Source organism: Acetobacter fabarum, assembly GCF_040702925.2.
In the GTDB taxonomy this organism is placed as follows: domain Bacteria; phylum Pseudomonadota; class Alphaproteobacteria; order Acetobacterales; family Acetobacteraceae; genus Acetobacter; species Acetobacter fabarum_B.
Window position 1 is genome coordinate 1 of record NZ_JBFCXX020000008.1, and the last position, 57,671, is coordinate 57,671.

The following is a 57,671-nucleotide window of genomic DNA, read 5'->3' on the forward strand; positions in this document are numbered from 1 at the left end:
GACTGTGCCTGAAATAGCATCTGGCTGGGTCAATTCCTGATGAAAAACCCGGGTCAGTTCTCAGTGAAAATCAACAGTTACCCGTCAGAACGGCATCGCCCATACGCTGGTCATGGCCGCCGAGACCGAACGCAAACGCTCTGCCGATATTCCCGACGATAGCGAGGGGCTGAAGGAGCGGATCGTCCTGCACCTTGAACGGCTTGAAGCCGCTGAGGGTCGTAGGCTTATGCGCGGCACAGGCGTGCTGGCGACTGTTGGGGCAACGTCCCCCTTCATCGGCCTGTTTGGTACGGTCTGGGGCATCATGACGTCCTTTACCGGTATCGCGGCCAGCAAGGCGACCAGTCTTGCCGTGGTGGCCCCCGGTATCGCCGAGGCGCTTCTGGCCACGGCGCTGGGTCTGGTGGCCGCCATCCCGGCGGTGGTGATCTACAACCACCTTGCCCGCCAGACGGCCTCCTGCCGTGCGCAGGTGGCGGACCTCACCGCGCTGGTCATGCGTCTTGTTTCGCGTGATCTGGGCCGCATGCAGGCGCTGACCGCCAGCGGACAGGTAGTGCGGTTTGGTGCCTCCCGTGACAGCCGTTCGGTGGCGGGGGAGTAAGCGGCATGATCCGCATCCGTCATACCGATGAGAACCCGCATGAGGCGAGCGAAATCAACGTCACGCCGTTCATCGACGTGATGCTGGTCCTGCTTGTGATCTTCATGGTCACGGCCCCGCTGACGACGGTGAACGTGCCGGTGGACCTGCCATCCTCGACCGAGAAGCCGACGCCGCGCCCCGATGATCCCGTGTTCCTGACAGTGAAGGCCGATCATGGCCTGGCGCTGGGTGAGGATGATATCAGCACCGACGCTCTTCCCGGAGCGCTGGAAAATGCGACCAAGGGCAACAAGGACGAACGCATTTTCCTCCGCGCCGACAAGACGGTCGATTACGGCACGCTGATGGGGGTGATGGATAGGCTGCGTACCGCCGGATACCTCAAGGTCGCGCTGGTCAATCTGCAGGGGCAGGAAGAAGGCAGTGAAGCAGGTTCAACGCCCGTGCCGCCCGGTAATGCAGTTCCTGCCACATCTGGAACAACGCCGTGAGCAGTACCACAGACATGGTGCAGGGGCAGGGTGAAGCTGTTGAAAGTCCCCCCTTGTCCTTTGCCGACTGGCAACGGGGGCAGTTGCGGCAGTCCATGCGTGAGGACACGATAAGGTGGGGCCTGTCGTTCCTCGCCGTGCTCGCCGTCAGTGGTGGGGCGGTCTGGTGGATCATGCGGCTGCCCCCGCCGGTCATGGCCGTGCCGGAACCGCCGCCTGCCGCCATTGCCATCGACATGGCCCCGGAACCGGTCTCCACACCGACCCCGCCCACCGATCTGCCGCCGGGACCGCAGCAGACCCAGTCCATCCCGGATCCGGCTCCGGTCGAACCACCAAAGATCACGGCGCCACCTTCGCCCGCGCCCAATCCGCCAATCCCGGTGCCCAAGCCCGAAAAGCCAAAGAAACTGGTCAAGAAACAAAAGCCGGTGCCGATGCTCAAAAAGCCGATCCCGGACAAGACGCCACCGGCCGAGGCGACAACAGCACCGCCTTCTTCGGAAGCGCCTCCGGCTCCCGCACAGGCCGCTCCGGCTCCCGGTGCGTCGTCCTCAAAAGCCTCGCACGACCCGGCCACCTGGCAGGGGGCTTTGCTGGCGCAGCTTGAGAAGTTCAAGCGCTATCCGTCCGACGCCATGGCCGATCATCAGGAAGGCGTGCCGACTGTGACGTTCTCCATGGACCGCAAGGGCCATGTGCTCTCGGTGACCCTTGCCAGCTCTTCCGGTCATGCTCTGCTCGATCAGGAAGCCATTGCTCTGCCTAAACGCGCTCAGCCTTTGCCCATCCCGCCGGACAGTGTCGCGGGGGATCCCGTCACCCTGACCGTGCCCGTCGAGTTCTATCTGTCGAAGGACCAGAACTGAAAGACCCCCTCTTTTCACTGATCATAACAGGATCGCGCCCATGATCTGGGCGTCAGTAAAACGACCACTCTTCATCAGAATCTTCTCATTCCATACGCTGAGAAAATTCTCACTCAAAAGCCACTCTTTTTATGGAGGGGTTACCCCGCCACAAGACCGGGGGGAATCATACAGTGCTCTCCCAGTCTGTTCAAAAGGGTAGGATGTTCTGCAAAATCAGAGAAACCCGGTCGCTGCATAGCGTCATTCTTTCGATCAGAGCCCAGGGGATTTGAGAATCACCTGGGTTCTTCGATCCTGTCTCCCGTTGTTCCTATGTAATATTACGCAATGACCAACCATCGGAGAGGTGCTAGAGCGGGGCCATGTCCAGTATGGGAAAGTCGGGTTTGTGGTAGGGTCGCTCCAGCGTGCACAGGGACGGTTTGGGCTGGAGGTCAGGCAACATGGGCTGATGAGCCGCATGGCCGACCTTGAGCAAAGAGGCTGCTGCCGCTTGCTCTTTCCCCGTATGGCGGGAGCGGGGGTAGAGGCTGTTACGGTCAATATTTCCGGCGGCATTGCGGCGGGGGATAGTATTGAAGGCTGGCTGATATGCCGAGAAGGCACGGACCTCCTGCTCACGTCTCAGGCCGCGGAAAGAGTGTATCGCGCCCGCCCGGATGATGCGCCTGCGCAGATGACCGTGATCTGCCAGATTGAACCTGAAGCGCGTCTGGAGTGGTTGCCACACAGCACTATTTTTTTTGATGGCAGCAGGTTTTGCCGCCATATGCGGGTAGATATGGCGGGCTCTGCGGAGTTTCTTTTTCTGGAGAGCCGTATTTTCGGTCGTAAAGGGTCAGGCGAAGTGCTGTCGGACCTGACTCTGGTTGACCGTCTTTCCATCAAACGGGATGGCAGGCTTGTGCTTGAGGACGCGTTACGTCTTGAGAGTCATAATGTTACAGCCATGCTGGAGCAGGCGGCTGTAAGTGGCGGGCAGGGCAGTGTTGCTACGTTGGTGCTGGTCAGTCCCCATGCCATGGGCCTGCTGGATCAGGTGAGAGCACATTTGCAGGCTCCGGAATATACGGGTTTTGCCGTTTCAGCATGGAATGGCATGCTGGTGGTGCGCGGACTGGCCGACAGAAGCTGGCTTTTGGAAAAAGCGTTACGCCAGCTTCTTGTAATGCTACGCTCTGGCCGCCCCGCGCCGTCTACATGGCGTTCATGACGACAGCTTAACAGAAGCGAGGGACTAGCCAGAACATGCATTTAACCCCAAGGGAAAAAGACAAGCTGCTTATTTCCATGGCAGCTATGGTGGCGCGGCGCAGGCTGGAGCGGGGGGTCAAGCTGAATTACCCTGAGGCCATAGCCCTGATTACGGATCATGTGGTTGAAGGCGCACGTGATGGCGTGGATGTGGCAACGCTGATGGCCAGTGGCGGGCATGTTCTCACCCGTGATCAGGTCATGCAGGGCGTGGCGGAAATGATTCATGATGTGCAGGTTGAAGCAACCTTTCCTGATGGTACAAAGCTGGTGACGGTTCATGACCCGATACGCTGATCCTTTGCCCCAGAATGCGATACCGGGTGAAATACTGGTGGATGAGGGGGATATTCTGCTGAACGAGGGCCAGCCCCGGAAGAGTGTTCTGGTGACAAATACAGGTGACCGTCCTGTGCAGGTAGGCAGCCATTACCATTTTTACGAAGTCAATCCGGCACTACATTTTGACCGTGAAAGCGCACGGGGATGGCGGCTGGATGTCCCTTCTGGTGGAGCCGTGCGTTTTGAGCCGGGGCAGGAGCGTGAGGTCACTTTGGTGCCGCTTCGTGGTCAGCGTGTTGTGATTGGTTTCAGAGGTGATGTTATGGGGAGTCTGGACGCATGACCCGTCTGACCCGGCATGAATATGCAGCACAGTTTGGTCCAACCACGGGTGATCGCGTCCGTCTGGCCGATACCGCTTTGTTGGTGGAGGTCGAAAAAGACCTGACAGTTTATGGTGAAGAAGTACGTTTTGGTGGTGGTAAAACCATCCGGGACGGCATGGCGCAGTCTCAGGTCACACGGGCCGGGGGAGCGGCGGATACCGTTATTACCAATGCGCTGATTATAGACCATTGGGGCATTATAAAAGCAGATGTTGCACTGCGCGATGGACGGATTGCGGGTATTGGCAAGGCTGGGAACCCGGATATTCAGCCCGGTGTGAATATCATCATCGGGCCGGGTACGGAAATTATTGCCGGTGAGGGGAAAATTCTGACTGCTGGCGGTATAGATAGCCATATCCACTACATTTGCCCGCAGCAGATTGAGGAGGCCCTTGCTTCTGGTGTAACGACCATGCTCGGTGGCGGCACTGGGCCAGCAACGGGTACGGCGGCGACAACCTGCACGCCGGGGCCGTGGCATATGGCACGTATGTTGCAGGCGGCGGAGGCTTTTCCGGTTAATCTGGCATTCGCGGGCAAGGGGAATGCGTCCCGCCCGGACGGTCTGGAAGAAATGGTGCGGGCCGGGGCATGCTGCCTGAAGCTGCATGAAGACTGGGGCTCCACCCCCGCTGCCATTGATTGCTGCCTGAGTGTGGCAGACCGTATGGATGTGCAGGTGATGATCCATACGGATACGCTGAATGAAAGCGGCTTTGTTGAGGATACGATAGCGGCGTTTCAGGGCCGGACAATCCATGCCTTCCATACGGAGGGAGCTGGAGGAGGGCATGCACCGGACATTATTCGGGTTGCCGGTCTGCCCAATGTGTTGCCGTCTTCTACCAATCCAACGCGGCCCTACACCCGCAATACGCTGGATGAGCATCTGGATATGCTCATGGTCTGTCACCATCTGGACCCACATGTGCCAGAGGATATTGCTTTTGCTGAAAGCCGTATCCGGCGGGAAACCATTGCCGCAGAAGACATTTTTCATGACATGGGCGTGCTGTCCATGATGTCTTCAGACAGTCAGGCCATGGGGCGTGTGGGAGAGGTGCCATTACGGACATGGCAGACCGCGCATAAAATGAAATGCCAGCGCGGTGCGCTTCCCGGAGATGGCCGGGCAGATAATAACCGCGTCAAACGCTACATTGCCAAATATACCATTAACCCCGCCATTGCTCACGGGCTGTCGCATGAAGTCGGGTCGATCGAGGTTGGCAAACTGGCGGATCTTGTTGTGTGGAACCCGGCTTTTTTTGGTGTAAAGCCGGATATGGTCGTCAAGGGTGGGGCTATTGTTTACGCCATGATGGGGGACCCCAATGCCTCTATCCCGACCCCACAACCCGTGCATGGCCGTATGATGTTTGGTGGGTATGGTGGAGCACTGACCCATACCAGCCTGACCTTTGTCTCTAAAGCGGCGCTGGAAGACGATATCGGCCGCAAACTTGGTTTGCGTAAAAGGCTTTCTGCTGTTTCAGATACGCGAGGTGGTATTGGCAAACGGAGCATGATCCATAACAGCGCCATGCCGCATATCGAGGTTGATGCGGAAACATATGAAGTGCGTGCCGATGGTGTCCTGCTGACCTGCGAGCCAGCCGATATTCTCCCGATGGCACAAAGGTATTTTTTATTCTGATGAAGCGCGTCGTAAAAATTCTGCCGGTAGGCAGCTGGTCTGCCGAACAGGCTTCCGATGTATTTTGTGCGGATTATGAAGGGCGGCACCGGCGGCGTAGGGTATTGCCCACGCAGTCTGGCGAAAAAATACTGCTTGAGCTTGAACAGGCGCATCTGTTGCAGGCCGGAGAGGGACTGCTCCTTGAGGATGACCGTATTGTCAAAGTAGAGGCTTTGCCGGAAGAACTGATGGAGATACGGGCGCAAACTCCCTTGCACCTGTTGCAACTGGCATGGCATCTGGGCAACCGGCATCTGCCTGCGGCCATCGAAGCTGAGCGTATTCTGATACGCTATGACCATGTTATTGCGGATATGGTGAAGGGGCTTGGAGGGCACGTGCATCGGGTGCAGGCAGCCTTTGACCCGGAAAGTGGGGCCTATGCGGCCCGTGACCATGGGCATACAGGGCACCATCCTCATGGTGACCACAGCCATTCCCATGACTGACGCAGCCGGGAGTGGGGGTGGGCTGGCTTTTCTCAGGCTGCTGTCCTGGGTTTCTCCAGCCTTTCCAACCGGAGGATATGCGTACAGCCACGGGTTGGAATGGGCGGTAGAGCAGGGCAGCGTGCAGAATGTGCTCTCCCTTACGGCGTGGGTTGGCGCGCTGCTGCAATATGGAAGTCTGAGAAACGACCTTATCCTGCTCAATGCTGCATGGCAGGCGGGGCATGATATGGTCCGGTTGGCTGAAATTGCAGATTTTGCCTGTGCCTGTGCGTCGTCCCGCGAGCGGTATGAAGAAACAGTTTATCAGGGTGAGGCTTTTTTAAAAGCGGCGGCTGTCTGGCAGGCCATACCTGATAAAGCAGAGTGTGAGGGCACGCGCTGGCCTCTCCCTGTTGCGCAGGGTATGGTTTTTCGCAAAGGTGGAGTTGCGCGGCCTCAGGCTTTGCTGGCGGGCGGGTATGCGGCCGTAGCGGCGCTGGTTTCTGCCGCGGTAAGGCTTGTGCCGCTTGGGCAGACGGATGGCTTGCGTGCGCTGGCGGGGTTTGAGCCTGCGTTGATTGCGGCGGTTGAAAAAGCACAGGAACAGACACTGGACGATGTCGGGGGGGCGTGTTTCGCATCCGATCTGGCTGCCATGCATCATGAAACACAGGAAACGAGGTTATTCAGGACATGACAGAAATAAAACACGGTCCGTTGCGTGTTGGTATTGGTGGCCCTGTTGGTACTGGCAAAACGGCTCTGATGGATGCGCTGTGTCGTCGGTTCAGAGAGCAGTATAATATTGCCGCCATCACCAATGATATTTACACGCGTGAGGATGCTGAATTCCTGACCCGCGCAGGCTCTTTGTCCCCGGAGCGTATCATGGGCATTGAAACCGGAGGTTGTCCGCATACCGCCATTCGGGAAGACGCCAGCATTAATCTTGCAGGGATTGCTGAACTGGCCGAGCGGTTTGAAGGGCTTGATCTGGTTCTGGTTGAAAGTGGCGGTGATAATCTGGCCGCAACCTTCAGTCCTGAACTGGCAGACCTGACCATTTATGTCATTGATGTGTCGGCAGGGGATAAAATTCCGCGCAAAGGGGGCCCCGGTATTACCCGGAGCGATTTGCTGGTCATTAACAAGATAGACCTCGCGCCATATGTCGGGGCCGATCTGGGCGTTATGGAGCGGGACAGCAGGCGTATGCGGGGGCAGAGACCGTTCATATTCGCCAATATTCGCGCCAGTGAAGGGGTGGAGGACATTGCCGCATTTATTGTGGAGCAGGGTGGCCTGTGAAAACTGTGTCTTATTGGTCTGTTGAAGAAAAAAATTACGAATAAACCCTATAGTAAGTAATTCTACGCATCCCATCCTTCCGGTTCGATTTCGTAATATTCCCCTTGTCGCCAGAAGGTGACCGCAGCCACAAGGGGGTAGCCATGATTGCGCTTGTGTCCCGGTTTATGAAAGACCGGAAAAAAGAACTGTTTTACTATGGCAGCATTGTATCGGTTGGTGTGGTGCTGGGGGGCATAGTCTCTTCACAAGCGCACGCGGTTGCAACAGTTAACCTGGGGAAAGATCAGTTTTTTACCCTTGGTGTCGGTGTGCGGGCGCAATACTTAAGCCATGATTCCACCGTGGCCGGTAATAAAGGCGCTGCCAGTGCAGATGATTTTCGTATTTATATGGGCGCGCAGTTCCATAAATACGTCAAGGCGACCTTGAACCTTGAACGGCTGCGTGATGGGAACTGGAACGTTCTTGACGGTATTTTGCAGGTAGAACGCTGGAAAGCCTTTAATATCTGGGGTGGGCGGATGCTGACTCCCAGTGATCGATCAAACCTTGATGGTCCGTATTTTCTCAGCACCTATGCGTTCCCGCTTGTTGCGCAGTATCCGGGTGCCTGGTCTGGCCGAGATGATGGCATGGCGGTCTGGGGACGGTTGCTTAAAGATCGTTTCCGTTATGTCACAGGGATTTACCGTGGCCATAACTGGGTACCGGGGGGCTCCAACTATGGCGAGCATCCGCTTTTTGCCGGGCGTGTGGAATATAACTTTCTGGATCCTGAACCCTCTCCAGCATATTACACAGCCAGTACGTATTACGGCAAAGCCGATATTCTGGCCATTGGTCTTGCCGGGCAGTATGAGGCCGATGGTGTAGGCAGCGCCGAGGTCAAGGGGAGCTACAAGGCGTGGAACGTCGATGGCCTGTTTGAGAAAAAAATAGGGAAAAATGCAAAATATGGTGTCTATACCTTGGAAGGTGCATACTATCAGTACTATACGGATGGTGTGAAAGATATTTCCGCCGGGTATAAACAGCGCTCGCCAGCCTATGGGAATGTGGGCGGTATTAATGCAGGAACGGCCTTTTTGGCCAGTACAGCGTATCTTATCCCCTATAAACTTGGCTGGGGTCGTGTGCAGCCTCTGGTACGGTATCAGGAGTTCCGATTCAAAGAAGGTATGTATGGCCCCGGTCACCCCAAGACGACGCAGTTTGATGCGGGTGCAAACTATGTGATGGATGCCCATAATTTACGGTTTACGTTTGATTATGTGCGGTACAAATCTGCGAACACACCGGCGCAGGGGGCTTTCCTGCTTGGCATGCAGTTCCAGTACTAAGCATGATTGGTTTGTTATACCCATTTATCAGGCGGGTTGGAGCTAGAACCACGCAGGGGGTCGCAATGACGGGTTTAAAAAAGATAACTGTTTTTACATTTCTGGCACTTTCCTGCATTGTCGGGCACAAAGATCTGCATGCAGCAGAACCTGCATTTGACAAGCTTGATTGCCGCCATCTGTTTGCGGAGGATGTGCTGCTGTCCGATGAGATGGGGGCGTTGAACAGGCAGGAACAGAACAGCATAGCTCAGGGTACAGCACCCGCAGAAAACCAGTTTTTCATCAGGCTGGATCCGGTGCCGGGGTTTGGGGTCATGAAAGGTGTCACCCTTTCTCCTACCGGGCAGCCCATCAAGGAAGATGGCAGGGAGCATGATATTGATCATATCAGGCAGGAACTGGCCACTGTGCGTCATTACGAGGCAGACAAGGCCTGCCTGAAGGCCGGTATCGTTGATAATGACCATGACCGCCTGTCGGATGATGCGTCCAGGCCCAGTCCGTAAAATTCAGGGCTCCTGCAATAATCGGGATGCGGTGGCCGCTGCCGCCGCTCGCGAGCTCAGGCCTGTTTTGTTGTAAATCTGCTCTATATGTTTATCAATCGTGCGGTGGCTGACCTGTAGAATGTCAGCAATATCCCGACTGGTTTTACCGCGTGAAATCCAGAGTAAAACCTCAGCCTCACGGGCGCTGAGGTTTAACTTTGTACGCAATATGTTTTCAGGAAAAACGGTCTGCTTGGCAATGCGCAGCAGCAGTTCATCTGGTCCTGTGGCGCCGACCAGCGTGAGTGCCACGCGGCTTTCCTTACATTCCTGTTGCAGAATAATGGTGCCGGGTGCGGGAAGCGGAGTAGGCAGTGCTTTAAGGGCATGCGGCATTGTGGCCAGTATCAGGCTGGCCTGAGGGGTCGCCCAGAGCACATCGCCAGAGCGTGTGATTGCAAACAGGTAGCGTCCGGCCTGATCAAGCGCACAATGGGCTGAATGGATGCGATCGGCGGCTTCAAGCCTTACACCAATACGCGCCATAACTTCTTCCAGCCTGAGTGGCTTGGTAACGTAATCCGCGGCACCTGCTTCAAAAGCACGGAGCACGTGCTCGGTTTCAGTAAGACCTGTCATGAATATGATCGGGACACCTGTTACACGGCTGTCGTGGCGCAGGGCCTCGCAGACATCCCACCCGGTCATGCCGGGCATAAGGGCATCGACCAGAATCAGATCTGGCACAGCGTGGCTGATGACTTCAAGTGCACCGACACCGGATTGTGCCAGCAAAACATTGTAGCCCTGATCTCCCAGTTTTTCATCCATTAGCCCCAGAACGGCCGGGTCGTCATCTATGACGAGAATGGTTTTGCGGTTTATGACGGGTGTGGTCATGATGTGGATATTTCCAGATGATGGCGTAAGGCTTCAAGCTGGTAGGAGGAGACAAGCTCAAACAGAGGGGCCAGAGCCGCTTCAAGGGCTGGCTGCTTTGCCTGCAATGTTGTGAGCTGTTCTCGGAAAAGCCTGAGGTTACCACTGTTCAGTGATGTCAGCAGTACGGCCTTTTGGGGGGCCGATAAGGTTTGGGTTGCATCGGGGGACAAAGGTTCGGATGAGGTGAGGGGGATCGGTGCTGACTCTGCCTGTGGCAGGTGCCATTTCAGGTTCAGCATCTGGCCTATTTCGGTAATAAGCGCGGACAGGTTGACAGGTTTACCCATGACCGGACAGTCATCAAGCGAGGGGACGTGCCGGTTGGTGCTTTCTACCAGATTGCCTGTCAGGAAAATAATCGGAGTTGCGGAAAATTCCGTTTGGCGAATGCGCAGGGCCAGATCCCGCCCATCCATACCGGGCATGGACAGGTCAAGCAGTAACAGGTCTGGCCGCATCTCTGGGAGGCATGCGAGGCAGTCAGAGCCACTTTCTGCCTCTTCAACGTTAAAGTTACACCGTTCCAGAGTTTCACGCATGATCAGCCGGTGTTCCATGTTGTCATCAACAACCAGAACGGTAAGGCGTGGCCCGTCATAGCCAGTCGGGAACGCTGGCAACTGGGGCGCAAGCGCAATATCACGGTCGGAGAGCATAAGCCGCACACGGAAGCGGGAGCCAACGCCCAGCGTGCTGGTAAAGGTCAGCTCACCGCCCAGAATTTCTGTGAGCAGTTTGGTAATGGTTAATCCAAGACCCGTGCCGGGCATGTCTGCTGTCATGCGGCCCCGTTCAAAGGGTTCAAAAATGCGGGTGTAATCTTCCTCGGCTATACCCGGGCCGGTGTCGGCAATAATAAATTCTGCAATCTGCCCCTGCCACTGGGCGGAAAACGTTACACTCCCGTGGCGCGTAAACTTGATGGCATTGGAAAGCAGGTTCAGCAGGATCTGCCGCAGGCGGTGTTCATCACAACTGATCACAGCGGGCAGAAAGCCTGGCTCCCAGTTGAGGGTCAGCCCTTTTGCCTGCGCTTGCAGGCGCATCATCTGGGCGACAGATTCCAAAAACGCGGGCAGGGCAATGGTGTCTGAGTGCAGTTCGATACGTCCCGCCTCAATGCGTGAGATATCAAGCAGGCCGGATAGGATGCTGGTGATATGCTCACCACTCTCGCGCATGATGCCGAAGGTTTTCTGGCGTTCTGCCGGCATGCGCTTATCGTGTTGCAGGAGCTGAATGTAGCCCATAATGGCATTGAGCGGAGAGCGGATTTCATGGCTGATGCCGCTAATATAACGGGTTTTGGCAAGGCTTGCTGATTCGGCTTTTTCGCGTGCGAGTTTCAGGGCCTCGTCTGTGCGGCGGCGGGCGCGGATTTCGTTCATGAGCAGGCGGGTCTGGTGCAGTGTTTCGCGCGTTGCCGTGCGGCGGCCTTCCTGGGTCATGACCAGCAGCCATGCCCCGATGGCGCAGGCGAGAAAAATGAACAGGAAAACATGACGCCAGGGGCCATCAACCTGCCATGCCAATCCATCTAGCATGAGTGCTGAGCCCGCAAGCATGCTCAGAAACCGCCCAATGGGGGAGAGAAGCCTGCGGCGCAGACGTGCGGGAAGAAGGCGTAACGGGGTCAGCAACTGGACTTTCATGCGCATGGAAACAGGCTTGCAGCGGTCGTGGCAGCGGGCATCAAGCGAGCAGCAGAGTGAGCATATGGTGCCACCATAAGCGGGGCATTGTGCCATATCCTCGGCTTCAAAATGATGTTCGCAAATCACGCACTGCATGGCTGGCTGCACGGCCCAGTCCGCTGGCTGGGTGCGTGCCAGATAAGTCAGCCCTCCCGTAAGCCACGCCAGAACAGGTGCGGTAAGACAGGCCGTGAAGAGTGTCAGGAAGGGTGCGTAAGCCGCGGCCAGCCCGCCTAGAAATCCACAATACGCAAGAATGCCCAGACAGGCGGAAATAGCCCAGGCTCCAAGTCCCACACAGTTGAAATCTGGCAGTAATGCGCGTTTGAATTCGACCGATGGCGGGCGCAGACCAAGAGGTCTGCACAGGATAATATCGCCTAAAATGGCGCCTATCCACGCACAGGCCAGCACACCATATACGATAATGCCGGATTCAATGGTACTGACCAGCCCGGCTTCCATCAGCAAAAAGGAAATGGTGACGTTGAAAATAACGTAAAATACGCGCCCCGGATGGGTATGCGTTAAGCGTGAAAAGAAATTTGACCAGGCAAGGGAGCCTGCATAGGCATTTGTGATGTTCACCTTGATTTGCGCCAGAGCCACCAGAGCCACCGTCAGTAAAACGGCAAGGGGGGCGGACGTAAAAGTACGCCATGCATAATAATACATCAGCCCCGGCTGCTCGGCCTGTGCCGCGGAAAACCCGGACTGAAGCAGGAGCCATGCCAGAAACGAGCCAGCGAGAAGTTTAAAGGCATCCAGAATAACCCAGCCGGGACCGCCCAGTACAAGGGCGATCCACCATTGTTTCCGGTTGTGTGGCGTGGGGCTTGGTAAAAAACGCAAAAAGTCGATCTGCTCAGCGCTTTGGCAGATCAGCACAATAATGAGCGACGCCGCTGATCCTATGGCAATGGGGTTGAGATGGTCGGTGTGGCCCAGCAGGCCGCCAAACTGGGTCCATGCGGCAAGCTGTGGGTATTGTGCACCAATCAGCACTGCAAGAGGGATGAAATTGAGTGCGAACCAGATGGGCTGAGTGGCTATCTGGAAGCGGGCAATAAAAGTAATGCCCCACATGACCAGCGGAATGACCACAACGGCGCAGAGCAGGTAAGCCAGCCAGAGGGGAACGCCCAGAAGGCTGCGTAAGGTGCCTGCCAGTATGGCGGCCTCCAGCCCGAAGAAAATAAAGGTGAAGCTGGCGTACAGCAGCGACGTAATGGTGGAGCCGATATAGCCAAAACCACAGCCGCGTGTCAGCAGATCAATGTCCAGACCGGCGCGGGCGGCCGACACGCAGAGCGGCAGGCTGACGCAGAAAATGACAAGGGTTACAAAAGCAATGGCGGCGGCCGTATTGGCAAAACCGAACGCCAGGGTCAGCGTGCCGCCCATAGCCTCAAGAGCCAGAAAAGAAATGGAACCGAGTGCTGTCAGGGCGGCGCGCATGGGGGTGGCTGTACGCGCGCAGTGGGCGGTAAAGCGCAGGGCGTAATCTTCAAACGTCTGGTTGGCGGCCCATCGGCTATAGGCGCGGCGGGGGCGTACTATACGCAAATGGCGTATGGAATGCGGCACAATCACTGATTCCCATGATGGCGGGTACGCGGAGCATAGTTTTGTTACGCTTTGTAAGGATAGCCCATACGCAGGAATGCGTATGGGAAGATAGCCTGTCACGGATGACAATAGGCGTAGCAGCAAAAGGATCGTTGACCATGCCCGTCACCATGCCAAATCTTTCCCGTCGTCATTTTGGCCGTCTGGCTCTTGCCTCCTCCGCCGCCGCGTTGAGTGGTGCTCTGGGTGCTGGTTATGCACGTGCTGCCACCCCCAAAGGGGAACCGATCAAGGTTGGTATCCTGCATTCGCTCTCTGGCACCATGGCCATTAGCGAGACGACCTTGAAAGACGTGATGCTGATGCTGATTGCCGAGCAGAACAGAAAAGGTGGCCTGCTGGGCCGTCCGCTTGAGGCCGTTGTGGTAGACCCTGCATCCAACTGGCCGCTTTTCGCGGAGAAAGCCCGCCAGCTTCTGTCGGTTGATAAGGTCTCGGCCGTGTTTGGGTGCTGGACCAGTGTGTCCCGTAAATCTGTTCTGCCGGTCTTTGAGGAACTGAATGGCATTCTGTTCTATCCGGTGCAGTATGAAGGGCAGGAATGCAGCCGGAATATTTTCTATACGGGTGCCGCACCCAACCAGCAGGCTATTCCTGCGGTTGATTATCTGCTGAGCGAGGCAGGGGGTGGAGCAAAACGCTTTGCGCTGGTGGGCACAGATTACATTTACCCGCGTACGACCAACCAGATTCTTGTCAACTATCTGAAATCCAAAGGGATTGCTGACGAAGATATTATGGTGAACTACACGCCGTTTGGTCAATCCGACTGGCAGACCATTGTCTCCCAGCTCAAGGCCTTTGGGTCTGGTGGTAAAAAAACGGCTGTTGTGTCCACCATTAATGGTGATGCGAACGTGCCGTTTTATAAAGAACTCGGCAATCAGGGTATTTCCGCAACCGATATTCCAGTCATGGCCTTCAGCGTAGGGGAAGAGGAACTGGCCGGGATGGATACCAAGCCACTTGTTGGCCAGCTCGCAGCCTGGAACTATTTTGAAAGCATTGAGACGCCAGCCAATACGGCGTTCATCAAGGAGTGGCACGCTTATACCAAGCAGCCCAAACGCACGACCAACGACCCCATGGAAGCCCACTATATCGGCTTTAACATGTGGGTGCAGGCGGTGACCAAAGCCGGTACAACCGACCATGACAAGGTGATTGATGCCATGATTGGCATCCGTCAGCCCAATCTGACAGGTGGCATCGCGGAAATGCTGCCCGACCACCACCTGACCAAGCCGGTGTTTATTGGTGAAATTCAGGACGATGGCCAGTTTTCTGTCGTCTGGAAAACTCCGGCACTGGTGCCCGGTCAGGCATGGTCTCCTTGGGTGGCGCAGACAAAGGACCTGATAGGGGACTGGCGTAAACCTATTGCGTGCGGCAACTACAATACTGTGACCAAAACCTGCCTAAGCCGTAAGCATGCGTAAGCTGGGTCTGGCCTGCCTGCTCGCGGCCCTGTGTCTGGGCGGCGGGCTGGGGGGGGCATCCGCGCAGGCAGATGACTTCTCCGGTCTGGCTGGCCCGCAATTTGAAGAAATGTCTGCCAGCATTACCGCGCTTGCGGCTCATGGCGGTCCGCAGGGTGATGCAGCATTGCAGGCTCTGGAGGACCGCCACCTTTTTTCTGGCGCTGATGGGGCTCTGTTCATCCGTGATGGTGCGGTATGCCAGAACGCCCGCACGGGTGAGGCAGCATCATGCCCCGAAGATTTAAAGCCTGTCAGGCTGAATAACCGTATTCGTACAGTTTTGGCCGGTGCGCATGCGCTCAGGGAGTTAAGCTCTGCGGAGCCTGATGTGCGTCTGAAGGCGGCGCAGGCATTGTATGCCCGCCATGACATGACAATGCTGCCTGCTCTGGAACAGGCCATGAGTACGGAAAAAGTGCCCGGCGTGCGTGAAAAACTGATGCAGGCCCATGCCGCAACGGTTCTGGCGCAGACTCCAGTCGAAGGCACACAGGCAGCCCGCCTGAAGGCTGTTGGGTCTCTGGCGGAAGTCGGTGGACTGGAGGCGCGTGGTCTACTGGCCAATGTTGCGGCCTCCGCCGTGGAAGCGCCGGAGGTGCGCCATGCAGCACAGCGTGCCGTATCCCGGATCGACTGGCACCTGCGTGTCTGGAGCGTGCTGCAAAATGCGTTCTATGGCCTGAGCTACGGGTCTGTGCTGCTGCTGGCGGCAACAGGGCTTGCCATTACCTTCGGGGTTATGGGCGTGATCAACATGGCGCATGGCGAAATGATGATGATTGGCGCCTATGTAACATGGCTGGTGCAGCAGGGTATCAGAATGACGGTGCCTGCGCTGGAACCCATTGCCATACTCATAGCTATTCCCGTGGCCTTTGTTGTGTGTGGCGGCATCGGGGTTGTGATCGAGCGTAGCCTGATCCGCTTTCTGTACGGTCGCCCCCTTGAAACGCTTCTGGCAACGTGGGGGCTCTCTCTGGTTTTACAGCAGGTTATCCGCTCCGTTTTTGGGCCAACCAACATTGCGGTGCAAACGCCTGCCTGGCTTTCCGGCTCCCTGACGGTGGGGGGGCTGGATATAACGTTGAACCGTCTGGCAATTCTGGTGTTTGCGGGGCTCGTGCTGGCGGGACTTATGTTTGTGCTCCGCCGCACCACATTGGGTTTGCAGATGCGTGCGGTGACACAAAACCGGCGCATGGCCGCCCTTATGGGCATCCGCACCCCCAAAGTTGACGCTTTAGCCTTCGGTCTGGGGGCCGGGCTGGCCGGGTTGGCCGGTGTGGCTGTCAGTCAGATTGATAATGTCAGCCCCAATCTGGGTCAGTCCTACATTATCGATAGCTTCATGGTGGTGGTCTTCGGCGGTGTCGGCAATCTGTGGGGCACACTGGCGGCGGCCATGGCACTTGGCATGGGTGGCAAGGTGCTGGAGCCAGCCATTGGCGCCGTGTCTGCCAAAATTGCCATTCTTGTGCTGGTCATTGTCTACATACAGAGGCACCCGCGTGGCATGTTTCCTGTGCGTGGCCGGGGGATCGAATCATGAATGCTTTCTCCGGCCAGTCTGTAAGGTCTTTTAAAAGCGTTGTCTGGACAGCAGGTCTGGTGCTGGGGCTTGCCGTTGTTCTGGCGGTGGCCAGCCTGCTGCCGGAGAATAGTCCCTTCCATGTGTCTGCCTTTGCGGTCTCTCTGGCTGGCAAGTATCTGGCTTATGCCATGCTGGCTCTTTCGGTTGATCTGGTCTGGGGGTTTGCAGGGATTCTGACCCTGGGGCATGCCGCCTTTTTTGGTCTGGGCGGCTACGCGATGGGTATGTATCTGATGCGTGAAATTGGCGCGCGAGGGGCCTATGGTGATGCCAGCCTGCCTGACTTCATGGTCTTTCTATCATGGAAGCGCCTCCCATGGTACTGGTGGGGCACAGACCATTTTGCGTGGGCCATGCTTCTGGTTCTGGTCGTGCCTGCACTTCTGGCCGGAATTTTTGGCTGGCTTGCATTTCGGTCCCGCGTGTCCGGGGTGTATCTTTCCATTATTACGCAGGCCCTTACCTATGCGCTTATGCTGGCTTTTTTCCAGAATGGGTTTGGATTTGGCGGGAATAATGGTCTGACAGATTTTAAGGATATTCTGGGCGCGGATCTGCACAGACCTGCGACACGCGCGGTTCTGCTGGTCGTCACAGGTGGAGCACTTGCTGCGGGTCTGCTGGCTTCCCGGTTTATCGTGGGGAGCCGATTTGGGAATCTTCTTGTCGCAGTAAGAGATTCTGAAAACAGGACGCGCTTTCTGGGTTATAGGCCAGACCAGGTTAAACTTCTGGTATGGGTTTTTTCCGCCATGTTGGCGGCTATCGGAGGGGCACTGTACGTCATTCAGGTAGGGATTATTAACCCGGGTGAATTTGCTCCGGCCAATTCCATTGAAGCGGTTATCTGGGTGGCTGTTGGTGGCCGTGGTACGTTAAGCGGCGCCGTGCTGGGAGCCATTCTGGTCAATTTTGGTAAAACGCTGTTTACCGCATGGCTGCCGGAATTCTGGCTTTACGGGCTTGGATTGCTCTTTATTGGCACAACACTTTTCCTGCCCAATGGTCTGATGGGTCTATGGCGGCCAGTCAGGGCGGCACCCCCGGAAGAGATTACGCCGGAGGTGAGCGCACCAGAAGGAGAGCACTCATGACAGATGCTCTATTGCTTGATGTGCGGAATGTCAGTGTAAGCTTTGATGGGTTCCGTGCCATTAATGCCTTGAGTCTGGCTCTCAAAGCAGGAGAAATGCGTGCGATTGTCGGGCCGAATGGTGCCGGTAAAACCACCATGATGGACATTATTACCGGCAAAACACGGCCAGATAGCGGAACGGTGACGTTTAAGGGGCATGACCTGACGCGGCTGGATGAGCCGGTCATTGCGCGTCTGGGTATTGGCCGTAAATTCCAGAAACCAACCGTGTTTGAAGCTTTGACTGTTACTGAAAATCTTCTGCTTTCCCTTAAAGGGATTCGTTCGCCTTTTTCTGTGTTGTTTGCGCGGAAAAGTGTTCAGGAGTGTCAGCGTCTGGCTGAGTTGTTAAGCCTGATTCGTCTGGAAAACATGGCTGATTTTCGGGCAGGAGACATGAGCCATGGGCAGAAGCAATGGCTGGAAATCGGGATGCTGATGGGGCAGGAGCCTGACCTGCTGCTGGTTGATGAGCCGGTCGCGGGCATGACTGATGCAGAAACCATGGCGACAGCTGACCTGCTGCGTGAAATTAACAAGACCCGCAGCGTGGTGGTGGTTGAGCACGATATGGACTTTGTGCGTGCATTGGATGTGCCGGTGACGGTACTGCATGAAGGCTCAGTGCTGGCGGAAGGCACACTGGACGAGGTGAGCGCAGATCCACGTGTGATTGAAGTCTATCTTGGGCGTTAAAGTCTATCATGCTGGCAGAAAAAAGGGGCGTTTGCATGCTCAGGGTTAAGGACGTGCATCTGCATTATGGCGCAGCGATTGCTCTGCGTGGGGTCTCGCTTGAGGTCAGGCAAGGTGAGGTGACGTGTCTGCTGGGCCGGAACGGGGTTGGCAAAACCAGCCTGATCCGTGCTGTTACGGGGATGCATACCGTCAGTGATGGCCGCATTGAGTGGGAAGGGGAGGATATTACCAGACTGCCCGCCTATGATCGTGCGAAACGGGGCATTGCCACAGTTCCTCAGGGCCGCGACATTTTTCCGCTTTTGAGTGTAAGGGAAAATCTGGAAACGGGCTTTGGTCTGCTGCCCCGTGGTCGACGCAAAGTTCCGGATGAGATTTTTGATCTTTTTCCCGTTCTGGCAAAAATGCTTGACCGGCGCGGGGGAGATTTATCTGGCGGCCAGCAGCAGCAGCTGGCTATTGCCCGTGCGCTGGTGATCGGTCCGCGCCTGCTGGTGCTGGATGAACCGACAGAAGGTATTCAGCCCAGTATCATCAAAGATATTGGCAACATTATTGCGATGTTACGCGATAAAGGCGATATGGCTATTTTGCTGGTGGAGCAGTATTTTGATTTTGCTTTTGAACTGGCAGACCGCATTGCCGTGCTGGATCGTGGGCGGGTTGTGTTGAGCGGGAAGGCATGTGATTTCGTGGCAGAGGATGTGCGTTCGCATATTGCCATCTGATGCGGTTCTGACCGGGTAACAGATGTTCAAAAGAGAAGTCTTCTGTGTTTTTACAGTGAACCAGACGTTATTTTGCAGTCATGAAGCCGACAGATGGCAGTTGCCCTCCTGTCAGTCATGCCGCGTTACATCTGCAGGCTCCGAAAGCGGACAGGGGATACGCCCATCAGCTTAGCAAAAGCTTTCGCAAATGCACTCAGCGATGCATAACCGACGTCAACGGCGACATCTGTTACACGCCCTCCCTCGGCAAGCTGGTTTGCTGCGTGGAAGAGACGGGCCTGTGCAATCCAGTCCTGCCATGTCATTCCGGTTTCTTCATGGAAATGGCGGCGGAAGCTGCGCTCCGACATTCCGGCATGGTGCAGCGCCAGAGGCAGGTTTGCCTGACCGGGGCTGGCAAGGGCTGCTTCCATGGCGCGCATGATGGACGGATGGGTCGCACGGGGGAGCGTGAAAAGTCTGTCTGGTTTCGCCTGCATCTGTTCCATGCACAGCATACTCAGGGTCTGGTAAAAACTCCGGGCAATAAGGGTATGCTCTACTGATCCAGGCTGCCAGCGCAGGGTGTGGAGCAGCATTTCCTGCACCATTGTTGTTATGGGAAATGTCTGGATACGCTCCGTGTGGTCATGCGGGAAACATGCCGGATCAAAATAGATGGAAACCCCGTCCAGATTACGGATCATGGTCCGATGGCGTGTTTCTGCCGGAATCCATATGGCATGCGCCGTGGGCAGCAGATGATGGCCGTCCGGACCTTCGATCAGTGTTGTGCCGCGTCTTGCGTATGTGATCTGGTGGCACGGATGGGCGTGCCAGTCATAAAAGATGGCGGAAGAGGGATTGCGGAATGCAAAGCCGGGTTTTCCCGGACCATCCAGTCTGTTCTCGACGAGGACGCTCTGTGTTTCTCTGGCTGTCAGGCTTTTCATTGGCCGATATCCGTTCATCTATGGCCGGATGGCGTTAGACGGCCAACCATCCTTTCCTTATCCTGAAACGCCAAGGAAAGGAATAAAGATGTCTGTTTCTCGCACACCTCATGACACCCGGATTGTTGAGCAGTTTACACGCTGGGCGAAGCCATTTGCCGAGTTGGCTATCCACGCGGAAGCGGAAAGCATGGCACAGACACTGGCCGCCTGCGCAGTGACCACAGGCATGAAGGTGCTTGATGTTGCTTGCGGTCCGGGGATTATCGCGTGTGAACTGGCTCGTACGGGTGCGCAGGTTACGGGCATCGACCTGACACCCGCCATGATCCAGCAGGCACGGCTGCGCGCGGACAGTATGCATGTGTCCGTGGCGTACCACGTTGGCAATGCGCTGCATTTACCATTTCAGGCGGATAGCTTCGACCGGGTCGTGACACGATACAGCTTTCACCACATGCAGGACCCCGGGCAAGTTCTGGCGGAAATGGTACGTGTCTGCCGTCCCGGTGGCCGGATTATTGTGATAGATGCCACCCCGGCTCCTGAATGTCAGGAAGGGTATGATCAGGCGGAAACACTCCGTGATCCCTCGCATACAAGTGCTCTGACACTGCCGCAGTTAGTATCCTTGGGGGCCGAGGCGGGTCTGTCGCCTGTCGAGATGCACCAGTATCGCCTTGAGTCCCGTCTTCAGGATCAGGTCGCCCCGGAGGACTGGAACGCCTTGCAGGCTCTGTTTGCAGAGGACATTGCAGGCGGTCAGGATTGTCTGGGTATGGGGGCATGGGAAGATGCAGACGGGATCCATTTCTATTTTCCCATCTCCATCGTGGTATGGAGCAAAAGCATGCACGAAAAAGCAATCGCTGGCGCGTGAGTGGCTACCTTGTCCATCAACAGGCCTGTCTGCTGGAGGAAACAGGCAGACAGGCAGTCCTGAGTGTGCCTCTGTTGAAATATGTTTCAAAAGCCTGATGCAGAACAGAACTGGAGACAGAACAGGTCAACCCGTCATCAGGCGCTCCTGTTGGAAGAGACGCCGGAAAAACTTCTGGCAGAATGTCAGTCTTCTCAGGTCTGTGCCTGAGAATGTTGGTTCTCTGGAACCGTGGAAAGGACTCTCAGTCCATCAGCAGTCGTGCACCAAGGGCTGCAAACAGTGCTACAGGCATGACAATGGCGCCAATCCTGAGGAATTGCATAAACCCGACATCTTCACCACCTCGACGGATCACCTGAAGCCACAGAATTGTGGCCAGTGACCCTGTGACTGACAGATTGGGGCCGAGGTCCACACCGATCAGGAGAGTGTCAACCACAAGGCGTGGCGGATGAGCCTGCGCCACAGCCTCACTGGCAATAAGTCCGGCGGGTAGGTTGTTCATGATGTTTGAAACAAAGGCCAGAAGAGTGCCAGAGCCAAAAGCGGCCGAGATGGGGTTGGACTGGGCCGCACTCCGGAGCATCCGGGCGAGTGCCCCGATCAGTCCCGTGCTGTCGATGGCCTGCACCAGCACGAACAACCCCGCCACAAGTGGCAGAACGCCCCACGCAATCTTCCGTACCAACAGGAGTGGTGAGCGTCGTGCCAGCGCGGAGACACCCAGAGCCGTTACAACACCGGCAAGTGCCGTGGGGAGCCCGAGGGGACGATCGAAAGCAGAAATCGTAACAAGCAGGATTGCCGTCAGCACAATCCCGGCGAGTGCTGCCCTGCCTCCCGGGGTCAGGCGTATGGGCTCAACCTGATGCGCACAGTTTTTCCTGAGATGGTCCCGTTCAACAAGACGGAGGACCAGATAGGTCATCACGATCGCCATGACCGATGGAAGTGCGAATGAGACCATCCACGATCCCAGAGCCGGAAGCGCCCCGTCGTACAGAACCAGATTAGCCGGATTGGAAACCGGCAGAACAAAACTGGCGGCGTTGGCGATAAGCGCACATGCGAACAGCAGAGGAAGGGGGTCCGCTTCTGCTTTGGTCGCCACGGCAAGAACCGCAGGTGTCAGTACAACAGCCGTTGCGTCATTGGACATGAATGTCGTCACCACGACACCAGCCAGATAGACCAGCGTGAACAGTCTTGTCGTTGAGCCCGCAGCATGGTTGACAGCCCAGGTTGCTATCCAGTCGAACAGACCATTCGCCTGTGCTGTCTCACTGAGCAGCATCATGCCGGTCAGGAAGAGATAGACATCTCCTCCTTTCAGAATCCCCGCTCCCGCCATGGAAACGGGGATTAACCCGGTCACGACAAGAAGGACTGCTCCTGTCACGGCCCACACCCACTCAGCAACCCGGAATGGCCGGATGATGACCCCGGCGGTCGTCAGCACCGCAATCGCCCAGATTGCTGCATGATGGACCATCATGCTGTTACACGGTCCGCAGAACGCATGACCGGCGCCGCGCAGACCCACAGTCCCAGCGACAGGATGGCAAAACAGCCCAGAGTGTAAAATGCCGTGGAATACCCCATATCCTCGGCAAGCCATCCCCCCAGCGCGGGTGAAAGGCTTGCCCCAATCCCTTGTGCAGTCATGACAACGCCCTGCCCCACATTGATCCGTCCCGTGCCGTTAAGAAGCCGCGCCACCAGACCGGGGACAGCAACACTCTGAAGTCCAGCTCCTATACCGTCCAGAAACTGCACTGGCCATACGCCCCAGTGCTGGATGAACGTCCCGGCGATCAGGCCACGCAGCGGCAGGGCGGCAAACGAGATCAGTAATACAATCCAGTACCCACGGCTTGCCACGAAGCGCATAGCCAGAAGACTGACACCGATCATCACGGCCTGCGCCACCATGACTGTCATCGCGGTGAACATCGCGGGATTCCCTTTCCCGGCACTGACCACCGCCATACCATAAAGCGGCAGCATCGCAGCATTGCCGAGATGAAAGAAACACAGGCAGACTGCAAGGATCAGAAGAGGCCTATGCCGGAGAAATGAGCGTAGTCCTTCAGCCTTCCCGGTGGCGTGCCTGTCTGTCTCTTCCAGCCCGCGGGCGGCCTGATGGTCAATGGACTTTTCGGGTATCGTGAGCACGGCCACAATGGCGAGCAGCCCGAACACGACCTCAAGGAAGAAAATCGCTGACAGGCCAAACCGCCACCCGAGCCAGCCGGACAGCCCGGCTCCAATCATATTTCCTGCGTGGTTCCAGGCCTGATTACGGCCGATCTGTGCGTTAAAACCTTTCTGATGCACGATCCCAAGTGTCATTCCGGCCATCAGCGGACCGATCCCCGCCCCTGCCAGAGCCGTGGCAAGCTGGCTGATGGTCACGACAAAAGCCGATTGTGAACGTAGTAACAGTAATGAGGCGGAAATGGTGCATAACGCTGCGATAATGACAAGCAGGCGTTTTTTTGTCGTCTGGTCAATAAGGGCACCGGCGGGAATGGTGGCGATCATTCCGGCAATGCCACCAGCCGTCATGACAGATCCGATCGGCCCCGTCTGCCAGCCATGACGCTGAAGAAACACGCCCAGAAAAGGACCAATACCGGCCTGTACGTCAGCCATGAAAAAGTTCAGGGCGCATAATGAATATAATGCGCGCTCTGACAGAATGCCGTGCGGCTTTCCTGTTTTCACACCAGCACCACAAACGTGCATCATTGGGCATCTTCTCCAGATCGCCAGACCTCACGGCACAGGGTGCCATAAATTACAGGCGCCTCATAAACATGAGGAGCAGGGCGTTGTCGCAGATAGGCTGGGCTCTCCTGAACCGTAGCGTATAGCAGTATACGCATTCTTCTGGCTGTGCCTGTTTTAATTCAGACCCCTGCTTTCAGGGTGCGCCGGGCACGTCCTGTTGGTGCTGATATCGTCCTCATTGGTGTCTCTGGAACGGACCGGGCATTAAATGATATTGACAATCATTCTTAATTGTAGGAAGGGTCGCAAAATTTCCCATCGTGAGTTCTCCTATCATGCGTTTCCGTGCTGTTTGTCTGAACACATTATGCGTGTCCACGTTGCTGTCGGGAACTGGACCTTCATGGCTTCTTACTCTTGGCTCTGCCCGTGCAGAGACTGGCTCCTCCGGGCATGAAGCTGCATTCCACGATACTGGGCAACAGGGACAGAAGAAGAAGTCCCGTACCCAGCCGCATGTTCCGGAAGGGGCGGGGGCAGCGGTCAATACTGGCAAGGAAGAAGACCTGGTTGTCAAAGCGTCACGCAACAACCGGATGTATGTCTCAAGTGGGGGGGATCTTGGAGCGCTGGGGTATAAGAAAGGTCTTGATGTACCTTTCAATATCCGTAGCTATAATGCCAGCCTTATCCTGAATCAGCAGTCACAGACGTTGGGCGATGTTCTGCTCAATGATCCAACTGTCAGAACAACGACAGGGTACGGAAATTATGCCCAGCTTTTCCAGATACGCGGGTTTACCCTGTATGGTGATGATATCGCGATTGATGGTCTGTATGGCGTAACGCCCAGACAACTTGTTTCGCCCCAGCTGTATGATTCAGTACAGGTGCTCAATGGTGCAAGTGCTTTCCTGAATGGTGCGGCACCGGGTGGCTCTGCCATTGGCGGGAATGTCAATCTTGTCTCCAAGCGGGCAACGATAACGGATATCACCCGTGTTACGGGGGATTATACAAGTAGTTCCCAAGGGGGCGGGGCTGTTGATATCAGTCGCAGGTTTGGAAAGGACCGAGCATACGGCTTTCGTTTTAACGCTGCCGGTATGGATGGTGAAACACCAATCCATGGCGAACGTCGGGCAGATATTGCCCTGGGTGGCGCGTTTGATTGGCATAATGACGATACCCGTATCAACATGAACATGAATTACCAGAAACAGCAGGTTTTTGGTGGACGTAGCGCCATTATTGTGTCCAGCCTTGCCTCGGGTATGCCAGCACCTTTGCCGCCCTCACCATCGCAAAACTGGGGGCAGCGCTGGGCCTATACGGACCTGTCTTACCTTTTCGGCACAATGGGTATCGAGCATGATTTTGGAAAGCATGTTACGGTCTATGGAAAGTTCGGTGCACAAAGTGGAAACGAAATGGGTAATTACGCTACCACGACCCTGACGGATTCTCATACAGGAAATGGTCGTGTAGGCGCTATGGCCACAGCCTATAATGTCATGAACGAAGCGACTCAGGCTGGTGTGCGCGCCCATGTGAACACGGGCTTTATCAAGCATGAAATCAATGCCGGTGGGTCTGCAATCTGGGAGGAATCTGACGCGGCCTATGCTATGAGTTTGGTCGGGATGTCCGGAAACATCTATCAACCAACACAGTTTACTCCAAACGAAACGTATGCCCGCGGCAGCATGAGTGATCCGGGTCGTGTCTCATGGAACAAGCTGTATAGCCTGTTTCTGTCAGATACAATGACCTTCTGGCATGACCGCATCTCTCTGACAGGCGGGTTCCGTTATCAGGATATCCTCTCCAATTCCTATGCCTATGGCAGCGGTCAGATGCAGACACACTATGATTCCTCTGCATTTTCTCCTGTTATCGGTCTTGTGGTTCATCCGATCAAACACGCGGCCCTGTATTTTAATCGTATTCAGGGGCTCTCGGCAGGTTCTGTGGTGGGTTCCAGTTACGTCAATGCCGGTCAGGTTTTTGCACCTTATGAAAGCACACAGTATGAGGTGGGGGCTAAATACGATATTGGTCGTTTTTCAGCGGGCGTCGCATTTTACCAGACTTCCATGCCGTATGGGATAGTTGAGGCTTACGGTAATACCGGTCAGTTACTCTATACACAGAACGGGAAGCAGAAAAACCGTGGTATGGAATTGACGTTTAATGGCGAAATCCTGCGTGGATTGCGTTTTAATGGCGGGCTGACTCTTATTGATGCCAAGCAGGTACGCGCCGGGAATGAAAATAACAACGGTAAAACAGTTATCGGTATTCCCAATTATACCATTAATGGCAACCTCGAATACGATGTGCCTTTCATCAAGGGGCTGACACTGGTTGGGCGTGTGATCAGTACGGGCAAGCAGCAGTTCAATAATGCCAACAGTGCACATTTATCAGCATGGTCACGGTTTGATCTTGGTGCGCGTTATACGTTTCTGGTTCGTGGCAAGGCGCTTACCACGCGTTTTGAGGTCGATAACGTCGGGAACCAGCGTTACTGGGCTTCGGTCTATCAGAGCAATCTCATCATGGGTGATCCTGAAACCTATAAATTCTCGGTCACGGCTGACTTCTAGAACAGGGCGTTTCGTCCGTGTCTTCCATGGGGTGAGGGCCTGCGGGTCTTCACACTATTCTAAGACGTTTCCGAGGTGGCCATACCGTTATCACTCCCACCCCCGTCTCTCTATGCTGGCTGGCGGACGTTGGCGCGGTGCTCTGTTGCGATCCTGATCGCGTGGGGCTGTACCGCGCCTCGCCGTCAGGCGGTCATCAACGTCATTGATGAGTGAGCATGGCGTCTTCCTTGTGGTCATGTGCCTGTGCATCTAACCAGGCATGAATGGCCTGTACAAGTTCCGGACGTGCGGTCGTGTAAACAATTCTTGCCCCTGCCGGGAGTTCCACATAGACCACGTGTATGGAAGGTGCTCCAGTGGCCATTTCCTTCAGGCCGGGCATCGAAGCTCCATGAATACGCGCAGGTGTGGCATAATCGCCCTGAGCGCGCCGTTGGGCCTCCGTTTTCAGATGTTGCCGGATAAGCATGATCTGCTGGGCGTTCCCGTCGGCGGAGATCACATCCTGCTCTCCGCCGTCAGGGAGGGGCGTAAAGATGTGCAGGGAGTGAAGCAGGTCAAATGGCATGACCGATGCTCCCATGTGATGCTGCATCATCTGGGCATGCATGGCGCTATGATCTTCATCCGCCATCATGGGCATCTGCGACATCGTCTGAGCTTCGGCAACTGGCGGGAGGGAAAAAGAACCCGCCGTGATGGCCAGAGTGACCATGAGAGCCAAAGGGCTGCCAACTTTTGCTGACATCATTCTATCCTTCGAGAATAAGCTCAAGTTTATAGGACTATATGTATGGTTGTTACTGAGGCGTAAAAATTTCGAGTTCGGAACGCCGTCGGCATGATCACTGTCAGGTAAGGTTCCGCCCGGCAATCATATGGGGAAAAATCCAATGTCAGGCGTCTCTGTGTTTTGTATCATATAAAAATACGTTATGTGCAAGGCAAAAATCACGATCCATACAGACTGTAGAATTTCTTCCGTGTCTTCAGGGCAAATGCTGTAGAGGTTGCGGGCTGATGCAATGCCGGGCTCATGCTCTTTATGGTTTTATCGGTGGCGTACGAAACCGGTGTGGCAGAACCTGCCGTGTGTCCTGCGGTATGAGAACAAAGGCGTTGGCTTAACAAAAGACAGGAGCAGGTGTTTCTCTGGCTGGGAAATCCCTGTCTGGAACGCGCGCAACGAGGAAGAGACGTTCTTGCAGGCATATCTGAATGCATGGGGCTGGGCGATCTGGCATTGTATTTTTCGGGCGTTGACGTAAAGCAGCCTGAGCATCAGGCCAGTACGGGGGTAAGAAGCGTCTGGAAGTCTTTATTCCAGTCGGTCGATAAAATTGATGTCGCATCGCGGCCTCAGTGAACGTTGGAGATCATGCGGCATGAGCATCGGTGAATACCTTCCGCCAGAGATCAAAAAAGCCAGTGTTGTCAGGAAATTACAGCGTGGTGATTTTCTGTTCCAGCGCAACACGCCCGCCATTGGGGTTTATGAAGTGCTCGAAGGGCGCGTCAGCATGAGTCGGCTTGATCCGGTTGGTCGCGATGTCATTCTCTTCGTAGCCACACCGGGTGAGACATTGGCGGAAGCGACAATTTTTGGTGGGAATTATCACTGTAACGCCGTTGCGCTCACACAGGCCATCGTCAGGCTGTATCCCCAGCCGCTTCTGCTTCAGGAATACGAGCAGAATCAGCAGTTTGCGATTGCCTATACCAGAATGTTGGCCCGTCAGCTGGTGAGTGCCCGTGCGCGGATAGAACAGCGGAATATGCAATCCGCGCGTGATCGTCTGAGGCATTTTCTTTCCTTGAACATGGACCCCGAACGGTTGAGCGTTAAGGTCAGAGGTACACTCAAGGAACTGGCTGGCGAACTCGGGCTGACTCATGAGTCGCTTTATCGCGCCTTGGCCCGTATGGAAGAAGAGGGCGAAATTTACCGTCAGAATAATGAGATAATGGTCCGGCCACCGGCAGGCATGTCGTCAGGATCGACGGAAGAAGATTAAAAAACCGTTTGTTTTCTGATGGATAAGAGGCATCCTGCCTATCAGGCACATGGTTTTGGACAAAGCCCTTAACGATGGTTCGGGGCAATTAAATTAAAATTACTTAATAATTATGCCGATATGACGGCCGTCATAAGCGATTCGGGTACATATATGCTACGTCCATATACAAGGTAATACAGACACCAGAGGTCCTGTGTGTCCGCTTGGGATGGGATGATGAACATGTTGCATTGTGGAAGAAAACGTTGCGATCATTCAGTTCGCTTCCGGTACGTTCTGTAATCGATACAACGGGTCATCGACCTGTTCTGCGGGACTATGCGCCTATCTGAGCATAGCCGGTATTGAATGCCAGTTTTTCGTGGAGACGCGGCCATGACTATATTTGTACATATATTGACGCATGCCGCGGATTTCCTGCGCCGTTCTGGCTGGACCGGGATGTTCCTGCGGAATACTCCTGTTTTCGCGTTATGCCTTGTGGCTCACATCGCATGGGCAGCCCCTGTATCACAGTCGGCGGAGGCTCCTTCTTCCCTGTCCGAGACCTATCAGGACTGGCAGGTATCATGCGTTCAGCCATCCGGGCAAAACGCCAGACACTGTGATGTGAGTCAGCAGCAGATGGATAACAAGAGCCGGCAGCGTGTTCTGGCCATTGAGCTGTCTCCTGTGGGGGACAAGGCCAGCGGTGTGCTGCTTATGCCTTTTGGTCTTGCTCTTGAAAAAGGCGTGCAGATCAAAGCGGATAATACAAATCTGGACATGTCCTTGCAGTACAGGACCTGTCTGCCACAGGGCTGTATTGCCCCTGTTGTTTTTGACGCAGGCACACTCATTGCGCTGCGCAGGGTCCCAAGCCTGAAAATTATCGCCCATGCCGCTGACGGCAGTCAGAATCCCACTTTTTCAGTGTCACTCAAGGGGTTTGGCGTAGCACTCGATCGTGCTGGCTCCCTCATCCGTTAACCCCGTTTTTTCCGGTAAGGTCTCATGCGAAAAATTGATTTACCGACCGTGAAAGCCTGCCTGTTTTCCTCGGTTTCTGCTCTTGCCCTTGTCTGGACAGGGGGTTTTGCTTATGCGGAACCTACAGGTGGGGTTATCGCCGCAGGGAATGCGACAATTTCACAGTCAGGCGCGCTTACGACCATCAACCAGAGTTCGCCTAACGCTGTTATCAACTGGCAGGGGTTCTCCGTCGGTCGGCATGAGACTGTCAATTTCCAGCAACCCAGCGCCTCCGCCGCCACGCTCAACCGTGTGACCGGCGGGCAGGAAAGCATTATCGCAGGGTCGATCAACGCCAATGGGCGCGTGTTTCTGGTCAACCCTGCGGGTGTGCTGTTTACCAATACGTCGCAGGTGAATGTCGGGGGGATTGTCGCCTCCACACGCAACATCACCGACAAGGATTTCATGGCCGGGAACTATCAGTTTTCCGGTGATTCGACGGCTTCGGTCATCAATAAAGGTCACATTCACGCAGCCAGCGGCGGGTTTGTCGTGCTGATGGGAAATGTGGTGAAAAATGACGGGGTTATTTCGGCCCGTCTGGGTACGGTCGCGATGGCGGCGGGTGAGCGGATGACCCTCAATTTCGGGGGGAACGCGCTGCTGGATGTGACGATTGACAAGGGGGCCTACAATGCGTTGGTGGCGAACAGGAAGCTGATTGTGGCCGATGGCGGCCGCGTGATCCTGAGTGCACAGACCGCGGACCAGATTATGTCTGCCCAGGTCAACAACACCGGCATTATTCAGGCCCGGACGCTGGCGGACCTGACCGGCGGTCACGAGGCTTCCGGGACGGTGCAGGTGGGCCAGATCCAGCTACTGGCCAAGGACGGCACGGTGAATGTGGGTGGCACGCTGGATGCGTCCGCTCCCAAGGGGGGTAAAGGTGGCTCCATAGAAACCTCGGGCAAGACGGTGCAGGTCGCCAGCACGGCGCATATTACCACCAGGGCGGCTTCGGGTCAGAATGGGACATGGCTGATCGACCCAGATGGTTTTACCATCGCTGCCTATGGCGGGGACATCAGCGGTAAGGTGCTGAGCGCCGAACTGGCCGAGAATAACGTCACAATCGCCTCCACCAATGGGACAGGGACCGACGGGAACATTACTGTTAACGATGGGGTAACGTGGTCGGCCAATACGCTCACACTTAACGCGACGAACAATATCGTTCTCAACGCCGTTATGACGGCAAGTGGCAGTGCGGGCTTTGCAGGTAATTACGGGCATGCGCTCGACGCAAACGGTAATCCCACGACCACGGTTACGGGTACTGGCTACAATGCCGATGGCACACCTTACGGGCTCTATACGGCCTTTGGGGTGGAGGGCGTATCGCAGGGGTCTTCCACCAATGCGGTGTTAGGAACATTCGCGGGCAGGCTCAATATTTCGGGAACCGGCCTGATGACGCTCAACGGCCAGAACTACACGGTCATTGACGATGCGGCGGGGTTTCTGGCCGCAGCGGCCAGCCCCGGTAAAAACTATGTGCTGGGCTCCGATATTCTGGACCTGAGCGCCACCAACTGGAGCCAGCTTGGTACCGCCAGCCAACCATTCAGCGGTAATTTCAATGGTCTTGGGCATGTTCTCTATCCGTTTTCGAGCAATTCCGGCGGGTTGTTCGGTAATATCGGGAGCGGGGCGACAGTTTCAAACATCGCGATAACATTCGGCAACGTTACCATGAACAATGCCGGAAACACAGGTATTCTGGCGGATGTGAATAACGGCACCATCGCCAACAGCTTCGTCGGTGGTGGCATCTCGTCAGACCAGCCGAAAATTACGAGCACTATTCTGAATACCGGCATTCTGGTCGGGCTGAATGGCGGGCTGATAGCCAATAGCTATGCGACCGGTTATGCGGCCATCAGTTATGTTTCCGGTGGGGATGGGGACATTATACCCACGAGTTCCGGTATCTCATCGAATATCGGTGGCCTTGTGGGCAGGAACTCCGTTACTGGCGTGATCAGGAACAGCTTTTCGTCCGGAGATACTGACGGCTATTTCATTGCAGATGCTGGCGGTCTGGTTGGAGTGAACGCAGGCATTATTGATGCGTCCTATGCGACAGGCCTGGTCGGGGCCGGCGTTGCAGGCATAGGTGGCGGTCTGGTCGGGGATAACCAGAGTACAGGCATCATTACGAATTCGTACACCACTGCGGCGGTCGGAGGATATGATTTTGGCGTTGAAGCTTCGTCCTACAGCGCGGGCTTTGCCGCCACAAATGAAGGCACGATCAAAAATGCCTACGCCGCAGGGCAGATGACCTGTGTCACGGCCTGCTCGCCCCATTTGGCGGGCTTCGTCTATAATAATTCCGGTACGATTTCCAGTGTCTATACGGCGATAACGACAGATGGGAAATCGCAATACACGTATGCCAACGCATTTTCATCGAATAATACAGGAACTATCGTCAATTCTTACTGGCTTGGTGATGTTGATCCGATCACAACAGACGGGTCTGGAACCGGCAATGGCAGCCTTGTCCAGAATCTGTCTGGGGGAGATCAATATACTCTCTCCAGTTATGGCGGGTTTGATACCGGGATATGGGGTCAGGCAAATGCTACGGGCTACCCCATCCTGCAAAATCTGCCCGTCTATGTTTCTCCTGTGGCGGGTGCCACCGTATATGGCGAGGACATGGATTATCTGGCCAGCGATCTGGGTTATGCCAACGCGGTATGGGGGCTCCAAGGGGGTGATATGCCATACAATGGTGCATTATCCGCGAATTATGACGCCGACCTGAGTGCCATCTCCTCGCAAAGTGGCATGGTGAACGCGGGGACTTACGCGGCTTCTCTGTTACTGTCCGCATCGCCGTACACAAACATTCAGGGCGCAGTTACGATCTCTCCTCGTCCTATTACACTGGCCAGTACCGGAGTGGTCACGGACAAGACCTATGATGGAACGGCGAATGCCCAGATCGATCCCAGCGCCTCCGATGCTGATCTTTCAGGTCTTGTCGGTTCTGAAACCCTGAATGTTACTTATAAATCAGCCGTTTTTTCGGACAGGAACGCCGGAACGGATAAAAACGTTACCGTGACCTATGTCCTCTCTGACGGGTCAAACGGCGGGGTGGCTTCGAATTACACGATTGGTGGCAATACCACGACGGCCAGCATTACACCGGCCTATGTCGAGGTCGCGAATACGGTGTCGGACAAGGTTTATGACGGATCGGCCAATGCCGTGGTTACGGCTACGATCGTCGGGGGTGTGTACGGTAACGACCGGCTTGGCGTAACGGGGACGGGAACATTTTCCTCGGCGGATGCGGGGACGAACAAGGCCGTCACGATTACCGACACGCTGACGGGTAATGATTCGGCCAATTATCAGGTTCAGCCGCCTGATCAGATGCTGGCCTCCGTAACGCCTCGCAGTGTGGAACTGGGCGGCTCCGTTCTTGCAGGCGGAACGGCCGTCGTGCCTGCAAGCGCGCTTTCAGTCGCCAATCTGGTTGCTGGTGACAGCCTCTCCCTTTCCGGCTCGGTCGTGCTGGCTTCACCCTCGGCTGGCTTGCAGAGCATTACCGATTTCTCGAATCTTACTCTCTCGGGGAGCGCCAACTACACGCTGGCCGGGGCGGCGGGCAATGTTGCCCTCGTGGCCGAGACCTTGCCGCATGATCCAACGGTAGTCAGCGGGACCATTTCCTCTATCAATACCGATCTGGCCGCCAGAAGTCTGACCGTCAATCAGGGGACCGAGCAGGCCATCATCAACTGGCAGGGCTTTTCCATCGCGCCCTCCTATTCCGTCATTTTCAACCAGCCTGATAGTGCCGCCATCACGCTCAACCGGGTTACGGGGGACGCGCAGAGCGTGATCGCTGGCAGTCTCACGGCCAATGGCAGAATCTTCCTCATCAACCCGGCGGGGGTCATGTTTACCGCCGGGTCGTCGGTCAATGTCGGGGCGATTGTGGCCTCCACGCAAGATATCGCGGATAGTGACTTCACGAATGCTCGCTATCTTTTCGGAACCAATCCGGCGACCGGCGCGGTCGATATGATTGGTGGCTCCATTACGGCTGTTGGCGAGACCGATGGCAGTAGCGGTGCCGTCACTCCGGGCTATGTGGCCCTCATTGGCAATGGCGTGACGACCAGAACGGGCGCCTCCATGACCACCGCTGGCGGCGAGGTGCTGCTGGTGGGTGGTGAAGACGTCACACTCATGCTCGACCCCGCCACGGGCGCGCTCACCTCTTACGCCGTGGCCGCGGCTGACAAGCCGGTCAGCGTGGGCGGGACGATCAACCTGTCCTCCGCGACCGGGGCTGGCGGTACCCTGCAGACCGCCGGATTGGTCAGTGTGGATAGCGGACTGAATGTCAGTACGGCGGGGGCGAATGGTTATGGGCCGGGAGGCTGGCTGTGGCAGTCCGATGGGGATTTTGCCGTAACGCCAGGCGGTGGGACGCTGACAGGCACCCTGCTGGACCAGATGCTGTCGAAAACCAACGTCACGCTTTCTTCCGCCTCGGGTAATATTGTCATCGGTGACGCCGTGTCCTGGGCCGCGAATACACTGACCCTTTCCTCGAACAAGGATATTGACGTCGATAACGTCATGAGCGTGACGGGCAGTGGTGGCCTTACAGCTACATGGGGACAGAGTAGCTGGGCCGCCCCCACTTTTTACAGCACCGCCAACAACATGATGGCTATCCCGCTCGCGCCAGGGGTGGTTACCCTGCACGGGATAAATATGGGATTTGGAAAAAATGCTGATGGAACCAACAATGATACGTTCGCAGGGCGCATAGATTTTAACAGTAGCGGTGCTGTGCAGATGGGTGTGACGGGTGGCAAACTCGCCAGCTATACCGTCATCAACACGGTTGCCCAACTGGCTGCCATAACGGGCAGGAACCAGACGATAGGCAAGAATTATGTTCTGGGCTCGGATATAGATCTGAATTCCATTACCGACTGGACGCCTCTGGCGCTGGATGAGGGAGGGTATACCGATATACTGAGCGGAGCCTTCAACGGTTTTGGTCATGTCATCTCCAACCTGACATCCACACAGGGCGGGCTGTTTCTGGCCATAGGCTGCCAGCAGCCTTCCTGCACCAGCCAGAGCTATCTGGAACAGAATGGCGCTTCAGTTTCCAATCTCGGCCTGACCAATATCAACATAGCGGTCAGCGGGAACGATACAGGCGCACTCGGACTGGCCGCGTTCAGCAGTAATCCGCTCTTCTGGAGCTATCCAGACAGCACGGGGGGCATTGCATCGGTCGCTGGTGGTATTTTCACAAATGTCTTTACGACCGGTAATATCACCGTCTCGCGTACACCCACCTCAAGCGAGCGGGATACCTCCTCGCCCGGTACTACGGGGAGTGATTATTCCGTCGGTGGCCTGTTTGGCGCGATGGTCGCCGGTTACGCCAACAACACCTATTCGACCGTCAATATTACCTCAACCGGCTACACCGATGTGGGAAGCTGGGCAGGAGCTACGGCCGGATTTGTGGAAAACAGCTATGCCAAAGGCAATGTCAATTCGCTGAGCAGCCGTGCCACGATCAATTCCTGGGTCGGGGGGTTCACCGGGTCGCTATCTGGCGCGGTCGTGAACAGTCAGGCCTATGGCAACGTGTCCGGTAGTGGTTCGGCTGGTGGCTTTGCCGGGATGAGCCAGCCCGGAACCTATATTTTCAGCAGTAAGGCCTATGGCGATGTGTATCTCGACAACAGCTTTGTCGATACGGGGTTTGGCAACAATTTCGGGGGTGGCTTCATCGGTTGGAACTACGGCACGCTTCTGTACAACAGTTCCAGCGGCAAGGTGACGTCGGCTACAGGCGATACAACCTATGTCGGCGGTTTTTCCGGCGCGACAACGTCTGGTGACGGCGCCATGTCGATCATGAATGCATGGAATACCGACAGTAGCGGCATGACGACAAACGGCTCCGGTAACGGTATTCCCGAGGGCATGGGCGGGAACTCCACTCCCATTCTGAACGCCTTCAACTCCCTCTATGGCACATCGCTTACACCGGCCCAGTTCCATCAGGGTGCGGTGGGGCTGACGACATCACAGTTCAGTACCGTAGCAACCCAGTCGCTCTCGACACAGATGCAGAGTCTGAGCAACGTCATGAATGGCGGGCAGCCGGTTGGTTCCACGGGCGGGAACAACAGTAATCCATCCGGTGGCGGTACCCCATCCAATGGGCAGGGTACGGGTGGGCAGACCAATTCCCAGCCGGGAGGGAACAATTCCGCTACATCCGGTGGCGGTACCCCGTCCAATGGGCAGGGTACGGGTGGGCAGACCAATTCTCAGCCGGGAGGGAACAATTCCTCCACATCCGGCACGTCTTCGCCCACGAATCCATCATTGGCCAATATTGAACGCCTGCCCCCCGAACAGCGGCAGGCTGTTCGGGCGATGGGGAATATTGCCGCGGCGAACACGGTTCTCTCACAGGCCCAGCCCATGCCTGTGGCTTCGGGAATGGTCGGTGCTCTTGCAATGGCAGCGGAACAACCTCCATTGGCCGATCACATCACCATTGAGGAGCCGCCAGCAACCCATCTGGCCGCAAGCCAGCCGCAGGACAGGCGCAGGCCCGCGCCGGAAGCCAAACCCAGCAGCCGCGCAACGGAAAAAGCCAGTGCCTATGACGCCAGCATCCGCTCGATAGAGGTCGACGGCCAGCGCTTTGACCTGCGGGCCACGCCTAAAACCCATACCGGAAAGAGGCACTGAACCATGAGCGCGCTCAACCTTCTTTCCTCTCTTTCCTGCCATATCGGACGTTATCGGGTTTGTTCCATGCTCTCTTCTTCCTCCCGACTGTCGGGGCAGTCCGTGTTTTCCTTCATGCGCTCATCCGCGCGTGTTGCAGCGCCTTTGTGGCTCGTCGCTTCGGGCGATCTGTCCATCAGTCTGGCACAGGCTGCTCCGGCGGGCGTACCATTGCCGCCACAACTCCCCTATAATGCCGGACAGGCCGCGCGGCAGGCGGAAATGGCGGACCAGCCGCCACTGCTTCCTCCTGCCGCAGTGCCTGTTCTGCCGCGTGTGGTTGAACCTGAACTGGAACTGCCCGACAAGGAAACGCTTATGGTGCGCCATATCGTGGTCGAAGGCGTGGAGCCAGCGGAGCAGAAAAGCGTGGCCGGTTTTCTGTCGTCTTACGAAGGCAAAAATCTGACCCTCGCCCAGATCTACGATGCGGCAGGCAAACTGACGGCCTATTATCGGGGGCAGGGGTTTCTGGTCGCCAAGGTTCATGTACCAGCGCAGGACGCGCGGGGTGGCACGTTGCGCTTCAAACTGGTGCGGGGGCGCTTCGGGCAGGCGACTATCCAGAATGAATCTCTGGTACGCAGGAGTTTCCTTCAGGGCGTGATTGATGAGGCCCTTGCGGGCAGGCCCGCCATTACTGCGGGCGATCTGGAGCGCGCCATGCTGCTGGTGTCCGACCTGCATGGCGCGGGTATGCCCCATGCCGCAATCGCACCGGGTCTGCAGGCCGGGTCATCGGATTTTGTCTTCACTGTGCCTCATACCCGGCGGGTGGATGGCTACCTTCTGAGTGATAACGTGGGCTCGCGCTATACCGGGCGGTGGCGCATGAATGGGGGCGTCAACATCAACTCTCCGGCCGGGATTGGTGACCGGATCTCGCTTTTTGGCATTATTTCCACCAACTCCAACCTGATCAACGGACGCGCCTCCTACTCGGCGCCTATCGGTCATAGCGGGCTGCGGGGCGAAATTGGCGCCTACAAGACAGACTATGCGCTCGGCGGCGCATATAGCAGTCTGGACGCCGTGGGGTATGTGAATTCCATCTATGGTACGCTCAGCTACCCTATCCTGCGCGCGCGCGCGGAGAGCCTTTATGTTTCCGCCACCTATTCCCACCGTAACCTGAACGATCGGGTTTTTGGCGCCTCGACCGCACATCGCAGCATTGATACGGGCACCATCAGTTTTAACAATGTGACCTATGGCACATTGGGCTCCATGCCTCTGACAAGTGATGTCTCCGCAAGTTATACGGAAGGTTATGTACGCTTTGCCAATCAGGAACAGTTGCAGGCGAACAGAGAAACACTGGGCACGGAGGGCCATTACCGCCGCATCAATCTGAGCGTGGATGCAACCTTGGGGCTGATGCGCCAGCTTGCCCTGATGTTCCACTTTAATGGCCAGAAATCACTCTCCGGCAGCATGGACAGCAGTGAGCAGATGACACTCTCGGGCCTTTGGGGTGTGCGTTCCTATTATCAGGGCCTGTCGGCGGATAGCGGATTCCTGTTCATGCCGGAACTGCGCTATTCCCTGCCGCAGGTTTCCATTCTTTCAAAATACCAGCATTCACTGGGCGTCTTTACGGACATAGCGGGCGGATGGCTGCATAATGCCAGTGTTTCCTATGTGCAGCGCCATTTCAGTGAAGTGAATGATATAGGTGTGGGATATTATGCGACTTATGAGTATCTGCCCGGCCGGTACGTCACGGCAAAAGGCATGTTCGCTCACACATACGGGTCTGATTACGGTCTGAGCAGCTATAATCTGGGAACAACGGGTCTGATGCAGGTCGGCCTGACCTTTTAGGGACGAACATCATGGGGCTTAACTGGATTGCCGGAGTTATTGATTACGGCATTGTGGGCGTACTTGTCGCTTTGAGCATTCTTGTCATCGGGGTGGCGATTGAACGGTTTTTCTTTTATCGCGCCATTGATCTGCAGGCTTATACGGATGTCAAATCATTGGAGCTGGATTTGAGCAATCAGTTGATTGTCATTGCATCCGTGGCGTCAAATGCCCCCTATATCGGGCTTTTGGGCACAGTGCTGGGCATCATGCTGACATTTTACAATCTCAGCCTCCAGACTTCGGCGGATACCACCAAGGTCATGGTGGGTCTTGCCCTTGCGCTCAAGGCCACGGCTGTCGGGCTGGTGGTGGCACTGGTATCGGTGGTCATCTACAACGCCATTCTTCGCCGCGCCAAGGTGCTCATGTTGCGTTGGGAAATTGCCCATAACGCAGCCGAAGCGACAGTGGAAAGGACAGCATGATGGATGAAAAACCCTTTGAGAGCATGAATGTCATTCCATTTGTGGACATCATGCTGGTCATGCTCACCATCGTGCTGACGACGGCCAGCTTCATCACGACCGGGCGGCTGCCGATGACACTCCCTCATGCGAGCCAGGCCACACCCGGCAACGACAGGCCGCATATTATTGAACTGACGGCCACGGGCCGTACTGCGCTGGACGGCAAGGACATCGCCAGAGACGCTCTGACCAGTGAACTGACAGGCCTGCCGCAGGACACGGCTTTTCTGATCCGTGCAGACAGAACCCTGCCGCTGCAACAGTTTGTGGATGTGCTTGATGTTCTGAAACGCGGGCATTTCACCAAGGTCAGTATGCAGACACAGGGGACGCCATGACGCTGGAGGTGCCCCGGAAGCCGCCAGCACGCAGATGTATCAGCATATGGCAGGGGATGATCCTTTCAGGTCTTGTACATACTGCCGTCTTTGTGGCCGTGCTCACGACAGCCCATCTGCTGGCAGGGCAGGCGCCTCCACGTCCCGAAAAAGAGAACGACCCCTCCACTCTGGCGCTGGACATCACTGGTCTGCTCGCTCCCGATCAGATGCAGGAAAAACAGCTTCAGGAAAAAATGGGAAAAGCTGACAGGAAAACGCCAGCAGAGGCAGCCAGCCAAAGTCAGAAGACTGTGCAGAATACGCCCCCGGAGCCTGCGCGCCCGCAAGCCGAGCATGCCAGTCCCGAAAGCCCCACAGACAAGGCCCCGCCGGACAAGGATGGTATGCCTCCGCCTACCCAACAGGCCACGACGTCGCCACCACAGCACAGACCACCTCCCACACCCACGCAGACCCCTGTACCCAGACATACGGATAGCAGTTTCGGTGCGGTTAACCGGGTTGGGGTTGAACAGAGGCAGGCCGCTCATACCTTGAACCGAGATGAGGAAAAAGAGCGCCTGCGGAACTATATTCGTGATCTGGGCAAAAAAATCCGTACCCGTCTGATCTATCCCGCTTCGGCACGGGACGCTCATCTGGTTGGTGCGACCAAGGTTGCGTTTACAATTCTGGCTTCCGGGCAACTGTGCCCAGGGACGCTCCATGTGGTTACAAGCAGTGGCATGCCCGAACTGGATGAATGGGCATTGGAAACCGTTCGCGCCAGCACCCCTTTTGTTCCGCCACCGCGCCAACTCTCCATTGCCATAAACGTGTCTTTTGAACATGCAAAAGAAGACTAGTCAGGCTGCTGACAGGCCGGTCCGGTGCCTGATTTTCTGTGGGCAGGAGGAGTGGCTGGCGTTTGAACATCAGCGCGGCCCTGTTCATGGCGCTGGACGAATGATCAGGCCGCTCAGGCTTGTGTCCTCGGGTTGGCACAACTGATAGGCAGTTTTCCTGGCGTTGATCGCAGGAACAGGGCCGCGCCAGAACAACAGAACCTGCTGACCAATATAGTCTGTCATATCTCTGGCAAGAGGATGCTCGATAGGCAGGTCAAAGCGCAACGGTAAATTCGTATTCTGGAAAGAAAACCGTTTTATGGATGACACGAAGTAATATTTTTTGCCGAGAGAAACTGTAGCGTCTCCGTAGATGATGTGATTGTCACAGTCCAGAGCATTTATGTCATTTTGTAAATAGCGTATATATGTAAACGCGGACTGGTAATTTAATTGACGGGTGTTGATGCCCAGTGCGTGCGTCTTTCGCTCTGTGTCGGGTATCATCAGCCACGTATCGACAATTTTTGACATCGTGGCAGGGTAAAGGGGTGGTGCCGTTTTTGCTGCACGGGCCAATGCGATTAACTGTTCTTTTGAAGGGGGCATCCGTCGTTGTGGACGGGGTGGCATGCCAAGCCAGTTTGGGATCGGGGGCGGGGGGAGCACGCTGGGCTTCGGTCTGGGTCTTCCTGTCTGAGCAGGATCAGAGTGGTGACTTCCGGCTTCGTTAAGGCATCCGGTCTTATGGCCGCTCTCGGCGTAGAAATATGTGTTTATGATCGTCTTTGGATAAACTCTGGTCAGACAACGCTCATCTGGGCAAAAATAACTAAGCCGTCTGTTTTTTGCGGCATAAAGGACGTGTACCTTACTCTGCGTCTCCCAACAGAGTGCTTCCACCATCAGTTCTTCTCGCATTGTTCTTCCCGTCCTGACTGAGACGAGAACCAGATATAGCACTCATGGAAATACTGGCGTGATAAACTTCTCCGGATATCTCATGAAAAGGGGAAAGCCGCACGCGTTTTCGGGGGCATGGAGACCGTGCCACAGCCGGACCGCTGTGGGCTTTCTTGACCTGAAGTGGTGCGCCTGAGCCGTATGGCACCCTACGGCACTGTATGCTTGCCGCGTCCCCACCGCCCAAGGCGCGGTGATCACCTGGCTGTTATCAGGTCCACCATACCGATACCGGTGATGGAACAAGGCCCGGATTACGACAGCACGCCCCGCGAGGGGGACGAAGCAGAACAGGAGAGGATTTCCGCCCTTGATGGGGAGATGCGGCGTTGATCCCACTTCAGTTTATACACATTATCCACAGAGTTATTCACGGGGCTTGTGCTCTGGGTGTGAGTCAGGTTGAAAAGCGCTGCGTGCGGTGGCCACAGGCCAATAACGCAGCGCCAGATGCGGCGGGGGAATACTCTCCCGTGCTGATTATTCAGCGCCCTGATGTTTTTCAATGTCGTGGAATGCACTTTCCACGGCAGTATAGAACTTGGCTTCCGGGTTTTCGGTGCAGGACTGTTTTATTTTCTCGGATCCGTATGTCATGTTGCTGACAAAGTCGTTGGGATTGGACGTGGGATTGCTTTGCGAGAGGTCATTGCTCAGCCCGCTGATATAGCCCTGCGCCCATGCCATGAATTTTTCTTCTGAACGTGGACTGATCTCCAGAAGCTTCAGATATTTTTCACAAGAAACATTACCCAGACCGATAATACTGGTTTCGGCCTTTGCCTGATGCGAGACAAATAGCGCTAGGCTTAAAAGAAAAACGGTTTTTACGGCGTTATTCCGTAGCGTCATGGCTCTTTCCTTCTGGTGCTAATATGCCTGTTGGGCTTGGTGGTGTGTTCTATGGCACATTTATGTTGAAAAATCTCTATGCTCATAATGCAGACCCGTGTCTGGCAAAGGTTTTTTATTTTGGAAAGAAAACGCATACATTTTATACGCCGCCTGTCCTGCCTTGTATAAAATGGGAAATCCTTTTTATAACAGTGCCACAAAATGCTTAATTTAAATATGAATTAACGGAATAATCGTATGCCCCCGCCCCCGCAACCGGTTCCTTCCCCTCCGCAAAAACCGGCCCTGACCAACCAGAACGCCTATATCGTTGCATGGTTTTTGTGTCTGGTGTTTTACTGGCTGCAATATTCCACCCGGTCCGCTCCCAGCGTTATGGTGGGTGAACTGGTCTCGGCCTTTGGGCTGACAACGGTTGGTCTGGGCTCCCTGCTCGGGCTTTATTATTACACCTATTCCCTGTGCTCCATTGTCTCCGGCGCCGCGGTGGACAGGTGGGGCGCCAAATACACCATTACCTTTGGTGCGCTGGTGCTGGCGACGGGGACATGCCTGTTTGGCTGGGGGAATGAGTGGCTGGCGGGGCTGGGGCGGCTGATGCAGGGCGCGGGTTCAGCCTTTGCCTTTGTCGGGGCCGTGTATCTTGCCGCGCGTGGATTTTCCAGACAGCATCTGGCAACGGCCGTGGGGGTTACCCAATGCGCGGGCATGATGGGGGGTGCCATGGGCCAGTCCACCGTAGCCTGGCTGATCCATGGCGTGCTTAACTGGCATTTTTTCTGGATTGATACAGGCGGGTTGATAGCCCTTGTTGGCGTGTTCATTTTTTTCCTGACGCCTGGCGAGCATAAAAATGCTACAGCCGCGCACCGCCCTGTGGGGTCCATGTTCGCGCCGTACAGGAGCGTGCTGTCCAACCCGCAATCCTATTTGTGCGGGCTGTGTTCCGGCCTGCTGTTTTTGCCAACAACCGTTGGCAGCATGACATGGGGCATAACCTTTTTAACCCAGAGCTGGCACATCGGATACCATGAGGCGGTTATGCGTGCCGCCATGGTGCCGGTTGGCTGGATGGTTGGCTGCCCGGCCCTTGGGTACCTGACTGACCGTATAGGCCGTCGTAAACCCGTACTCCTTGGCGGCATTGTTGTCATGGCGCTTACCGTTGCCGCCATTATTTACCTGCCGGGCAATACATTCCCTCCTTATATTCTGGCCTTTGTGCTGGGCGTATCCTCGGGTGCCGCCATGATTCCCTACTCCATTATCAAGGAGGTCAATGCCGATGAGGTTAAGGGGAGCGCTACCGGGGCCATCAATTTTCTGGTCTTTGTCATGAGCGCCATTGCTTCCCCCCTGTTTGCCGCTTTCCTGCAGCATCTGGGCCATGGGCAGGCTTTGACTGGCGTGCAGTTTTCTCAGGCTTTCAGCTTTGGTCTGGCAGGTATTGTGCTGGCCGGTGTGCTCACTCTTTTCCTGCATGAAACAGGGCCAGATGCGCGCTCCGGCAGTTAGGGCTGGCTGCGCAGGGGCTGGTTGGGGCGCGTGGTGCCCGGTTATTTACTGACAGGAATGGTCACCACGGTTCCGGGGTTCATGGTGGTTTTGGAAAGTTCCAGCAGCATCTGGGTGATTGAAAAAGCCAGCTTGCTTTCAAAATCCCCACGATCAATCCAGTAATAATAATGGTCGTACAAAACAGCTACAAACGCATCATCGGGCTGCTTGCGTCCTGAATGTACACTGATCAGGGGTTTTGCCTCATAACTGCTTTCCATGTCAGCAGATTTTCGGGTATTCCCGGAGGAAACCTCGTCATCGGGGACTTGAATCTGGTAGGCGATCTGGCCAAGAATGCTCAGCATGCTTCTGGTCAGTATCCTGATCTGCCCCGGCGCGGGGGCGCCAACACCGTACACCACTTCCATTCGCTCATATCTGGACGAAAAGTTGAGCTGTTTTCTGGTTTTTTCCGCAAGGACAGAAAGTGCGGGATCTGTTGTTGATGAAATGCTTATGAAAACATGGCAGTTTTCTGTTTCCTTGTCCTGTGTGCCGGGTGTCTGCTGGAACTGGATGTTCAGCAGCCCCGCTGCCTGTAGCAGGCGCAGGTCATGGAGCAGGCTGAAGAAATCCACACTCCGGGCATCAACCTCGGCATCCAGATCCCCTACATTACGTGAAAATGGACGATTATTACTCAGAAGATTAATGGATTGTACAGAAAGGCGCAACAGCACATCAATGGGCAGCCCGCCCATAGCTAAGGGTAACAGGCTGGTGGGGGGCAAGGGACGTAAAAAATTATGGGCGAAGGCATCACCCGTTACGGGCTGAAAGGTAAAGGTCGGGCTTTCCTGCAACTGTGCGGCGATACCCCCATTGGGACGGATGGGAAAAGTATCCGATGCAACACCAAGAAAACCACTGTGCTGCAACTGGTAGCCTGAAATAAGCTGCGTGGTGTCCAGAAAACCGGGTGTATCGGCATAACGCAGGCGCACAAGGTTGGAGAGTGTCTGTCGTTTGCTGGCCTCGATCATGGAACTTGTATACTGGTCCTGATCTTTTTCGAGTTTGTAACTTCCGATACTATAACAGCCGCTGGTGAATAAAAGAAGAGAGCAACACAGTATTCTTTCAGCTACACGATTCATGTGTCACCTTTCAGAATGCTGGATGGTCTCGAACATTCTATAGTCAAGATATAACGGTCTATTTTAGAGCATCATTCCTGATGGTGAGCAAGGGAGCATGGAGGGATAAGTTTTTTATGATAGTTTCTTCAAATATATTGAGTTTATTATTTTACGTTTAACGACACTTTGGAATATTTTCATCAATGGCATGAACCCGTAAGGCAGTGCAGACGGGCCGAAGGGGATCAATGCAGGGGGAAAAAGTGTGTGCTGGTGTCCGCGGCGGGATTCGAACCCACGGCCCCAGGATTCATCCCACTACAGCTTTCACTGCCGCTACGTTGCCGAAGCGTTTGTGGGCTGGACTGTCCCTTTACCATAGACCTGTGGTGACAGGTCTTTAGGCACCGCCCGTCCAGTCTCTACACCTTCCGTTCCTGTGGAACGGCTTGGCTCGGGATTGGCAAGGCCCTTGCAGGCCGTAGCGTTCCCCGACTTTGAGCGGATTCACCATAATGTTTCCAGTTATGGTGCCCAATTAAATAGGAATCCTGTGCTCTATCCTACTGAGCTACGCGGACACACAGCTTGTGTATACTGAATGCCCCCTGAGCGGACAAGGGAAAAAGCAGGCGCTAACGGCGGCTGTACAGAGCCGCGCGGGCAGCCAGTGTTGCAATGTGGCGGCGGCAGAGCAGCAGGTCGGGGGCTCCGGTCTGCTTGCAGGCCAGTTCCAGCGCCTGTAGCTCCGCCAGTGCGTTGCTTAACGCTGGCAGGGACCAGAGTTCCAGCGCGCGGCCAAAGCTGGCCGTGCGTTTGAAAAAGACGGGAGGGCGCAGGGTTTTGAGCGCGTCACTCCGGCTCTGCCCCGCCGCCATGGCTGCCCGCACCCTGCGCAGGCGGTGCATGTGGCCCATAAAGGCGCGGATAATGGCTATGGGGGCTGTGCCTTCGGCCAGTGCGCGCTCAAGTGCGGTATCGGTTTCTGTCCGGTTGCCTTCTGTTGCGGCAAAGGCTGCATCTTCGACCGATACGCTTCCGGCATCGCCAACGCAGGCGCGTACGTCCTCCAGCGCCAGAGTGCCGGAGTCCCCCGCGTAAAGGGCCAGCTTTTCCACCTCGCTGCGGGCTGCCGCGCGGTCCGCCCCCAGACGGCCTGCCAGCCAGTGCAGGGCATCGGTATCAATCCGCACGTGGTGGGCGCCCAGCATCTGGGTAATGGAGGACTCCAGATTGCGCCCTTCTTCGGGGTAGCAGCCAATGCTGGCGCATACGGGCAGTTTTTCCATGAGCTGGCGCAGCTTGGAGCGGGAGGCAAGGCCCGGAGCTTCCAGTATGACCAGCGTGTCCGTGTTCTGGGCCAGAACATGCTCTATGGGTTTGAGCAGTGCGTCCGAGGCATCCCGCACGCGCACAACCCGGCGGCCGCCCATAAGCGAGAGAGCCGTGGCTTCCTCTTCCAGCCTGTTATGGGTTTCGCGGTCCAGCAGGGCAATGCGGAACGGGTCGTCCAGCGTGCCAGCCAGCCGGTGCGTGGCCTGTAAGGCGCGTTCGCGGATCAGCCCCGTATCTTCCCCATGGAGCAGGATCACGCGCCACGCTCCGGGGTCGTTGAGAACACGGGCAGTGCCACGGGCGTCTATTTTCATGACCAGCCCGCCCGGCGGCTAGAAGTTGGTGTCGATGGGGGCGCGCCCCGTGGCCATGTTGGGAACGGCGTCCGGCCCTTCCTGTTCCATGGGTGTGCCCTGATCGGAATCGGGTATGAGGTTGGGGGACGGGTAGAGGGCTTTGGGCTGGTTATTCGGCACGTCTGCCGGGGTGGAGTGGGTTTTGAACCAGGTGGCTACCTGCTGCGTAATCTGTTCGCCCAATGTCTGCGCGATGCGGCCCATCGCGCTTTCCATGTTCAGGGTCTGGGCAAAATACTGTTCGTAGGTGTTGGTGTACCCATCCAGCGTCTGTGCGTACCCCTGCGTGACCAGTCGTGGGGTCTGCTCAATGGTCAGCAACTGCCAGTTGGCGGTGGCCAGCATACGGGTCCGCCCGGTGGTGTTGTCCCCATGAATGTCAATGGCTTCACCGCTAATGGTGGGCTGGACCACCAACTTGTATTTGCGCGGGTTTTCCGGTCCATCACCCGCCATCTGGGATTGCAGCGCCAGACGGACCTGCTGGCCAAAGCGCTGCGGAATATTGGCGACGTAAATATCTTTAAGCTCGGCAGAGACATCAACCGCGCCTTTTTCCTCCCCGTATAAAGGCTTGAAGCCGCAACCACTCAGCAGCAGCGGTGCTGCCATAAGGGCTGTGGCGGCCAGTGTGGCCTTGCAGAGAGAAAAAAGGGAGCGGGTTCGGGTCATCAGCCTGCCGTTACAAAGTTAACAATGCGGTTGGGCACATGTACGCGTTTGACAATGCGCTTGCCCTCCAGCAGCCGCGCCACGTTGGGTTCGGCTTCTGCCCGTGCCAGCACGGCGGCGGGGTCCTCATCGGGGAGCGCTTCTACAGTGCCGCGCAGCTTGCCCAGAATCTGCACCGCTATGGTGACCTGTGTTGCCGCCAGCAGGTCGGGCTGGGGGACAGGCCATGCCTGTGTTGCCGCAAGCCCTGCCGTGGGCTCAAGGCTTGCAAACATTTCTTCGGCCAGATGGGGCATCATCGGGGCGCAGAGCAGGCAAAGACTACGCGCTGCCTCGCGCCGGGCAAAGTCCATGCCCGCAACGCTGGCAGCTTTTTCCGCATCCGCCAGAGCGGAGGTCAGTTCATGAATACGCGCAACGGCTACGTTAATGGCAAAGCTTTCCAGCGCTTCGGTCACGGCGGCAAGCGTGCGGTGCGTGGCGCGGCGCAGCGTATCGGCCTTGCGGTCAAGATCAGCGGGGCAGGTCGTGGTGGCGGGCACGCTGGCGGCAACACCACAGACCGTGCGGAACAGGCGCTGGGCAAAGCGCGCGGCCCCGGCCACACCGGCCTCGGTCCATTCCATATCACGCTCGGGTGGGCTGTCGGACAGGACAAACCAGCGTGCGGTATCAGCCCCAAAGCGCTCGATAATGGCCACGGGGGCAACCGTGTTGCGCTTGGACTTGGACATTTTTTCCACCCGGCCCACGGTCACGGGGTCGGTGGTGCCGCGTTTGACCACACCTTCGGGCGTGCGTTCCACTTCCTCGGGGTAGAGCCAGTGGCCTGCGCTGTCCTTGTAGCTTTCGTGGCTGACCATTCCCTGGGTAAACAGGCCCGCAAATGGTTCGTCCACGTTCAGGTTGCCGGTGCGGTGCATGGCGCGGGTAAAGAAGCGTGCGTAGAGCAGGTGCAGAATGGCGTGTTCAATCCCGCCAATATACTGGTCAACGGCCAGCCAGCCATCGGCGGCTTCCCGCACGGTGGGGGCTGCGGCATGGGGGGCCGTAAAGCGGGCAAAATACCACGAGCTGTCCACGAACGTGTCAAACGTATCGGTCTCACGCGTGGCGGGCTTGCCGCAGCAGGGGCAGGTGGTGTGCTTCCACGTGGGGTGGTGGTCCAGCGGGTTGCCGGGTTTATCGAAGGTGACATCCTCGGGCAGCTTGACGGGGAGCTGCCCGTCGGGCACCGGCACCGCGCCGCAGGTGTCGCAATGAATGACCGGTATGGGGCAGCCCCAGTACCGCTGGCGCGAAATGCCCCAGTCGCGCAGTCGCCAGTTGACAACACCCTGGCCCACGCCAAGGTCCTGCAAACGTGCAATGGCGGATTTGCGGGCCTGTTCGGTGCTCTGTCCGTCCAGAAAACCGGAGTTGATCATGGTGCCATCGCCGGTAAAGGCGTGTTCGGTAATGGCAAAGTCTGCCTGATCCCTGCCTTCTGGCAGCACCACGGGGGTTACGGGCAGGTTGTATTTGTGGGCAAAGTCCAGATCGCGCTGGTCCCCCGACGGGCAGCCGAACAGCGCACCCGTGCCGTAGTCCATCAGCACAAAATTGGCGATCCAGATGGGAAAGCTCTTGTCCATGAACGGGTGGTTCACGCGCAGGCCCGTGTCAAACCCGCGTTTTTCGGCTGTTTCCACGGCTTCGACCGAGGTGCCAAGGCGGCGGCATTCAGCCACGAACTCCGCAGCCTGCGGGTTGCGCTCGGCAACCCACTGGGCCAGCGGGTGATCCGGGGCAATGGCCAGAAAGGACATGCCAAACAGCGTATCCGGGCGGGTGGTAAATACTTCCACCGCGTTCAGGTTGGTATCCAGCCCCGTAGGGGGCTCATGCAGCGAGAAGGTGAGCTTGGCCCCTTCGGAGCGGCCAATCCAGCGTTCCTGCATGGTGCGCACGCGCTCGGGCCAGCGGTCGAGCGTTTTCAGCCCGTCCAGCAGGTCCTGTGCAAAGTCGGTAATGCGCAGGAACCACTGGGAGAGTTTTTTCTTTTCAATCGGTGCGCCAGAGCGCCAGCCCTTGCCATCCACCACTTGTTCGTTGGCCAGAACGGTCTGGTCCACCGGGTCCCAGTTGACCCAGCTTTCGCGCCGCTCAACCAGCCCGGCCTGCATGAAGTCGAGGAACAGCTTCTGCTGCTTGCCGTAGTAGTCGGGCAGGCAGGTTGCAATTTCACGGTCCCAGTTGAGGGAGAAGCCGAGCCGCTGCAGGGTGGCGCGCATGGCGGCAATGTTGTTGAGCGTCCATTCCTGCGGGTGCACGCCGCGTTCGCGCGCTGCGTTTTCGGCCGGCAGGCCAAAGGCATCCCACCCCATAGGGTGCAGCACGGCAAAGCCACGGGCGCGCTTGTAGCGGGCAATTACGTCGCCCAGTGCGTAGTTGCGCACGTGCCCCATGTGGAGCTGCCCCGATGGGTAGGGGAACATTTCCAGCACATAATATTTGGGCCTGTCCGCCGGAGGGACATCCGGAACGGTAAAGATATCGGCTTTTTCCCACGCCTTCTGCCATTTTGGCTCGACTGCGTTGAAGTCATAGGAAGAGGATGGGCTGGAAGGCTGGGACATGGAATGAGAATCTACGCTTGCAGGCTATAAGGAAGAAATAAGGACGGACACGGCGGCCAGAGCCGGGTGGGTCAGTCCTGATTACCGTTATCGGCGCGGAGCTTGCGCGCGCGGGAGAGAATGCGCGTGGCAATGTCGGACGCGGTGTTGGGGGCGGGGGGAGTATCCACCCATGTTCCGTCCTGCTTGAGCTGGCGGAATACGCTCAGGCGCAGCGCATCGGAGCGCAGGCGGCGGTCCAGCACAAAGGCGGTAATCTTGAACCGTTCGTTATGCGTGGCGGGGGGGGTGTACCAGTCTGTCAGGATAATCCCGCCTTCCGCATCGGCTGTAGCCACAGGCATAAAGGAGAGGGTGTCCAGTGCCGCGCGCCACAGATAGGCGTTTACGCCACCTTTCAGGCTGGCTTCCCCGCCAGAAGCCCCGCGGTCTTCATCCAGCAGGTGGTTGTGCGGGGCGGCGAGGCCGGTCCGGGTCCGGTCGGAGCTGGAGCAGCCGCTTAATAGGCAGATCCCTGCAACAGCCGTGGCGGCGCTCATCCATTGAAGGAGCAGCATGGGGAGAGGGCGGCTGGCAGCGGCATGGCTGGGCATGAGACGGCGAAGCATGGCGTTGATGTGGCTCCTTGGCACGTGGGTATCCGTCTTTCCCGGTCCGCCGGATAAAAAAGAAGTCAGGTCTGGCTGGCGGCACAGGTGGTCCTGTCCGTCTTCATATCCTTTCAACTCTTTTCCGCCAAGCGTCTGCGTGGCCTGTCTGCTCTGGTGGCGGTGGGGGGTGTGTGCTCAGGGCCGGGGCAGATGCAGGGCGTGGCAGAGTTTCTGGCGCAGATGCGCGGGCAGATAAGCGTAGTGCCCCTCCATGGCCGAAGCGCAGAGTGGTGTATGCAAACGGTGCAGCCGCTGGCGGTAATCCTGCGCTAAAGACTGATGCCTCAGCATGTTGGCCGCTGCGAGGGCAGGCACCAGAATGGCCGAACGGTCGGGTGAGGTGGCCAGAATGCTGCGGGCGTGGAGCAGTGTTTCCTCATACTGTTCGGCCAGAAAGCACGACAGAATAAATTCCTGATCAGGGGCGCTGAAAAGCGGCACGTTGGGGGCTGTGTCAAAAAAAGCCGTGTAAATGCGGGTGGCGGTCACGGCGTCCCCCTGACACAGGGCATCCAGCCCATCGGGCAGGGCCAGCATGCTCATGGGGGAATCGGTGGGCAGGGCTGCGTGCATCTGGGCCAGCAGAAAGCGGGCCTCATCTGGCTGGTTGGCATAAAACAGGCCGGTGCTCAGCAGGTAGCGGGCGGCAATGTTACCGGGGAACAGGGTGAAGTTCTGTTTGAGCATGGTGACCATGGGCTGGATGTAGTCGGCCACGGGCATATGCCATTCATCATACATGCGGATGAGCAGGGAGTGCGCACGCACAAAAAACAGGAACGGATTTTCGGGTGCACGTCTTTGTGCTTCCGCCATCAGCCGTTCTATCGTGTCATGCAGGCGTGGGTCGGCGCGCATGCTCAAGGTTAAGGCGCGCAGGCCCATCCCGAAGGGGGAGAGGGCGGCCACGGGCACGCCAGCCAGCCTGCGTGTTTCCGTTGTGAACAGGCTGAGAATAAGCGCCGAGGCGAACCGGTTGGACAGGGCGCGCAGGGTTGTGGGGGTCAGGCTCAGCCTGTAGCCCCATACGATCGTGTCGTTCAGCCGGGTGTCAAACGCCTGTAAAAGACAGGTGGTTTTGCCTTCGCTGCTTCCGGTTATGGTAATCCCGATCAGAAAATCCCATTGTCTGCGGCTGGGGAGCGACTGGAACGGGGGCGCGGTAAGGCACTCGCTCTGTACGCTGATGTCCAGCATGCCGTGCATGGCCATATCCAGCCCCAGTTCATCGCGGAACCGTTCGGCCAGAGCCACGTTTTCAGTTGTGCAGTCTGCTGTGGGGCAGGAGAGGAACACCGTGGCCCTGAGCATGTGCAGAGGGTCATCTGCTACAGGGGAATGGAAGAGGGCGGATGGGGCATGGGGTAGCGGAAGGAGTGCGCCGTGTGCGCCTTGTGTGTTCTGCTGGTGTGTGGCGCGCACCTTTGCGATCAGGCGCATGGTTTCCTGCCCTGGCGTGGCGGCAATGGTGTGGCTGAACGCACGCAGGCAGTGTTCGGCCCCCAGCAGGGCGGTGCTTTCCTCCTTGCTGTGCATGGCGGCCTGAATGTACGCGCGCCATGCGCACTCGTTCAGCGGGTTCAGGCGGAGCAGCCTGCGTGTTGCGGCCATGATTGTGGCAGGCTCGGTCGTGCTGGCCAGCAGGGCTTCCAGTTGCGCGGCCTTGTAGTCAAGCAGGCGGTTGCGTTCTTCTTCCAGCCATGTGGCAAAGCCGGGGTCAACCGCGCTCAGGTCTTCCAGCAGTGGGGGCAGGGGGTCGGGCAGGGCCATGACCGTCTGCGGTGTGGTGCGGAACACGTGTTCGATGTCAATGTCGGTCAGGTCAGGGCGTATGGCCAGAGTGTGGCGCTGCACGTCCAGAACCTCCGGCCCGAGAGGGTGGAGCACATCCATCAGCCGGTGGATTTCCTGCCGGAGGGAGGCGCGGGCCTGTTCGGGGGCGCGTTTGCTCCATAAGAGCTCGGCCAGCCGTGTACGGGCCACGGGCCGCCGGTTGGAGAGAGCCAGAATAGCCAGCAGCGCCTTGGTCTTGGTGCCTGTGGGTAAAAGGGAAAGCCCCGTGCTGGACTGGACGCGCATATGCCCGAGCAGAAAAATATGGAGCAAAGGGTTATCGGGGGGTGTGAGCATGGGCGGGAGGTCCGTTAATTACCAGCAAGGTAACCGGTCACGAACATTAAGGGTATTCCTGCCGGTCAGAAAAAAGTTTTTATATTTCCCTGTAAAAAGAAGATTTTAGAAAACAGTGAGCAGAATAGTCACGGACTATTCTAGGGCGTTATGGCAATGCATGAAAGCCCCTGCTGGCGCAGGGCGGAGCAGATGGTGTCTGTCTGCCCGGAGGGAAGCCCCGCCAGCCGGGTACGCCATACGGGTGCCCGGCCAGAGGGTGTGATTTTCTCCACCCGGTTCATGGCATGGCTCAGTGCGGGGGAGGATTGCCGGGCCAGCGCAATGGCGTGCATGGCTCGCGCCGGGGAGGAAAAAGCCCCGATCTGGATAATGGCATTGCCCCCACTTCCCGCGGAGCGCCAGATAATGCCCGGACCGGCCAGAGGGGTGGAACTCACGCTCCGGTACGCGGCGGGCTGGTAGGCTGAGGGCTGTGGGGTGGAGTCGCCCGCAAGCGGCATGGTGGCGCTGTCATCCTGCTGGGCAGGGCTGGCCGCCCCGGCGGAAGGTGGGGGGAGTGTATCATCCTCCAGAGGGGGCGCGCTGGTTGGGCCATAGGGCTGGGCGGTGTTCTGGACCACCTGCACGGGGGCAGTCTGCTGCGGTGTCAGGCCCGGCCCGGTTTGTGCTGGTAGGGTGCTGGGGGGTACGGGGTCGTTCAGGTGAGGGGTAATGGCCGCCATGTAGGTGCGGGCATAGCCGGGCAGGGGGGCCCCGCGTGAGCGGTGGTTTTCCATGCATTGTGGTCCGCAATTGTAAGCGCCCAGAAAGTCGGGGGAGCCAAAGCGGTCGTATAACTCGCGGATATAGCCGGTCCCGGCCATAATGTTGTCGTGCGGGTTGTAGGGGTCGGAGCCAAGGCGGTAACGCTGTGCGAGCTGGGCGTATGTATCTGGCTTGATCTGCATAAGCCCGACCGCACCATGCACGGAACGGGTGAGGTGCCCGTTCATGTACTGGTGCCCGCCCGATTCCTGCTGCATCACGGCACGGATCCAGGACTGGGGAACAGAAAACCGGTCCGAGGCTTCGTGGATATAAGGCCCCCACGGGTTAAGGGCCGATCCCGGTGCATTATACGATGTTTTACCCGGCCCCGCGCAGGCGGACAGCACAGCCAGTCCGCCTAAGGCGATAAGGGAAAAGGCCCTGCGCCAGATGCGCTGGTCCGCATAGGTAAAAACACTTGGCAGCATGGCACGTATGGTGCCCGTTCAGGCGGGCGGATGCAAATGGTCATGCTGGCCGGGCTGTGCCCTGCCAGAGGCTATTTGCCGTGCTGGCGCATGCCTGCGGTTATGTCGTTCATAAGGGCCGGGTTTGTGCGGCGGATCTGGCCTGCGCGCAGCACGCTGGCTGCGGTGTAGCTCGGTCGGGTTGTCCAGTTTTCCAGAAACTGGAGGTCGGACAGGGTTTCTGGCCCATGCTGCCGCAGTGTTTTCAGGGCGGCTGGGGTAGTAATCCCTGGCGTGGTGCCGGGTTTACGCAACATAATGATCAATCCTGTTAGTGAGGCTGCTTTGCTCTTGAGTATTGCACAACTGCGCTACTGCGCATTGGGTGCGGTGCCTTAGAACACCCATAATGTGTCAATTTCAAGCGCTAAGCGGTTTTGTCATAAAACCATGACAATAAAATGAATAACTCTTTATATTTGTTATGTTTTTTTTATCGTGGTTTGTAAGATTTCCGTGCCCAGCCGCTCCAGCGCCATGCGCAGCGACTCATCGCCCATGTCGGGCAGGGTGCAGGTGGGGGCGACTCCCCTGCGGGCTGGCAGCCTGCGGCGTGTGCCTGCCGTGGGGTCCTGCACAAAGCGCAGCCGGGCAACCAGTGGCTCCCCGCACCATGTGTTGATCCGCGCCACAAGCATGTCGCCCTGATGTTGCAGTTCCATGGCGGCGGGGCCGGTGCAGGCCACGGTCAGCGTGGCCGCGCTCAGCTTGCGCGGGGAGGTAACAGCCGCATGGGCCGGGCCAACAACATCGGCCCAGCGGGCAAACAGCATGGCCCCCGTGGGGGAGCGGCGGCGGAAGGCGGGTGCCGTGACATTGGGGAGCAGCGCCCCCAGTGTGCGGGCCTTCATCACGCGGCGGGGGGGCTGTGGTGGTGCGTCTTCTTTTGCATGCGTGCGCGTGGCGGGCTTGCGGGGGGTGCTGGCCTGCCGTGCGGGCGTGCCCGCCTTGCCCGAATGAAGTTCCTTCGCCATAACAGCCTCCGTGATTACGCCACCCGCCCACGCCCTGCTGCACTGGTACGACCGACACCGCCGCACCCTGCCATGGCGGTGCACGGAGGGGGAAGCACCAGACCCGTATCGTGTCTGGTTGAGCGAGATCATGCTTCAGCAGACAACGGTCAAGGCTGTCGGGCCGTATTATCTCAGATTTGTGGAAAGATTTCCAACAGTGCAGGCGCTGGCCAGCGCCCCAAGGGATGATGTGCTGGCCGTCTGGGCCGGGCTTGGCTACTATTCCCGCGCGCGTAACCTGCATGCCTGCGCACAGGCCGTCGCGGCCCTTGGGGGCTTCCCCCGCACGGTAGACGGCTTGCGCGCCCTGCCCGGTATTGGCGCCTACACGGCTGCCGCTGTGGCGGCCATAGCCTTTGGCGTGCCGGTTGTGCCGGTAGACGGCAATGTGGAGCGTGTTACTGCGCGCCTGTACAATGTGCAGGACCCGCTGCCTGCGGCCCGCAAAACGCTGGCGCAACTGGCCAGTGGGCTGAATACGGATGCTCCGGCCCGGACCCGACCGTCCGATTTTGCACAGGCTTTGTTTGATCTGGGGTCTTCTTTGTGTTCCCCCCGCCAGCCTGCGTGCGGGCTATGCCCGTGGCAGGGTGTGTGCGAAGGGTATGCACAGGGTACGGCGGCCACATTGCCGCGCAAGGCCCCCAAGGCCGAACGCCCCGTGCGGTATGGTGTGCATTTTATGGTCATGGACCGGGCCGGGAACGTGCTGCTACGCAAACGGCCCGAGACAGGTCTGCTGGCCGCCATGACCGAACTGCCCGGCACCGAATGGCGCGCAACACCATGGACCGGGACTGAAGCGCTGGCCCATGCCCCCGTTGCCGCGCAATGGAGCAATGCGGGTGCGGTCAAACACGTGTTTACGCATTTTACGCTGAACGTGGTTGTGTATGCCGCGCGGGTGGAGCGCTTTTCCAATCAGGATGTGGGGGAAGGGTTTTTGTTGCCTGCGGCACAGACCAAAACCGCATCGCTGCCATCAATTATGCAAAAATGTATGTCAACAGGATACGACTTCCTGCATCGTGCATGAAAAGACGGAGTGTTCTGGCGCACAGCACCCGGTAGGGTGGTCCGTGCGGGTCGGGCCGTAAAAAAGAAAAAAGAGGTTACATGGCTTTCCACCATATTCCGCCACAGGCCCATCTGCCCGTTCAGGGCCAGCCTCCCTATGGCAGGCCGGGTGTGCTGCTGCTTAACCTTGGTACGCCCGAAGGCACAGGGTACCGCGCCGTGCGCCGCTACCTGTCCGAGTTCCTGTCCGACCGCCGGGTGATCGAGGGCTCGCCCCTGTTCTGGCAGCCTCTGCTTCAGGGCGTTATTCTCACCACCCGCCCCGCGCGCAGTGGTCGCGCCTATGCCCGTGTGTGGGATGCCGAGCGGAATGAAAGCCCCTTGCGCACCTACACCCGCCATCAGGGTGAAAAACTGGCCAGACAGTTCGAGGCTGATGGCGTGCCTGTGGCATGGGGCATGCGTTATGGCCGCCCCAGTGTGGCGCAGGCGCTCCGCTCGCTTATGGAGCAGGGATGTGACCGCATTGTGTGCCTGCCCCTGTACCCGCAGTACAGTGCAACCACCACGGCCACCGCCAACGACCAGCTCTTCCGGGTGCTGATGAAGCTGCGCAACCAGCCTGCCATCCGCACCGTGCCATCCTTCCCCGATGATCCGGATTTTATTACCGCCGTGGCTTCCTCCATCCGCGAGGAGCAGATCCACGCGGAGCAGCCGTTCCAGATGGTGGTGGCCTCCTTCCACGGGCTGCCGCGCCAGTATGTGGACAAGGGCGATTCGTATCTGGCGGAATGCACCCGCACCGTGGCCGCCCTGCGCGCCGAACTGGAGATGGATGAAGCCACCCTGCCCATGACCTTCCAGTCCCGCTTCGGGCCAACCAGATGGCTGGAACCCTACACCGCGCCCTTTATTGCGGGCCTGCCTGCAAAGGGCGTCAGGCGTATTGCGGTGGTGACCCCCTGCTTTATGGCGGACTGTCTGGAAACGCTGGATGAAATCGGTCACGAGGTGCGCGAGGAGTTCATGAAGGCGGGCGGCGAGTCCTTTACCCTTGTCCCGTGCCTGAACGACAGCCCCGCCAGCATCAGCCTGCTGGAAAAACTGGTCCGGCGCGAATTACAGGGCTGGCTGTAGCGCAGGCTTGCCCTCGCGCCCCCGCCAGAGCAGGGGTGTGGTGGTTTTCGGGGCTGGCCGCGCAGGTTTTCCGCGCGGGCCAGCCATGCAGGTGGGGGCTTTCGCGTTATGGCGCGCGTGGGGCTTTGGGGCGTGGCAGAGGGGTCTTGTCGGGGAACAGGCAGCTCTGCTGTGCCGTGCACCGCCAGCACTCGGGCTTGCGCGCCTTGCACACGTACCGCCCTTGCAGAATAAGCCAGTGGTGGGAGTCGCGCACCATGGGAAGCGGGATACGCGCTTCCAGCTTTTTTTCCACCGCCTCTACCGTGCGGCCACGGCCAAGGCCCGAGCGGTTGGCCAGCCGGAACACATGCGTATCCACGGGCACCGTGGGTTGGTTAAAGGCGACATTCAGCACCACATTGGCGGTTTTGCGGCCAACACCGGCCAGTTTTTCCAGCGCCTCCCGCGTGTGGGGGATCTGCCCGTCATGCTCGGCCAGCAACTGGCGGGAGAGTTCCACAACGTTTTTGGCCTTGTTGCGCCATAGCCCGATGGTGCGGATCAACTGGCCTACCTGCTCGTCCCCCAATGTGGCCATGGCCAGCGGGGTGGGGGCTGCGGCAAACAGGGCCGGGGTTACGCGGTTGACCGAGGCATCGGTCGCCTGAGCAGACAGCACAACAGCCACCAGCAGGGTAAAGGGTGTGGTGTAGTGCAGTTCCGTCTGGGCATCGGGCCATGCGCGGGATAGGTCGGTGAGGAACTGCTGGACCTCCGCCTTTGTCATGTCCCGCAAGGCGGTCTGGGGCGCGGTCTGGGCTTTGGGGCTGGCGGCTTTTGCGCGGGGCTTGGCCGTGGCTGCGGGGGGCGGTTCACGGGGCGGGGTGCTGGCCGGTTTTGCCGTGCGCCTGCCGCTGGCCTGTGGCGCCAGTGTGGCCTGTGCGGGAGTGGCTTCTGCCGGTGTAGGTTCAGGCGCATGGCCCGGCAGAGGGGTATTCTGCCCTGTGGCACGTTGCACGGGGGCATCCTGCTTTGGGGCTGGCTGTGTGCTGGCCCTGTTATGAGTGGTCTTGCGGGGGGCTTTGGGGGGCATGGGGCTGCTTGTTGCAAATGGGCTGGGGTGTCCATTTTTCCAGCCGTGGCGGGTTTGCGCAATATCGCGCCATCACGCTACAGGCTAAACATCTGCGCTGTTGGCGTGGGCGCACACGCTTTTTTCGGGTTTTTGGGTCATGGTCACTTCTGCTTCCAGCACAGGCTCTGCCGCGCGGAAAACGTCTTTGTTTGTTGATGCGCTGGGCTTTGTCATGCGTCTGTGGCTGGCTTTTCCCCGGCCTCTGGCGGTTACCGTGGGTACGGTTCTGCTGGCTACGCTGGCCGATGTGCTCATGCCCCTTGCCGCAGGACGGCTTGTGGCCGATGTGGCCGAACCTGCCAGCCAGCCCA

47 protein-coding genes and 1 pseudogene (1 of these 48 running past the window's edge) are annotated in these 57,671 nt (G+C 57.3%); 30 read left to right on the plus strand and 18 right to left on the minus strand.

The window, feature by feature from the left end:
- Positions 1-79 precede the first annotated feature (79 nt).
- The 12 genes and pseudogenes from exbB (AB2L51_RS07715) to AB2L51_RS07770 all read left to right on the plus strand — a co-directional run.
- Positions 80-607: pseudogene (exbB, locus tag AB2L51_RS07715) on the plus strand (tonB-system energizer ExbB); the annotation flags it as partial.
- A 5-nt stretch (positions 608-612) separates the two neighbouring features.
- Positions 613-1,101 carry a TonB system transport protein ExbD gene (gene exbD / locus AB2L51_RS07720; protein ID WP_395582393.1) on the plus strand — a complete coding sequence of 163 codons (489 nt, stop codon included), beginning with the start codon at positions 613-615 and terminating at the stop codon, positions 1,099-1,101.
- Complete coding sequence (locus AB2L51_RS07725; protein ID WP_395582392.1) at positions 1,098-1,970, plus strand: energy transducer TonB; 873 nt, start codon at positions 1,098-1,100, stop codon at positions 1,968-1,970. The genes exbD and AB2L51_RS07725 overlap by 4 nt, the downstream gene beginning before the upstream one ends.
- Positions 1,971-2,319: 349 nt before the next feature.
- Positions 2,320-3,186 (plus strand): urease accessory protein UreD, encoded by an 867-nt coding sequence (locus AB2L51_RS07730; protein ID WP_395582391.1) that lies wholly within the window; start codon positions 2,320-2,322, stop codon positions 3,184-3,186.
- A 35-nt stretch (positions 3,187-3,221) separates the two neighbouring features.
- Positions 3,222-3,524: an urease subunit gamma gene (locus tag AB2L51_RS07735; protein WP_166116530.1), complete on the plus strand. Its 303-nt coding sequence runs from the start codon at positions 3,222-3,224 to the stop codon at positions 3,522-3,524.
- On the plus strand, positions 3,508-3,852 hold the full coding sequence (locus AB2L51_RS07740) for an urease subunit beta (protein ID WP_166116528.1): 345 nt from the start codon (positions 3,508-3,510) through the stop codon (positions 3,850-3,852). The genes AB2L51_RS07735 and AB2L51_RS07740 overlap by 17 nt, the downstream gene beginning before the upstream one ends.
- Positions 3,849-5,555: an urease subunit alpha gene (gene ureC, locus AB2L51_RS07745; RefSeq protein ID WP_395582390.1), complete on the plus strand. Its 1,707-nt coding sequence runs from the start codon at positions 3,849-3,851 to the stop codon at positions 5,553-5,555. Before AB2L51_RS07740 ends, ureC begins: the two co-directional genes overlap by 4 nt.
- The gene (locus AB2L51_RS07750) at positions 5,555-6,046 is read left to right on the plus strand and encodes an urease accessory protein UreE (protein ID WP_395582389.1); all 492 of its coding nucleotides are present in this window, start codon (positions 5,555-5,557) and stop codon (positions 6,044-6,046) included. Before ureC ends, AB2L51_RS07750 begins: the two co-directional genes overlap by 1 nt.
- Positions 6,018-6,725: an urease accessory protein UreF gene (locus tag AB2L51_RS07755; RefSeq protein ID WP_395582398.1), complete on the plus strand. Its 708-nt coding sequence runs from the start codon at positions 6,018-6,020 to the stop codon at positions 6,723-6,725. Before AB2L51_RS07750 ends, AB2L51_RS07755 begins: the two co-directional genes overlap by 29 nt.
- Positions 6,722-7,336: an urease accessory protein UreG gene (ureG, locus tag AB2L51_RS07760; protein WP_395582388.1), complete on the plus strand. Its 615-nt coding sequence runs from the start codon at positions 6,722-6,724 to the stop codon at positions 7,334-7,336. The genes AB2L51_RS07755 and ureG overlap by 4 nt, the downstream gene beginning before the upstream one ends.
- A gap of 167 nt (positions 7,337-7,503) precedes the next feature.
- Positions 7,504-8,679, plus strand: a complete 1,176-nt coding sequence (locus tag AB2L51_RS07765) for a porin (protein WP_395582397.1) — start codon at positions 7,504-7,506, stop codon at positions 8,677-8,679.
- A gap of 65 nt (positions 8,680-8,744) precedes the next feature.
- Positions 8,745-9,188, plus strand: coding sequence for a hypothetical protein (locus AB2L51_RS07770; protein ID WP_395582387.1), 444 nt, complete (start codon positions 8,745-8,747; stop codon positions 9,186-9,188).
- Positions 9,189-9,191: 3 nt separating this feature from the next.
- On the opposite strand, the gene AB2L51_RS07775 is transcribed toward AB2L51_RS07770, so the two are convergent.
- Both AB2L51_RS07775 and AB2L51_RS07780 read right to left on the minus strand, forming a co-directional pair.
- Complete coding sequence (locus AB2L51_RS07775) at positions 9,192-10,070, minus strand: response regulator (RefSeq protein ID WP_395582386.1); 879 nt, start codon at positions 10,068-10,070, stop codon at positions 9,192-9,194.
- Positions 10,067-13,393 (minus strand): hybrid sensor histidine kinase/response regulator, encoded by a 3,327-nt coding sequence (locus AB2L51_RS07780; protein WP_395582385.1) that lies wholly within the window; start codon positions 13,391-13,393, stop codon positions 10,067-10,069. The genes AB2L51_RS07775 and AB2L51_RS07780 overlap by 4 nt, the downstream gene beginning before the upstream one ends.
- Before the next feature lie 140 nt (positions 13,394-13,533).
- Here AB2L51_RS07780 and urtA point away from each other — a divergent pair, with 140 nt between their 5' ends.
- From urtA to urtE, 5 genes are read left to right on the plus strand one after another with little or no spacing between them, the layout of a single operon-like run.
- The gene (gene urtA / locus AB2L51_RS07785; RefSeq protein WP_395582384.1) at positions 13,534-14,874 is read left to right on the plus strand and encodes an urea ABC transporter substrate-binding protein; all 1,341 of its coding nucleotides are present in this window, start codon (positions 13,534-13,536) and stop codon (positions 14,872-14,874) included.
- Complete coding sequence (gene urtB / locus AB2L51_RS07790; RefSeq protein WP_395582383.1) at positions 14,867-16,465, plus strand: urea ABC transporter permease subunit UrtB; 1,599 nt, start codon at positions 14,867-14,869, stop codon at positions 16,463-16,465. The genes urtA and urtB overlap by 8 nt, the downstream gene beginning before the upstream one ends.
- On the plus strand, positions 16,462-17,601 hold the full coding sequence (gene urtC / locus AB2L51_RS07795) for an urea ABC transporter permease subunit UrtC (RefSeq protein WP_395582382.1): 1,140 nt from the start codon (positions 16,462-16,464) through the stop codon (positions 17,599-17,601). Before urtB ends, urtC begins: the two co-directional genes overlap by 4 nt.
- Positions 17,598-18,338, plus strand: coding sequence for an urea ABC transporter ATP-binding protein UrtD (gene urtD, locus AB2L51_RS07800; protein ID WP_395582381.1), 741 nt, complete (start codon positions 17,598-17,600; stop codon positions 18,336-18,338). The genes urtC and urtD overlap by 4 nt, the downstream gene beginning before the upstream one ends.
- Before the next feature lie 35 nt (positions 18,339-18,373).
- Positions 18,374-19,069: an urea ABC transporter ATP-binding subunit UrtE gene (urtE, locus tag AB2L51_RS07805; RefSeq protein ID WP_395582380.1), complete on the plus strand. Its 696-nt coding sequence runs from the start codon at positions 18,374-18,376 to the stop codon at positions 19,067-19,069.
- 125 nt (positions 19,070-19,194) lie between these two features.
- Here urtE and AB2L51_RS07810 read toward each other — a convergent pair whose 3' ends face one another.
- Entirely contained in the window at positions 19,195-20,004 is an 810-nt protein-coding gene (locus AB2L51_RS07810; protein WP_395582379.1) for an AraC family transcriptional regulator, read from the minus strand.
- 88 nt (positions 20,005-20,092) lie between these two features.
- On the opposite strand from AB2L51_RS07810, the gene AB2L51_RS07815 reads away from it, so the two are divergent.
- On the plus strand, positions 20,093-20,884 hold the full coding sequence (locus AB2L51_RS07815) for a class I SAM-dependent methyltransferase (RefSeq protein ID WP_395582378.1): 792 nt from the start codon (positions 20,093-20,095) through the stop codon (positions 20,882-20,884).
- A gap of 244 nt (positions 20,885-21,128) precedes the next feature.
- Here the strand turns inward: AB2L51_RS07815 and AB2L51_RS07820 are convergent, their stop codons facing one another.
- Together AB2L51_RS07820 and AB2L51_RS07825 are read right to left on the minus strand one after the other, a co-directional pair.
- A complete protein-coding gene (locus AB2L51_RS07820; protein ID WP_395582377.1) occupies positions 21,129-22,382 on the minus strand; it encodes an arsenic transporter in 1,254 nt (417 codons plus the stop codon).
- The gene (locus tag AB2L51_RS07825; protein WP_400921424.1) at positions 22,379-23,638 is read right to left on the minus strand and encodes an MFS transporter; all 1,260 of its coding nucleotides are present in this window, start codon (positions 23,636-23,638) and stop codon (positions 22,379-22,381) included. The genes AB2L51_RS07820 and AB2L51_RS07825 overlap by 4 nt, the downstream gene beginning before the upstream one ends.
- A gap of 353 nt (positions 23,639-23,991) precedes the next feature.
- On the opposite strand from AB2L51_RS07825, the gene AB2L51_RS07830 reads away from it, so the two are divergent.
- Entirely contained in the window at positions 23,992-26,229 is a 2,238-nt protein-coding gene (locus AB2L51_RS07830; RefSeq protein WP_395582376.1) for a TonB-dependent receptor, read from the plus strand.
- A gap of 202 nt (positions 26,230-26,431) precedes the next feature.
- On the opposite strand, the gene AB2L51_RS07835 is transcribed toward AB2L51_RS07830, so the two are convergent.
- Complete coding sequence (locus tag AB2L51_RS07835) at positions 26,432-26,983, minus strand: hypothetical protein (RefSeq protein ID WP_395582375.1); 552 nt, start codon at positions 26,981-26,983, stop codon at positions 26,432-26,434.
- Positions 26,984-27,617: 634 nt separating this feature from the next.
- Between AB2L51_RS07835 and AB2L51_RS07840 the strand changes: the two genes are divergently transcribed.
- The 7 genes from AB2L51_RS07840 to AB2L51_RS07870 all read left to right on the plus strand — a co-directional run bounded on the left by AB2L51_RS07840 (position 27,618) and on the right by AB2L51_RS07870 (position 39,593).
- The gene (locus AB2L51_RS07840; RefSeq protein ID WP_395582374.1) at positions 27,618-28,247 is read left to right on the plus strand and encodes a Crp/Fnr family transcriptional regulator; all 630 of its coding nucleotides are present in this window, start codon (positions 27,618-27,620) and stop codon (positions 28,245-28,247) included.
- 378 nt (positions 28,248-28,625) lie between these two features.
- On the plus strand, positions 28,626-29,219 hold the full coding sequence (locus AB2L51_RS07845) for an invasion associated locus B family protein (protein ID WP_395582373.1): 594 nt from the start codon (positions 28,626-28,628) through the stop codon (positions 29,217-29,219).
- Positions 29,220-29,243: 24 nt separating this feature from the next.
- On the plus strand, positions 29,244-36,032 hold the full coding sequence (locus AB2L51_RS07850; protein ID WP_395582372.1) for a two-partner secretion domain-containing protein: 6,789 nt from the start codon (positions 29,244-29,246) through the stop codon (positions 36,030-36,032).
- 3 nt (positions 36,033-36,035) lie between these two features.
- On the plus strand, positions 36,036-37,895 hold the full coding sequence (locus AB2L51_RS07855) for a ShlB/FhaC/HecB family hemolysin secretion/activation protein (protein ID WP_395582371.1): 1,860 nt from the start codon (positions 36,036-36,038) through the stop codon (positions 37,893-37,895).
- Positions 37,896-37,906: 11 nt separating this feature from the next.
- Positions 37,907-38,365, plus strand: a complete 459-nt coding sequence (gene exbB / locus AB2L51_RS07860) for a TonB-system energizer ExbB (RefSeq protein WP_395582370.1) — start codon at positions 37,907-37,909, stop codon at positions 38,363-38,365.
- On the plus strand, positions 38,362-38,745 hold the full coding sequence (locus tag AB2L51_RS07865; protein WP_395582369.1) for an ExbD/TolR family protein: 384 nt from the start codon (positions 38,362-38,364) through the stop codon (positions 38,743-38,745). Before exbB (AB2L51_RS07860) ends, AB2L51_RS07865 begins: the two co-directional genes overlap by 4 nt.
- A gap of 56 nt (positions 38,746-38,801) precedes the next feature.
- The gene (locus AB2L51_RS07870; RefSeq protein ID WP_395582368.1) at positions 38,802-39,593 is read left to right on the plus strand and encodes a TonB family protein; all 792 of its coding nucleotides are present in this window, start codon (positions 38,802-38,804) and stop codon (positions 39,591-39,593) included.
- A gap of 84 nt (positions 39,594-39,677) precedes the next feature.
- Here AB2L51_RS07870 and AB2L51_RS07875 read toward each other — a convergent pair whose 3' ends face one another.
- Both AB2L51_RS07875 and AB2L51_RS07880 read right to left on the minus strand, forming a co-directional pair.
- Positions 39,678-40,184 carry a hypothetical protein gene (locus AB2L51_RS07875; RefSeq protein WP_400921433.1) on the minus strand — a complete coding sequence of 169 codons (507 nt, stop codon included), beginning with the start codon at positions 40,182-40,184 and terminating at the stop codon, positions 39,678-39,680.
- A gap of 834 nt (positions 40,185-41,018) precedes the next feature.
- On the minus strand, positions 41,019-41,390 hold the full coding sequence (locus AB2L51_RS07880; protein WP_395582366.1) for an HdeA/HdeB family chaperone: 372 nt from the start codon (positions 41,388-41,390) through the stop codon (positions 41,019-41,021).
- Between the two features lie 240 nt (positions 41,391-41,630).
- Here AB2L51_RS07880 and AB2L51_RS07885 point away from each other — a divergent pair, with 240 nt between their 5' ends.
- On the plus strand, positions 41,631-42,908 hold the full coding sequence (locus tag AB2L51_RS07885; protein WP_395582365.1) for an MFS transporter: 1,278 nt from the start codon (positions 41,631-41,633) through the stop codon (positions 42,906-42,908).
- 41 nt (positions 42,909-42,949) lie between these two features.
- Here the strand turns inward: AB2L51_RS07885 and AB2L51_RS07890 are convergent, their stop codons facing one another.
- From AB2L51_RS07890 to AB2L51_RS07930, 9 genes are all read right to left on the minus strand, one after another.
- Positions 42,950-43,936: a hypothetical protein gene (locus AB2L51_RS07890; protein WP_395582364.1), complete on the minus strand. Its 987-nt coding sequence runs from the start codon at positions 43,934-43,936 to the stop codon at positions 42,950-42,952.
- Between the two features lie 731 nt (positions 43,937-44,667).
- A complete protein-coding gene (gene holA, locus AB2L51_RS07895) occupies positions 44,668-45,681 on the minus strand; it encodes a DNA polymerase III subunit delta (protein WP_395582363.1) in 1,014 nt (337 codons plus the stop codon).
- Between the two features lie 18 nt (positions 45,682-45,699).
- Positions 45,700-46,395, minus strand: coding sequence for a hypothetical protein (locus AB2L51_RS07900; protein WP_395582362.1), 696 nt, complete (start codon positions 46,393-46,395; stop codon positions 45,700-45,702).
- On the minus strand, positions 46,395-49,013 hold the full coding sequence (leuS, locus tag AB2L51_RS07905) for a leucine--tRNA ligase (protein WP_395582361.1): 2,619 nt from the start codon (positions 49,011-49,013) through the stop codon (positions 46,395-46,397). The genes AB2L51_RS07900 and leuS overlap by 1 nt, the downstream gene beginning before the upstream one ends.
- 71 nt (positions 49,014-49,084) lie before the next feature.
- Complete coding sequence (locus AB2L51_RS07910; RefSeq protein ID WP_166116828.1) at positions 49,085-49,621, minus strand: DUF3576 domain-containing protein; 537 nt, start codon at positions 49,619-49,621, stop codon at positions 49,085-49,087.
- Between the two features lie 177 nt (positions 49,622-49,798).
- Positions 49,799-51,793 (minus strand): AfsR/SARP family transcriptional regulator, encoded by a 1,995-nt coding sequence (locus tag AB2L51_RS07915; protein ID WP_395582360.1) that lies wholly within the window; start codon positions 51,791-51,793, stop codon positions 49,799-49,801.
- 140 nt (positions 51,794-51,933) lie between these two features.
- Positions 51,934-53,031 carry a transglycosylase SLT domain-containing protein gene (locus AB2L51_RS07920; protein WP_395582358.1) on the minus strand — a complete coding sequence of 366 codons (1,098 nt, stop codon included), beginning with the start codon at positions 53,029-53,031 and terminating at the stop codon, positions 51,934-51,936.
- 71 nt (positions 53,032-53,102) lie between these two features.
- Positions 53,103-53,327 carry a hypothetical protein gene (locus tag AB2L51_RS07925; protein WP_166116822.1) on the minus strand — a complete coding sequence of 75 codons (225 nt, stop codon included), beginning with the start codon at positions 53,325-53,327 and terminating at the stop codon, positions 53,103-53,105.
- Positions 53,328-53,492: 165 nt separating this feature from the next.
- Positions 53,493-54,044, minus strand: a complete 552-nt coding sequence (locus tag AB2L51_RS07930; RefSeq protein ID WP_395582356.1) for a DUF721 domain-containing protein — start codon at positions 54,042-54,044, stop codon at positions 53,493-53,495.
- Positions 54,045-54,054: 10 nt separating this feature from the next.
- On the opposite strand from AB2L51_RS07930, the gene mutY reads away from it, so the two are divergent.
- Both mutY and hemH read left to right on the plus strand, forming a co-directional pair.
- A complete protein-coding gene (gene mutY, locus AB2L51_RS07935; RefSeq protein ID WP_395582355.1) occupies positions 54,055-55,122 on the plus strand; it encodes an A/G-specific adenine glycosylase in 1,068 nt (355 codons plus the stop codon).
- Positions 55,123-55,202: 80 nt separating this feature from the next.
- Entirely contained in the window at positions 55,203-56,243 is a 1,041-nt protein-coding gene (gene hemH, locus AB2L51_RS07940; RefSeq protein ID WP_395582354.1) for a ferrochelatase, read from the plus strand.
- Positions 56,244-56,349: 106 nt separating this feature from the next.
- Here hemH and nth read toward each other — a convergent pair whose 3' ends face one another.
- Positions 56,350-57,012 carry an endonuclease III gene (gene nth / locus AB2L51_RS07945; RefSeq protein WP_395582395.1) on the minus strand — a complete coding sequence of 221 codons (663 nt, stop codon included), beginning with the start codon at positions 57,010-57,012 and terminating at the stop codon, positions 56,350-56,352.
- Positions 57,013-57,457: 445 nt separating this feature from the next.
- On the opposite strand from nth, the gene AB2L51_RS07950 reads away from it, so the two are divergent.
- On the plus strand, positions 57,458-57,671 hold the 5' portion of the coding sequence (locus AB2L51_RS07950; protein ID WP_395582353.1) for an ABC transporter ATP-binding protein. The gene runs 1,580 nt beyond the window's last position; 214 of the gene's 1,794 nt are visible here — the first part of the coding sequence; it begins with the start codon at positions 57,458-57,460; its stop codon lies off the right edge, out of view.

Coding starts and splice junctions, on each gene's coding strand:
- exbD (WP_395582393.1), top strand. CDS start 613: ATGATCCGCATCCGTCATACCGATGAGAACCCGCATGAGGCGAGCGAA.
- AB2L51_RS07735 (WP_166116530.1), top strand. CDS start 3,222: ATGCATTTAACCCCAAGGGAAAAAGACAAGCTGCTTATTTCCATGGCA.
- AB2L51_RS07740 (WP_166116528.1), top strand. CDS start 3,508: ATGACCCGATACGCTGATCCTTTGCCCCAGAATGCGATACCGGGTGAA.
- ureC (WP_395582390.1), top strand. CDS start 3,849: ATGACCCGTCTGACCCGGCATGAATATGCAGCACAGTTTGGTCCAACC.
- AB2L51_RS07750 (WP_395582389.1), top strand. CDS start 5,555: ATGAAGCGCGTCGTAAAAATTCTGCCGGTAGGCAGCTGGTCTGCCGAA.
- AB2L51_RS07755 (WP_395582398.1), top strand. CDS start 6,018: ATGGTGACCACAGCCATTCCCATGACTGACGCAGCCGGGAGTGGGGGT.
- ureG (WP_395582388.1), top strand. CDS start 6,722: ATGACAGAAATAAAACACGGTCCGTTGCGTGTTGGTATTGGTGGCCCT.
- AB2L51_RS07765 (WP_395582397.1), top strand. CDS start 7,504: ATGAAAGACCGGAAAAAAGAACTGTTTTACTATGGCAGCATTGTATCG.
- AB2L51_RS07770 (WP_395582387.1), top strand. CDS start 8,745: ATGACGGGTTTAAAAAAGATAACTGTTTTTACATTTCTGGCACTTTCC.
- AB2L51_RS07775 (WP_395582386.1), bottom strand. CDS start 10,070: ATGACCACACCCGTCATAAACCGCAAAACCATTCTCGTCATAGATGAC.
- urtA (WP_395582384.1), top strand. CDS start 13,534: ATGCCCGTCACCATGCCAAATCTTTCCCGTCGTCATTTTGGCCGTCTG.
- urtB (WP_395582383.1), top strand. CDS start 14,867: ATGCGTAAGCTGGGTCTGGCCTGCCTGCTCGCGGCCCTGTGTCTGGGC.
- urtC (WP_395582382.1), top strand. CDS start 16,462: ATGAATGCTTTCTCCGGCCAGTCTGTAAGGTCTTTTAAAAGCGTTGTC.
- urtD (WP_395582381.1), top strand. CDS start 17,598: ATGACAGATGCTCTATTGCTTGATGTGCGGAATGTCAGTGTAAGCTTT.
- urtE (WP_395582380.1), top strand. CDS start 18,374: ATGCTCAGGGTTAAGGACGTGCATCTGCATTATGGCGCAGCGATTGCT.
- AB2L51_RS07810 (WP_395582379.1), bottom strand. CDS start 20,004: ATGAAAAGCCTGACAGCCAGAGAAACACAGAGCGTCCTCGTCGAGAAC.
- AB2L51_RS07815 (WP_395582378.1), top strand. CDS start 20,093: ATGTCTGTTTCTCGCACACCTCATGACACCCGGATTGTTGAGCAGTTT.
- AB2L51_RS07820 (WP_395582377.1), bottom strand. CDS start 22,382: ATGATGGTCCATCATGCAGCAATCTGGGCGATTGCGGTGCTGACGACC.
- AB2L51_RS07825 (WP_400921424.1), bottom strand. CDS start 23,638: ATGATGCACGTTTGTGGTGCTGGTGTGAAAACAGGAAAGCCGCACGGC.
- AB2L51_RS07835 (WP_395582375.1), bottom strand. CDS start 26,983: ATGATGTCAGCAAAAGTTGGCAGCCCTTTGGCTCTCATGGTCACTCTG.
- AB2L51_RS07840 (WP_395582374.1), top strand. CDS start 27,618: ATGAGCATCGGTGAATACCTTCCGCCAGAGATCAAAAAAGCCAGTGTT.
- AB2L51_RS07845 (WP_395582373.1), top strand. CDS start 28,626: ATGACTATATTTGTACATATATTGACGCATGCCGCGGATTTCCTGCGC.
- AB2L51_RS07850 (WP_395582372.1), top strand. CDS start 29,244: ATGCGAAAAATTGATTTACCGACCGTGAAAGCCTGCCTGTTTTCCTCG.
- AB2L51_RS07855 (WP_395582371.1), top strand. CDS start 36,036: ATGAGCGCGCTCAACCTTCTTTCCTCTCTTTCCTGCCATATCGGACGT.
- exbB (WP_395582370.1), top strand. CDS start 37,907: ATGGGGCTTAACTGGATTGCCGGAGTTATTGATTACGGCATTGTGGGC.
- AB2L51_RS07865 (WP_395582369.1), top strand. CDS start 38,362: ATGATGGATGAAAAACCCTTTGAGAGCATGAATGTCATTCCATTTGTG.
- AB2L51_RS07870 (WP_395582368.1), top strand. CDS start 38,802: ATGATCCTTTCAGGTCTTGTACATACTGCCGTCTTTGTGGCCGTGCTC.
- AB2L51_RS07875 (WP_400921433.1), bottom strand. CDS start 40,184: ATGCCCCCTTCAAAAGAACAGTTAATCGCATTGGCCCGTGCAGCAAAA.
- AB2L51_RS07880 (WP_395582366.1), bottom strand. CDS start 41,390: ATGACGCTACGGAATAACGCCGTAAAAACCGTTTTTCTTTTAAGCCTA.
- AB2L51_RS07885 (WP_395582365.1), top strand. CDS start 41,631: ATGCCCCCGCCCCCGCAACCGGTTCCTTCCCCTCCGCAAAAACCGGCC.
- AB2L51_RS07890 (WP_395582364.1), bottom strand. CDS start 43,936: ATGATCGAGGCCAGCAAACGACAGACACTCTCCAACCTTGTGCGCCTG.
- holA (WP_395582363.1), bottom strand. CDS start 45,681: ATGAAAATAGACGCCCGTGGCACTGCCCGTGTTCTCAACGACCCCGGA.
- AB2L51_RS07900 (WP_395582362.1), bottom strand. CDS start 46,395: ATGACCCGAACCCGCTCCCTTTTTTCTCTCTGCAAGGCCACACTGGCC.
- leuS (WP_395582361.1), bottom strand. CDS start 49,013: ATGTCCCAGCCTTCCAGCCCATCCTCTTCCTATGACTTCAACGCAGTC.
- AB2L51_RS07910 (WP_166116828.1), bottom strand. CDS start 49,621: ATGCTTCGCCGTCTCATGCCCAGCCATGCCGCTGCCAGCCGCCCTCTC.
- AB2L51_RS07915 (WP_395582360.1), bottom strand. CDS start 51,793: ATGCTCACACCCCCCGATAACCCTTTGCTCCATATTTTTCTGCTCGGG.
- AB2L51_RS07920 (WP_395582358.1), bottom strand. CDS start 53,031: ATGCTGCCAAGTGTTTTTACCTATGCGGACCAGCGCATCTGGCGCAGG.
- AB2L51_RS07925 (WP_166116822.1), bottom strand. CDS start 53,327: ATGTTGCGTAAACCCGGCACCACGCCAGGGATTACTACCCCAGCCGCC.
- AB2L51_RS07930 (WP_395582356.1), bottom strand. CDS start 54,044: ATGGCGAAGGAACTTCATTCGGGCAAGGCGGGCACGCCCGCACGGCAG.
- hemH (WP_395582354.1), top strand. CDS start 55,203: ATGGCTTTCCACCATATTCCGCCACAGGCCCATCTGCCCGTTCAGGGC.
- nth (WP_395582395.1), bottom strand. CDS start 57,012: ATGACAAAGGCGGAGGTCCAGCAGTTCCTCACCGACCTATCCCGCGCA.